Raw genomic sequence first — 51,703 nt, forward strand, 5'->3', positions numbered from 1 at the left:
GCAAACCTGCATTTTGCAATAACTGCAACGGCCGGCACTGTCTGCAACAAGACTGCAATTGGGACATACATATTTTTCAACCGTTGCCGCAGCTTTTTTGGTTTTAGCTTGCGCGTTTACATCGGTTGCAAAAGTTAATAAGAAACTTAATACTGCTATCGTAAAAATTCCGGTTAATTTCATTTCTGGTTTTTTTATTTTTTTGGCAAATGTATTTTTCTGTTGTTTATTGGAGCATGTAAATGAAATGAATATAATCTATGATTCCAAAAAGCCTATAATTTTGGCATAAGATTTCTTAGGAGTACGGATATGAGAAATAGCAAAGCAGATTTATTGTTAATAGTGGTTGTTTCCATTTTTGCATCATGCAAAAATGATGGAGATACAGCCTATATCATTACCGGAACGGTTTATCAAAATTCGATTGCTGCACCAATCCCTAATAAGAAGGTGGAGCTATACAAAGAAGCAACAACCAGCTTTCCTTATCAGCCGGGCAAAGTAATAGCATCAACATATACCAACAATCAAGGTGCTTTTAATATCGAGTCTAACGACCAGGGAATTTTTACTTTGCAATTTAGCCAAACCGAAAAGGTAATTTACAATTATAAAAGTGGTGACCCATTAGATGGAGTTTTGCTATTTACCAAACCTCTAACCAACCTAACTATTAATCTGAATGTTACAAATGCATATACTTCGGCTGATACGTTGTTTTTACTTACAACCGATGCCGCAGGCAATCAATATAAATTTGGCGGACCTTTTACTTCGGGTAAGCTGACCACCTTAAGCCATTATCAGTTCCAAACTAATGTTGCTCTTAATGCAGGAAAATACAACACACAAAACATTTTAGGTTATGCCATCAACAGGGTAAAGGTTATAGAATCAACGGTAGATTTTAATGGAACCCTAAACGCTCAGGTGACGCTAAAGATTGAGTAATTGTTTTTTGCGCATATTGCTTTTGCCACTAAATTGAATTAGCTTTTATATTCCTGAAAACTTCAACCGCTCGTCTGCATTTGCAATGCTGATGTGCCAAATTAAAAACCAGCCGTTGCATACAACAAGATAATAGCATACTACAACGATTTTTTAGCTGATGAAACTAAGCAAGACGAAAAAATAAAAAACAACGGAACCCAATTAAAAATAAAACAAACCAAATTGCATATAGCTCATTATTGATGCACAGACTGCAAGGTATATTGTTTTAATTTTATAACAGCAATCAGTTAAATTCAAAAGTTGGGATTGACAGATTGTTATAAGAAAAACGCATCACATTGCAAAACTTCTTACACCGAAAAATAAACCTGCGCCACTGTTTTTTTAGGTTCGGGAATATCGGCTTCGGTGAGGGTTTTTAATACTTCGGGCGATTGTTCAAGTATCGATACAATTCTGTTGGCGTGGTTTTGAACACATTTTTCAAACAGGTTACGCACTACGCGTGCATTACCAAATCCTTCATCGCGCTTTTCGTAAAGCAGTTTAAATGTATCGTGGAGTTTTTCGGAAGCATTATCATCAATTATAAAATCGGATTTGGTGCAAAATGTCTTAAAAATTTCGAGCAACTGTTCGGGAGTAAAATGGTCGAACTTAAAATACCGGTTGAAGCGCGAACGTAAACCAGGATTGCTTTCGATTAATTCTTTCATAGGTTCGGTATAGCCGGCCATAATTACTGCGAGATCCTTGCGGTTATCTTCCATACGTTTTACAAGTGCATCAATTGCTTCCTTGCCAAAATCGTTGCCCATCACATTTTGCGAAAGCGAATAAGCCTCATCAATAAACAAAACACCTTCTATACTTCGCTCCACAATTTCGTCAACTTTAATAGCTGTTTGTCCAACATAACCTGCCACCATTCCTTCGCGATCTGTTTCTACAAGATGGCCTTTATCAATCATTCCCAGGTGTTTGTATATGCGGCCAAGCAAACGTGCAACAGAAGTCTTGCCGGTGCCGGGAGGTCCTAAAAAAACAATATGTAAAGAAGTGTCAGGATTTTTTAAGCCTTGTTGCTCGCGTGTTTTTTGAACCTTTATAAGATTCACTAAATCGTTGATATCCTTTTTCACTTCTTCTAAACCAATCATGGCTTGCAATTCGGCCAACACTTTTTCAAGTGTGTCATCATCGGGTATACCATCCGTATTTTTACTTACATCGGGGTTTGCAATTTGGTTTAATATTTTTTGAATTTCGGGTTGTGTTTTATCTACCTGATGTTTTTCTAAAATCAAGGCAACAAAATTATTGTAAGCGGTTTTTATTTTTTCGAAGAGCGGATGATTATTTTTTTTCAATGCCGATGGCAAAAACATTTTTTATCGTCATTGGTATTTATCCTGATTTGATTTTTATCCAATATTCCCTGCAAATGTTTTTTGAATTCGGGCTGCGATAAAATTTCGTTCAGTGTATCGATGGCATTTTCGTTTGCAAAATGATTATTGAAAACAGCATCATAAAAATATGCAATGGTGAAGCCTGATTTTTCGGTGTGATATTTATTTAACTGACGATATAATGCAATACAATCGGAAATAAAAAATTGCCTGATGGTAAACTGTGTGGCAATATTATTGGCAGCTTTTATTTCAAGGTTTATCGATTCGCAAAGTTTGCGGTCGCGCTCAATTTCATCACAAAAAATAACAATCTCGTCACACTGCTTCTTCAACAAAGTCATATAAGTTTTATCGAAAAAATACTCCGTTTTGTTGGCTTGATTCAATACGGCCTTTGTAATTTCCGACAGATAATTTTCGAGAAACGAAAGTGTGTTACGAATGTTATTGTTTTTTTCCATTCGTTTATGAAAGCATCATTTGATGTACTATTTCGGCCATGAGTTTTTTTCGTTCTTCGGCATTTTCTTTCCAGGCAATGCCCATTTCGCGCAAATCATATTTGCCAATAATGGTTCCGTAATTTTGTTTTTCGCCTTTAATCGTAGGGTAGCCCACAACATAAATGCATTGTGCAAGTTCAATAGCAAGTTCAATATCGTGTGTCGAAAAAATGGCTGTGTGATATTCGCTTGATGCGTTGAGCAATTGGAAAGTTTTGCGTACTTCTTCTATGTTGCCAACATCTAATCCAGAAAAAGGTTCATCGAGAATGATAAAAAGTTCGGACGAAAAAACCTGTTCGATGATTGCTGTGCGTTGACGTTGCCCACCCGATAATTCGTTGGGATATTTATCGGTACATGATTCAAGTCCCCAATTTTCAATATAAGTTTTTATTTTTTTATCCTTCTCCGTTTCAGACAAGGATTTTTTGCGCAAAGCAAATTTTAAAGTTTGCATCACCGTTTTATGTCTGAACAAAGTATACTTCTGATCGACAAAACCTATATCGCCTTCCTTTATATTTTTTGCTGCATCTTCGGCTTTGCTGTTAAAATCTTTTATCAATATTTTACCGGTTGCAGGGGTAACAAGCCCTGTAAGCGCTTTGAAAAGTGTACTCTTTCCACGCCCCGAACGGCCCACAATTGCGATGGTTTGGCCGGTAGCATCTATCCCTTTGCGCGTAACATCCTTCTCAATAATATTGATGTCTTTTATAATGGTAACACCATCGTACGCTACACTTAAATTTTCGACAAACAATAAAGTTTGTCCTAATTGGTAATCCATTGAAATTATATTTTTGAAAACCGGAACAAAGCTTTACGTAAAAAATTAATGCCATAATCTAAACCAAGACCTATCAACAAAATAATAATTTGCAAAGCAATGATGCGGCCATGATTCATAAATTTATCGGAATTTTTTATCAGGAAACCTAACCCGCCCGAAGCAACAACTATAGATTCAACAGTAACAATAAGCATCCATGTGATGGCAAGATTTTGGCGTATCACATCAATAACATAATCGAGTCTGCCTAAAATTACTACTTGCACCAATGTTTCGAAACGGCTGCACTTCAATGTTTTTGCGTGGTCAAATTCTTCCTGAGGTATATCGCGAATAACCGCAATCAATGATGTGGTAAGAAACGTAGTAAGAAAAATTACAAGTATCCAAATCTGCATATCGCGTGCATCGCTTATAAGTAAAGTGATATAATAAGACAATCCGGTGAAAGGTAAAAACCTCAGCTTGGTAATAAATTCCGACACAGGTTTCATTACAGGTACAGGCCACAGGTATGCAAAAAATAATGAAACAATAATGGCAAGCGAAATAGAAATAAAACACAATTGCAGTGAATGAAAAATGTGCGTTACCAATCCTTCGTTATACAAATCGGAAAAGCCTTTTGCTACCTGAGCAGGGTTGGGAAACAAATGCTTCTCGCCTGCCGTGCCTGCAAACCATAAAACAATCAATAACACAATCCAAACCAGAATTAATAGCGTCCTGTTTTGTTTTGATATTTTTTCGAGCGGAATAAATATTTTTTTCATGCTATATTTTATTTCACCCCTTCAAGGGTTTGAAACCCTTGAAGGGATGAAACGAAATTTAAAATCAATTCAACAATGTAATTACTACGCGTCTGTTTTGTGCACGGCCAGCTTCGGTATCATTTGTCGCTACAGGATCTGTTTCACCTTTACCATCTACAATTTGAAAACGCGTTTGAGGTATGCCCCGTTGTTTCAAATAATTTACTACTGCCTGTGCTCTGCTTTTCGAAAGCATATTGTTAGTTGCATCATCGCCTTGATTATCGGTATGGCCCACAATATTCAATTTTGTGTTTTCAGCCTGTATCAATAAATTATAAATTTTTTCGAGCTCTGTTGTCGAACTTGATGATATATCTGCACTACCGGTTTTGAAATTTATTTTCCATTCGCCCGATGCCATTACCTCTTTCTTCTCTTCGGTGTAATCAACTTTTTCGGGGGCAGTCGATTCTATGTCGTTTATATTTTTTAAGAAAAATAAATTTACTGCATTGTCGTAAGGAACCACACCACCAACGTTTTCGTTAAACCCAAAAGGATTTAATTCTGTCAAATAATTTGATACCTGATTGTAAACAGATTTGTATCGATTTACTCCATCGGTGATTCCAAAATATTGCATAGCATCGGCATAGTTAAAAACCTTAGAACCACCCATGTTATAAGTTAAACCATTTTTTGTGCCTTGCTGACCCTGAAACATTTTATACCAATAATCGGCATTTTCAATTTTATATGTTGCCGTTACTGCTTCGGCTGCACGCATGCGCCAATCGTCATAATTTTTCATTTGGTTTGAAGCAGTAAGCGATGCTTTTAAAATATTGGAAACCATATCAGGATTTTTTGTGGCCCATTCTTTTACTCCTATTAATGCAACAGGCATTTGATTATTAAATTCTTTGGTAGAAACTATATCAACAAAGCCCGATAATTTGTCGAACACAACTTTATCGCCCGGAGTCCATGTAGCACAACCATCAATTTTGCGGCTCACTGTTTTACCGGTTAGCTTGCCTTCTTTCACACCTTTCAACGAAACAGTCCATCCAGTAGTTTGCGATTTTATAAGTTCTTCGGCAGCCTTCATATAATCATCGTTTTCCGATGGAAAAAAGTTTACTGCATCTTCGTCATACGTTGTGGGATCGGGATTTACTTTCAACCCATTTGCAAAACAATAATTTACAGTAGTAACCCAATCGCCATCGCCAAGTACAGTGGATATCAATGCGCCTTTCATGCTTTTTGGATTTGATTTCCATGCCGGTGGGCCTATTAATTTATCTTCACCATAACTCATTCCCAAAGCGCCCATCACTTGCAGATGATATTTATCCTTGCCATATTTTTCGTCTAACGACTTTTGTACCGAGCTAATATAAAACGGAGCACCATCGCCCATTATCATTACAGCAAAAACACTTTTATCCGATTGCGGAAACGCCTCACCCTGATCGTACTCTTCGATAAATTTCATTTGCATATTGCGTAATTCCGATAACCAATCCTGACGGATAATTTCAAGGTTCACATTATTTTTTTCCATCAACGATCCTTTTGTAGTAACCGGCCCTCCGTTGGCAACTATGATGCCCGATTGCGCATTCCAGGCATAACCGGCAATACGAATTTTTGGTTTGCTGCTTACTTCGCTCGATTCGTCTTTTGCAGGCAATGCAATTTTATCAGCATTCACTACATTATTTACATCGGCTTTGTTTACGTCAATGCCTTCGAGTTTTTTCGATATTGATGTTTTTATTCCGGGCGATATAAAATAAATAGCGCCAAGTATTCCGCCTATTACTACCAGCACAATCAGCAATTCGGATAAGGTAGTAAGTTTTTGAGTACGAAGAATTTTTCCCATTTTTTTATTTGATTTATAATTTCTGTTTTTGAATTTCTATAATATGTGTTTGAAATACTTTTTTAAAATGATACAATTTATAAGGTAAAATTTTTTGATGCCGGTAAATTTTTGCACCCCAAAAAAATTAATGATATGAATTAAAAAATATCGCCAAATCCACCACTGTTTTGTTTGTCGTCTTTGGTGAGTTTGTAATCGGGATTATTATATTTTGTCGAATCGGGCACTTTGCTATCACCTGTTTTTATTTCATCGGCAAGCTTATCAAGACGTGCATACAACTCATCGTTGTCGACAGAATATTGTGCTGTGAGATTATCAATGTCTATCAAATTTTCGGACGTGCGGGCAATGTCCTGAGCAATAGTTGATGTTACCACATCGAGTGCATACTCCAGTTCCCAGTCTTTAGTAAACAGCATGGCACTTTTTGCACTTTCGGTTGCAGCCTTGGCATTTTTAGCAAATTCAAATTCCTTGCGCAACATTACTATTGTAGTATCGAAGTCGGCAATTTTTATATCGATAGCAGTGCCGGCAAGTGTAAGTTTACGATCCATTTTGCCTAATATATTTGCACGCGAACCATACTTTTGAATAAAATTTTTACTCTGCTCGTACTGCTGTGAAATGCGTTGCGAGTTGCTGAGCTTTTTTGCTAAATCACTTTGCAACGTAACATATTCATCAGTATCTTTTGCAGCATTGCCAGCTGTTTTCACCATGTCTTCCATAGTGGTTTTAAGCTTTTCGGCTTGACGCTGTAAACTCAATAATTCTTCCTGAAAAGTTTTTGCTTCCTTTTCCGATTTCGATGCCTCAACCTCCATATTCGATTTCAACGCTTTCAATTTCGCTTTTGTATTTTTAAACACATCACGGTTTTTTATCATCTTCATTTTTTGCTCTTCGAGCTCAGCAAAAGGATTGCTTTCTATTAAAGATTTATGCAAACTCTTGGTGGCAAATCGCAACCCTTTCATAATAACAGGAAACATCATGGCTAAAAAAATGAGAAAAACTCCCGTTGCCGATAAGGCAATAGCCTGACCAAGCATGGTGAATAATGGAGGTAAAATATATGTCCATGTTAAATAACCGGCAGTTCCCAAAAGTCCTAAACTCAAAAGCCAAAATAGTGGCTTCTGATTTTTTTTCAAATCTTCGGTACGCAAAGCAATTTCGCCTTTGGCTTCGTCAAAGTGTTTTAATATTGGCAGTTCGAGAAGGTTAGCTTTTTCTTGTTCGTATTTGTTCATATATCTTTTATTATAAGTATTGATTTATTCCGTTGACAATATTTTGAATAGACTCAACCATTTTATTTTTAGCGTGATTGTTTGCTTGCAATTTATGGTCGGTTTCTAAAATGGGCGCCACATATTTTTGCTCCAGTTTTTGCAACTCGGATTTTTTTTCGTTCAATTCTTTTTGCAATTGCATAATGTTTTTTTCAATATCGTTAATGGCAATTGTGAGGTCCACATTTTCCTGCTTTTGGGCATTGGCAAGTTCGTTGCGTTTATTCAAACCTGTGCCGGCAAATTTGGTGTGCACCTTTTCTATTTCATTTATATAAAACTTCGATTTCTCTATCAACATGTCTTTAGATAAATCTGGTTTTATCGATTTTCCCATCGCAAACGCCATTTGAAAGCTTTGAGGATTATTTGCTCCAACTGTTACAACAGATTTATAAAATTCGAAAAAATCGTAATCAGGAAGGTTGAGCGAATCGAAACCTTTTTGATAAACATCAATCACTTCGTTTAAATAAGGATTATTCGGGTTTAATGATGTTACAACTGTAGAATGAGTAATTCCTGCCGTTTCTGGAAATTTAGTTTCTGCTTTATTGCCCGGCTTGCTGTTGTTGCCCGCTATCTCTTCTTTTGGTTTGCTGTCTTCGGTATCTGTTATAAACAGGGTTTTCCAGTTAAATGATTTCTCGCCCATAGAATAAATTTTAGGTTCAAAAGTAGTAATTATTACAATACGCCACCGTTATTTCATTTGTAAGAAAAGCGTTGTCCACCCGTTAAAAACATTTTCTTGATGGAGTATCCGTGGCTTCCTCACAAAAACATAATCTATGCATCTCAAAATTTATAACTATTTTTGAAGCAATGAAATTTAATAACGAAGATGCCAAGTTTGCCAGTTATTATAATGTACTTATCAATTTGATAAACAATAATAAGAGATGGGACCAAGTAACCACTTGGCAACGCAATACCATCACAACTGTTGCCAACTCTGCTACTAGTATAGCACCCGTTGCATTAGCATACATTGAGTTTTTAAACAAATCGTTCACGTTTCGCACCAATGCTAAAGAAGGGTTTGCAAAGCAACAGATTATAAAAACAGAGAATTTTGAACTGGCAACAATGTTGGCTTCGCCCAATCCCTTTGCGGATGTTACGTTTATACAAGTTTCAATACCGATAGGGCAAACCTGGAGTATGAGGATTGTTGATATTACAGGACGAGCAATATTGCAAACGCAATTGGTTGCAGGTAAATATGAATTACCAATCAATGCAAGTGAACTTAATGGTAATGGCGTTTATTTTTGCCAACTTATATGCGATGGCAAGCCAACAGAAACCATAAAAATAATTTGCTTAAAATAATGGCAAAACTAACGCCATACTTATTCCTGCCCTTTGTACTTTTTGTTTTTACGTGCAAAGGGCAGGTTTATTTTAATAATACGTATAGTAGCGGTTTGCCCGATTCGGCATTTCGTGGCGAAACTATTCGTTCAATTGTTGAATATGAAAACGATAGTACGTATGTAATAAACTTAGTTTCGCAAAATGTAACCAATGGTGAGCTTGTTACCATTTTTACAAAACTCAACAATCAAGGCGTACCAATTTTATCGAAGCAATATGGTTATCCAAATCATTATTTTTTAGGTTTTAAATTGATAAAATTAAAAGATGGCTACATGTTAAGTTGTGGACAAGACTATGATAATTCGCTTGCCTATAGTAAAGCTATTTTATTAAAATTGAATACGCAATTGGATACAATATGGAAAAGGGAATACCTTGGCAATGGCACGTTCAACTATGCAATTGTAGACGTTATAGAGTCCTATGACAAAGGTTATATTGGAATTGGATTCTCCTCAAACGCAATCGACACAATGGATATTTGGATACTCCGCACCGACTCAATGGGGAACCAACTATGGGACACAACGTTAACCCAACCATATTGGCAAAATGGATATGCCATAGCCGCAACAGATGATAGTTGTTATATACTGGGGTGTATGGCGCAAAACGCTCCTGGTGGACCGCCACCACTAATTTGGTTGGCTAAAATGGACGATAATAAGAAGATAGCATGGAGTAAATATGTTTACGGTATTGGCGCAACAGCTATCCAAAATTTGATGAAAACTAAAGATGGCAAATTTCTTTCTATTGGTGTTAATAATAAAAGCTGGGGGCAAGGCACCAATGAGAATTATGGGTTAATTGTAAAATTTGATTCGGCAGGTAATATTTTAAAATATAAAGTTCATGGCAGTCCACTTCAACGTTCAGAATATTGGAATGCGATTGAGGAAGCAGATGGTGGTTTTATAATTAGTGGAAATATTTTTGATACAGTTCCTGGCAACTATGAAGCAGATGGGTACATAGTAAAACTTGACAGTGCCTTAGATACCCTTTGGACCCAAACCATAAAGATAGATAGTTTGGGTTATATTGATTACTTTTTTAATATTGCCCGTACCCATGATGGTGGCTTTGCATGCACAGGTATGCGCATTGGTACTATACCTTACAATACTGATGGTTGGGTTATAAAATTTGATAGCCTCGGATGCCAAAGTGCCAATTGTTGGTTGGGCATAAATGAAACAACATTGCATAAAACAGATTTGCCTTTTGTATTTCCAAACCCAACAACCGATTTTTGTATTGTTCGCTTTACACATCAAGGCCCGGTGCAAGTAGAAGTGTTTGATGCTATTGGTCGACAAATAAAAAATGTACGTGCATTACCATTTGGAGATACAGATATACATATTGACCTGCGCCAAGCACCAAATGGTATACTTTTATTAAGATTAAAAAATGGTTCAAATATTCTATCAACAAAAATTATAAAAAAATAAAATCATGTTAACCAAAGTGCAATCCCGCAAGGAGGGAAAAAAACTATTGTTCTTCTTACTGTTAACTATGAGTATATACGTTGCTCAAAGTCAAACCAATGTGTATCATCCATTTCCAAACAATGGTGCAATGTGGAGTGTGAAATGGGATGGATCTTCTATTTGTCAAGATTTAGATTACTTTAGCTATGGTGATAGTGTAATTAACAACTTAATATATCACAAAGTATGGGTAACAGGCTTAGAAAGAGTGTGCTTTATCGGATACCCAAAAGATACTATCAGCAATTATGCGGGCGCCTATCGCAACGATTCAGCTGCAAAAAAAGTATATTGGCTTGAAGCCGATAGCAGTAATGACAAACTACTTTATACTTTTGATGTGCATGTAGGCGATACCTTACCGTTAGATATTTACAATATGTATGGTGGTACTCTACCAGTTAAAGTAAAAATGAAGGATTCTGTGTTGCTTAGTGATGGAACTTACCGCAAGGCATATTGGGTCGGTTATGCAGGGCAACCAGGTACTTTTCGTAGAATTGTAGAAGGAATTGGAAGTGAAGGCGGATTAATTGAAAGGTTATGGGATGGCATTTCTGATTTGTACATTTTAAAATGCTTTACTATGGATACGCTAAGTTTGTATCCAAATAATGGTAGCACTTGTTATCCGTATATTCCAAGCGGGTTTACACCTATTTTAAATAATATTGTATTTAGCATTTACCCCAATCCTAACAATGGCAAATTTTATTTGCCAAAAGATTTTCGTTTCGATGCAATAAAAATTTATAATTCATTCGGTCAGGAAATATCATTTACAATTTCAAATAAAAATGAGATTGACATAACCGAACAACCCGCTGGGCTGTATTTTGTAAAAATAAGTGCTGGTAAAAATGTGTATGTGGCCAAGGTGTTGAAGGAGGATTGAGGAAATTAAAAATTGAAGATTTAGATTTGTAAGATGATACAATTTTATAAAATATATTTTTCAAACTTTATCAGCTTGAAGTAAGCTTGAAGGGAAAGATAAAAATTTGACGACCATCAACTAAAATCAATCTCCGTACTATCACCAATATTTAAACTTTGGCTAAAGCCTTTAAGATATGCATCGCTGCCAATAACAGAATGATGCAAGGTGGCTGTTTCGAGTTGTGAGTATGAACCAATTATAGAATCGCTTATTATTGATGTGCTAATAATGGTGTGTTCGCCAATCGATACATTAGGGCCTATAATAGAATCGCTAATGCGGCAATTTTCGGCAATGCTCACAGGCTCAATAACTATCGTATTTGGAAAACGATATTTAATTTCCCCACCGCTCGTCCGCATTTGCAATGCGGATGTACCAAATTATTTTCCACCACTCATCCGAATTTACAATCCAGATTTACCATGTTCACCTTCTCGCACTCATTACAAATCCATGGCCTTCACCACCCAATTTAACACCATCGAAACGCTACCGTTCTTGTCAGAAATTTTCTGCTTTTTATTTTCGATAGTATAACATGGTTTTGAAAAAAGGGAATTAGAATTTTATAAATCAGAATTAGATTAATTACATGTTGAATCAGAAATGGCAAAAAAAAATTACAGCTTCTACTTATTCATCAAACCACGCCATTAAATCCTGTGGCTTGAGTATTCGTTTCTCATCAGTCATAAAGTCACGATTAATCATCCCATCTTTAAATTGTAAAAGCCTATTGCCATATTGAATAGCATCGCGCATCGAATGTGTAATATAAAGCACACAGAGTTTTTTTTCGGTTGCCAGTTGTTTTGAAAGATGCATCACCAATGTTGCCGATTTGGGATCGAGTGCCGCTGTAGGTTCATCAAGCATGAGTATGCTGCAATTGCTTTGTGCTGCCATCAGTAGCGATAATGCCTGCCGTTGTCCACCCGATAAGTTGCCAACCAACGAATCTAGTTTTGCTTCCAGCCCCATTTCAATTTTTGCAACCGATTCCTGAACCTGCTTGCGGAAATCTGAATTGATCCTGTTAAACAGCGTACGCGGATTATTTCGCAAATAAGCAATCCTAAAATTTTCTACAATTGACAGATCGGAAATAGTGCCCGTAGTTGGGTTTTGAAAAAGGCGCGCTATCAAGCGACTCCGCTCGTGTTCTGCTTGTCGATTAACATTTGTGTTTTCTATCAGTATGTTTCCCGAATCGGGCTGCAGGCTGCCAGCTATTACGTTTAAGAATGTGGATTTACCAGAACCATTATGCCCAATAATTGTTACAAATTCTCCAGCGTTTATAGTTACCGTTACATGCTGCATGGCCTTCACCTGGTCAGGCGTATTTTTATTGAAGGTGACACATATATTCTCTAGTGCGATCATGCAGTTTTTTTCTTGGCCGAATAGGTAAGTAATACAACCAGCAAAATAGTTAGTGCCTGCATAAGTCGCAGCAGGTCGGTATTCAATTCAAGCGTAAGAATAAAAGCAAACAGCAGTCGCAATAATAGCATGCCGGCTACAATGCACATCAGCCTGAAGAATAAATGCGGTTTAGGAAAAAACGAATGGGCGGCTTCGCCAATCATCACTGCTGCAAGCCCCATCACCACAATGCCTGTGCCCATATTAATATCAGCAAATTGTTGCAGCATACATACCATAGCGCCTGCACCGGCTGTAAACATGTTGGCAATGGCAAGGCCTTTAATTTTTAATAGAGGGGTATTCACAGCATTTGCTTTCAGCATGGCCTCATTACTTCCAATAGCACGAAGCAAAATTCCAAAATCGGAGGTAAGAACAAAGTAATGTTTCACAATAACCAATAGCACAAATGCTGTTAACCATAACCCTATATGTTGTGTGAATTCGAATGGCGAATTTGCCAAAGGCAAATTGCTGCGGCCCATTATAACCAGATTAACAGAGTACAAAGCAGTCATCACAATAATGCCGCTAAGCATAATGTGTACCTTAAGCTTTGTATGTATAAGTCCTGTTATGCCTCCGGCACATGCCCCTGCACACACGGCCAGTATCACTACCAAAATAGGATTGGCTTGTTGTGCAAGTCCTGTCGCTACAATCGCTCCGCCAAGTGTAAAAGTACCATCCGTAGTAAGGTCAGGCAATTGTAAAACGCGCATACCGGTATACAAGCCAAGTGCCAAGAGCGCATAGCATAAACCTAAATTTATTGCATTTAAATAAAGCTCCATGTATTAACTTTTCTTATTCAATTACCTCAAACCCCATGGGCAGTTCAATGCCAAATTTTGTTGCTTGCTTTTTATTAATTACAAAGTGGCGATTCGCCACTTCTTGCAAACTTAGTTGTTTGGTATTTTTTGTTTTAAGGTAAACGGCAGCCTGCACACCGGCCTGATAGCCCCATTGATAAAAGTTAGCGCCATACGAAGCAAGTGCACCGCGTGCTACAAGACCTGCCTCGCTGGTAAATATGGGGACACTTGCTTTTTCGCAGCTGCGGGAAATGGTTTCGAATGCCGAAAAAATTATATTGTCGGGGAGAGCAAAGAAGGCATCAATATTTTTCGCAAGCAATGCATCTGTAACTGCTTGTGCTTCTCCCGATGAACTTACACTCAACACCACCAATTCAATTCCTTGCCGCTTACATGCGTTAGTAATTACTTCAAGTGCATCGCGGGATTGCGATTCTGCCTGATTACACATTACCCCAACTTTTTTTATTTGTGGCATTAGCCGTTGCATCACTACTACCGAAGTATCCAGGTAATTTAAAACTTCATACACCCCAAACAAATTTTTAGGTTTTTCTCCATCTATCTGCAGGCCTGCAATATCAGGCCGTGGAGCTACCATCATTACAATAGGAATAGTTTTGGTTTGCTTAGCTGCCGCTATGGTTGCCTGCGTGCTGTTGGTAGCAATTAATATTTTATTTGCTGCAACCATACTTTGGCTTGCTTGCACCAAAGTTGCAAGATCGCCTTGTGCATTCAAAAATTTAATGCGAACAGTAGAATCATTCACATACCCTGCTTTGGCAAGGGCAGCAACAAAGCCATCGCGTGCCTGACTAATGGTGGCATCTTCAAAAGCATCCAAAAATCCTATTTCAGGCATGCGGCCATCACCTTTATTCGTACATGAAAATAAATGTACTGTTAGCAAAACACAAACTAACCAGCCGTAACTGCTTTTCTTAATTATCATGTTGGATTTATTTTTTTATTTTGCTGATGCCTTGTAGCATCGCGTGTAGTTTTCTTTTCCAGGTTTTGTTTCAATGCTTCTTCCAGATTTACACCGGTTTGATTTGCAAGGCAAATCAACACAAACAATACATCGGCCATTTCATCGCCAAGGTTATGTTCCTCTTCTTTGTTTTTAAACGATTGCTCACCATACTTACGTGCCACAATGCGCGCAAGCTCTCCCGTTTCTTCCATGAGTAAAGCCATGTTGGTGAGTTCGTTAAAATATCTGACTCCTACGGTTTTTATCCAACCATCAATTTCTTGTTGCGCCTCAATTATGGTCATACGTTTTTCAAATTGTCATTTTTTTTCATTACAAAAAATTCAAAATCGAATTCATTTTTTTCATTTTTAGCATAGTTCCTTTGTTCTGTTATTTCCCAATCATTCATGTTGATTTCAGGAAAATAAACATCGGCATCTTCAAAGGTAGCATCAACTATGGTCAGGTATAATTTATCAGCCAGTGGCAACCCTAGTTGGTATAATTGTGCACCACCTATGATGAAAACTTCTTCTTCGCCTTTGCATAATGCAAAGGCATCTGCAAGGCTACTCACAGTGGTAACTCCTTCTATTTTTAAGTTCTTGTTTTTCGAAACCACAATATTTTTCCTGTTGGGTAATGGCCGCATAATGCTTTCATAAGTTTTGCGACCCATAATGATGGTATGTCCTGTAGTTAGTTGTTTAAATAATTTTAAGTCATCCGAAAGCTTCCACAGCAACTGATTGTTTTTTCCTATGGCATTGTTTTTTCCTATGGCTACAATGATGCTAATACCTGGAGTACTCATACGTGCTAAATTTTTACTGCAAAGGTTTAGAATTGGCAGCTTCTTTTAAATATAATTCAGTGTGAATGTAAGTATAAAATATTCGAATTATTTGCATTCATAACTATAACAAATAGGAAGAAGCAAAGGTTTAATTGAGGCAGCTTTTCTAACTATAACTATACTGCCACTTGTCCTTTTATGGCCGGGTGGCATTGATAGTTTTCAATTACGATATCCTCAAATTTAAAGGCAAACACATCTCGTACATTCGGATTTAATTTTAGTGTTGGCAAGGGAAGTGGTGTGCGCGTAAGCTGCAGATTCACCTGCTCCATATGATTGTTATAAATGTGAGCATCGCCAAAGGTGTGAATAAACTCGCCTGCAAGGAGGCCGCAGCAATGTGCCACCATTTCGGTAAGCAACGCATACGAGGCTATGTTGAATGGCACCCCCAGAAAAATATCAGCACTACGCTGATACAACTGACAACTTAATTTTCCATCAATTACATAAAACTGAAACAAGCTATGACAAGGAGGTAAAGCCATCGAATCTACATCTGCAACATTCCATGCACTAACCAGTAACCTGCGCGAGTCTGGATTTTTTTTAATCATCGCTATCACTTGTGCCAGTTGATCTATTACACGGCCATCAGCGGTTTCCCATTTGCGCCACTGCTTTCCATATACAGGGCCAAGGTCGCCATGCTCATCAGCCCATTCATCCCAAATGCTTACACCATTGTTTTTCAAATAGGCTATATTTGTATCTCCCGAAATAAACCACAACAACTCATGAATAATACTGCGCAGATGCAGCTTTTTGGTTGTTACCATCGGGAATCCATCAGCCAGATTAAAGCGCATTTGATAACCAAATATACTCTTGGTTCCGGTGCCTGTGCGGTCATGTTTTTGCACCCCGTGTTGCATCACATGTTTTAGTAAGTCAAGATATTGCTGCATCTTAATAATTTGAATGAGGTTGCAAAGGTAGGCAATGTTCATTTGCAAAATTTTGCTCACATACTTAAAATACCAACAAAGCATTTATAACATGCACATCTAAGTTTATAAAAAACCATTTGTGTTTATATACAAATCTTGTAGGTTTGCAGCCCTTCAAAGTTGACAAGGCAGGATTAATAAAACTTGACCTTTATCACTTAACAAAGCAAGACATTCAAAAAATATATTTTTTAAACAGAAATACACGATAAAAAAAATTTAAAATATGGCATATTTATTCACCTCAGAATCCGTATCCGAAGGACATCCGGACAAAGTAGCCGATCAGATAAGCGATGCATTAATTGATCATTTTCTTGCCTATGACCCAAGCAGCAAAGTTGCTTGCGAAACGCTCGTAACTACCGGGCAGGTAGTACTTGCGGGTGAAGTAAAATCATCGGCATACCTTGATGTGCAAGAAATTGCGCGCGAAGTTATTGGCAAAATAGGCTACACCAAAAGCGAATATATGTTTGAGGCACACTCATGCGGAGTGCTAAGTGCAATACACGAGCAGTCGGCCGATATTAATCGCGGTGTTGAGCGCAAAAATCCAATGGATCAGGGAGCAGGCGATCAGGGAATGATGTTTGGTTATGCCTGTCGCGAAACAGATAATTACATGCCACTGCCTTTAGAACTTGCCCATTTATTGTTGCGCGAGTTAGCCGACATTCGCAAAGAACAAAAAACGATGAAATACCTGCGCCCCGATGCTAAAAGCCAGGTTACAATTGAGTATGATGATAACAACAAACCGGTACGTATAGATGCAATAGTAATTAGCACGCAGCACGATGACTTTGATAAAGATGCCGTAATGCTTAAGAAGATAAAGGATGACGTAATCAACATACTGGTGCCACGTGTAATGAAAAAATTGCCTAAGCGTGTGCAGGCATTATTCAATAATAAAATTGTGTACCATGTAAATCCAACCGGTAAGTTTGTAATTGGTGGACCACATGGAGATACCGGCCTTACAGGGCGTAAGATTATTGTTGATACCTATGGTGGCAAAGGTGCACATGGTGGTGGAGCATTCTCTGGCAAAGATCCAAGTAAGGTGGACCGTAGCGCAGCATATGCTACCCGACACATTGCAAAGAACATGGTAGCAGCAGGCCTGTGCGATGAAGTATTGGTACAAGTAGCATACGCCATAGGCGTTGCCAAGCCAGTTGGACTTTATATCAATACTTACGGTAGTTCAAAAGTACAAATGACCGATGGTGCCATTGCCAAAAAAATAGAAACCATATTTGACATGCGACCCTATGCCATTGAACAACGTTTCAATTTGCGCACACCTATCTACTCCGAAACCGCATCATACGGCCACATGGGACGCAATACCAAAGAAGTAACCAAAATATTCAACAAAGGAAAAGTCAACGAGAAAAAAATCAAAGTCAAACTATTTCCATGGGAAGAATTGAATTACGTGCAAGCCATTAAAAAAGCATTCGCACTATAAGCAATTGCAAATCCACGTAATAAACGAACCGCAGCCACACCGTTGCGGTTTTTTTATGATTAAGAAACAGCGGACATCTCCTTGCAAATTACAATGAGTTCCCGCTTTACACTCCAATCTTTTTTTTGGTGCGATCGAAAAATAAAAAAAAGGATTTCCGCTACAATCGGGGTTAGTGATAAATAATTATTCCTTCGGTTTTTTAGTTTATCCATTGCCTATGCTTGGAGTTTTCTTTTGCCACAAAGGCACGAAGAAATACAATGCAATAAAACTTTGCGTCTTAGTGCCTTTGTGGCTATTAATTTTTATCATTTCAAAACAATTTAGCCACCAAGACGCAAAGGCAATAAGAAATACAATCCATTAAAACTTTGTGCCTTAGTGCCTTAGAGTGTATTATTATTTTTGCCTTGGGTAGAAGTTTCCTCCAACCATATTTTCTATTCGGTATATATACGCCCGTGCTTTTTTGCCAGCAAACTAATTTTGTCCCTTAACTTGTCTTTCAAATATTTTTGGCTGCCCCATTTTATAACTGGAAAGTCGGCTACATCAAAAGGTAATTCGGTGTCCTCCCATGCAGTTATAATAACATCTTTTTGTAAGCCTTGTGCATATCCCAATTCGTAAAAACATTTGGTTTTGGTTCACTTATATCTGCAATTACAAATGCCGAGCGACTCATTTGTTTGAAAATTTCGGGCACTATACGTTCGGTTTGGTTGCCTTCGTTCACACGTAGGCATGTATATTTATTCTCGGTGCAAATTGTTTGAATGGAATCGTAAGCATCTTCGAGTTTTGCATCGCCCGAATACGACATGATCACCAACACCTGATTCGAAAAAATAATTCGCGCTGCTAGTGCTAGCGCATCCTGTGCAATACGTGCAGAGTCTGTAGTAATTTGGTTCAACATTTCAAAATCCGACTTATCTATGCGCATGCCATATTTCTTATCGAAATCATTAAGTTCAAGTGCGAAAATTTCGGCAGCAGCACCATCAAAATTACTTATAGGAAGAAGCGGCTTATTGCAAATTCCCGCCCAGTTAGCAGCACATTTTGTTCCGTCATTTCCTCCTACTACAAAAACCACATCAGCATTTTGTACTGTTTCAGGTTTTGGAAGACCAAGAGAAGCTAAACTTCCCCAGCTTGTGCAACGCGATTTTAAAATAGTACCAAAATCGTGAACAGGCGTGTGACCCGGCTCTACATAACTGGTAATATACTCATGTGGATTGAGTCCTTTTTCGATTAGCAATTTATTCATATTCTCCGTTAATACCTTATCCATTTCGTTGCGGCAGCCATTCAAAAGTTTATGTCCGTTTTCAACTAATTCTGCGGCAAAAGATTGTAAAAATTCGGTACATTTTGCATTGGTAGTGTCGAGTGAACCCATCACAAGAATATTCATAAATTTATTTTTTAAAGGTTAAATGATTATTAAGGGAACTGCAATATAGGAAGTATATCTGATTGAATGTAGTGTTCAATAAAGACAATAAAATTTTGCTTTGAAAAACTTTGGTTTTTGCCAATAGTTGAAGTTTTCTCCAATCGCAATCAATACAAATTAAAAATGCAACAAGCACCTAGTAGTTCAAAACTAGTGACTACTAGTAGCCAATAAGTTTCGGGTATCCAAATTTAGGTCAACCATATGGACAATAAATTGATTTTATAATCTAGACGTTAGCTTCTCTTTCAAATATTTTCCGGTATAACTTTTCTTCTCCTTTACCAGGTCTTCGGGAGTTCCGGCAAAAACAAGTTGCCCGCCTTCTTCACCACCTTCGGGGCCGAGGTCAATAATCCAGTCGGCACATTTAATTACTTCAGTGTTGTGTTCAATTATAAGGAGCGAGTTGCCTTGTCGTATCAGTGCATTAAAAGCCTCGAGTAATTTACGTATATCATGAAAGTGTAATCCTGTAGTAGGTTCATCAAAAATAAAAAGCGTATCGGTGGCACCGGTACCTTTCACCAGAAAGCTGGCAAGCTTTATACGTTGTGCTTCGCCACCACTCAATGAACTTGATGCCTGTCCTAATTTAATATAACCCAATCCAACATCCTTAAGCGGCTGAATTTTTTGCGCAATCTTTTTTTCGTAACCATTAAATTTGTCTAGCGTTTGGGTATAGGTAAAAAAATCAAGCGCTTCGTTTACCGTCATTTCAAGTATTTCATCTATACTGCGCTCACGGTACTTTACAGCCAGTACTTCATCCTTAAATCTTTTGCCATGACAAGCTTCGCACTTCAAGTGAATGTCTGCCATAAATTGCATCTCTATGGTTACCATGCCTTCGCCTTCGCAGGTTTCGCAACGACCGCCTTCTACATTAAAAGAAAAATGTGATGGCTTTAATTTTCGCATTTGCGACATAGGCAGGTCTGCATACAAAGCACGTATTTCATCATACGCTTTCATATAAGTAACGGGGTTGCTGCGCGATGATTTTCCTATCGGATTCTGATCAATCATTTCCACCCCTTTAATTTGCTGATAGGCACCATCCAGTTTATCAAAATTGCCTGTAGCTTCACTATATCCACCATGCATTTTCATAAGTGCCGGCACCACAATTTTTTTGATGAGGGTAGTTTTACCCGAACCCGAAACTCCAGTAATTACCGTCATAACATTTAGAGGAAATTTGACACGCAAATTTTTCAGGTTGTTTTCTCGCGCGCCAATTATTTCAAATGACATATTCCATTTTCTTCTTTTTTCTGGTAACGGAATCTCGAGCCGGTTAGTAAGATATTGTGCTGTGAGGCTCTCTCGCTCATCTACCAGCTCATCAAAAGTACCTTGAAAAACAAGGTGCCCTCCATCGGTGCCTGCATACGGACCTATATCTATCAACTGATCGGAATTGCGCATAATTGCTTCATCGTGTTCTACAACTATAAGTGTATTGCCAAGTTTTTTTAACGATTGCAATACGCCTATCAATCGCTCGGTATCACGTGGATGTAATCCAATGCTTGGCTCATCCAAAATATACATACTTCCAACAAGGCTGCTGCCTAAAGAGGTTGCCAAATTTATTCGTTGCGACTCGCCACCGCTTAAGGTATTGCTCAATCGGTTAAGTGTAAGGTAGCCCAATCCAACATCACTAAGGTATTGTAATCGGTTGGTAATTTCTACTAGAATTCGTTTTCCAACTTCAGCATCGTGTTTACTGAGTTTTAAAGATTTAAAAAAAACGAGACTTTTATCTACAGGCATCAATACAAGTTCGCTTATACTCGTGTCTTTTATTTTTACATAGTTGGCATCGGCACGCAAACGTGTGCCTTCACACTCGGGACAAAGCGTTTTGCCTCGATATCGTGCCAGCATTACACGGTATTGAATTTTATAAATTTGTTTTTCGAGTTCGGCAAAAAAAGTATCTAACCCATGAAAGTACTTATTACCTTTCCACAACACCTGGTATTGAGCTTTGGTAAGATCATAAATAGGTTTATGTATAGGGAAATCAAATTTGTAAGAGCTCTTTATGAGAAGATCTTTCCATGCAGACATTTTTTCTCCATTCCAGCAAACTATGCCTCCTTCATACACCGAAAGCGATTTATCAGGTATTACCAAATCGGGGTCGATGCCAATGATGTTTCCAAATCCTTCGCACCGCTTGCAGGCACCATATGGATTGTTGAATGCAAATAAATTGGTATTAGGAATTTCGAACGTCATTCCATCACGTTCAAACCGATTATTAAATTCTTTGAAGTCTTGGAGCAACCCATCCTGCAAGTTAGCAACTATGCAGCTTCCATGACCTTCGTAAAAAGTAGTGTTGGCTGAGTCACTTATACGTGCTGCCATTTCTTCACTTTCTTTATCTACTACAATACGGTCGGCAAGGATATAAAAATCTGGTCCGGTTTTTTTCTTTGGAGTGCGCGCTTTGGATGGTGCACGTGTTGCCACGTCTTCTATTTTAGCAATTTCTCCTTCCAGTACAATTCGTGTAAACCCCTTTTGCAGCAATAGTCTGAGCATGGTGGGTAATTCTTGCTTGGCACTTAGTGTAATGGGTGCAAGCAATAATACAACCGTTTCATTTTTGAGGGTGGCTATGTAATTAATTACATCTTCCAAATCATCTTTTTTTACCAATTCATTACTTATAGGCGAATATGTTTTTCCGATACGCGCATACAATAATTTGAGATAGTCATAAATTTCGGTACTGGTGCCTACGGTACTTCGGGGGTTGCGCGTGTTTACTTTTTGCTCTATGGCAATGGCAGGGGCAATGCCCTTAATGTACTCTACTTCGGGTTTATCCATCTTGCCCATAAATTGCCTTGCATACGATGATAAACTCTCAACATACCTGCGTTGCCCTTCGGCATATAGCGTATCAAATGCCAGCGAACTCTTGCCACTCCCCGATACTCCTGTTATTACCACCAACTTGTTACGAGGTATAGCCACATCTATATGCTTCAGGTTGTTTACAGCTGCACCCTTTATGATTATAAAGTGTTTAGGGTCGAGATCTTCTACTTTTTGCTTAAGCACGGTGGATTTTTTTTTTGCGGATGCAAATGTACATTTAGTTCGCACCCTGTGGTAGTTATGAAAATACAAACTGTATTTTTTATTGAAAAAAATGCACAATCAAGGATCAATGTGTTAAATCATCATTAAGATGAATCAATATAAATCACCGCCTATATCAAAACTTTAGTACTTTCGCATTTCGTTATATTTTTTTAAAAAAACATAGTTCAACATGTGCGGAATAGTAGCATACATAGGAGATAAACAGGCTTATCCCATCGTAATAAAAGGTTTGCAAAGACTTGAATACCGAGGTTATGACAGTGCAGGTGTAGCCTTGCTAAATGGCAAGCTCACTGTTTACAAAAAAGCAGGCAAAGTAAGTGACCTTGTAAAATATCTGGAAGGTAAAGATGTGCAAGGCACAGTTGGTATGGGCCATACACGTTGGGCTACCCACGGAGAGCCTAACGACCGCAACGCTCATCCTCATTTTTCCGAATCTGAAAACTTTGCAATTATTCACAACGGGATTATCGAAAACTATGAGACCATCAAAAAAGCATTGATATCAAAAGGGCACACCTTTAAGAGTGATACCGATACCGAAGTGCTTATACATCTTATTGAAGAAATATACCTGAACGAAAAAGTAACCCTTGAGCATGCAGTAAGGTCAGCCCTTACCGAAGTGGTAGGAGCGTATGCTATTGTAATTATATCGAAGCAACACACAGATTTGCTTATTGCCGCGCGCAGAGGCAGCCCTATTGTAATTGGTATTGGCGATAACGAGTTTTATGTAGCCTCAGATGCTACGCCCATTGTAGAGTATACAAAGAATGTAGTATATCTTGATGACAACGAGGTAGCCATTGTAGAAAACAGAAAACTAACTGTAAAGACCATACAAAACCAAACCAAAACTCCTTTTATACAAGAGCTCGAATTAAAATTGGAGGCAATAGAAAAAGGTGGGTACGACCATTTCATGTTGAAAGAAATTTTTGAGCAACCCAATTCAATATGGGATAGTATGCGTGGTCGCTTTGATGCCAAAACGGGTCGCTTACGATTGGGAGGTGTGTCGCAATTCGAAACAAAGTTTTTAAACGCCAAGCGAATCATCTTTGCCGCCTGCGGAACTTCATGGCATGCAGCATTGGTTGCCGAATATTTAATTGAAGACCTCGCACGCATTCCGGTCGAAGTAGAATATGCTTCGGAGTTCCGTTATCGTAATCCAATTATTTCGGAAGAAGATGTGGTGATTGCCATTTCGCAATCGGGCGAAACGGCTGATACCCTTGCTGCCATAGAACTTGCCAAGCAAAAAGGCGCAACCATATTTGGTGTTTGCAATGTGGTGGGTGCTTCTATACCTCGTGCTACACATGCCGGTGCATATACCCATGCAGGCCCCGAAATTGGTGTTGCCAGCACCAAGGCTTTCACTGCACAGGTAACAGTGCTAACGCTAATTGCTTTGCAATTAGCTACAAAAAAAGGTACGATAAGCGAATCTAAACTACGCGAATATTTATATGAGCTGGAAAGTATTCTAAAAAAATAGAAAAAGTGTTGGCGCAAAACGATGTTATCAAAGAGTTAGCGGTTAAGTTTAAGGATGCACGTAATTTTCTATACCTCGGCCGTGGTTATGGTTTCCCGGTTGCATTAGAAGGCGCATTAAAACTAAAAGAAATATCTTACATACATGCCGAAGGCTATCCGGCAGCCGAAATGAAACATGGCCCCATTGCCTTAATTGACGAGGAAATGCCGGTGGTAGTTATTGCAACAAAAAATGCCTCTTACGAGAAAGTAGTGAGCAACATACAAGAAGTAAAGGCACGCAAGGGAACTATCATTGCCATCGTTACCGAAGGTGACGATGTTGTTCGCAGGATGAGCGATTATATAATTGAAATTCCCGAAACAGATGATATACTGGTACCGTTAGTTGCCGTTGTGCCTTTGCAACTTTTAAGTTATCATATTGCTGTATTGCGAGGTTGCAATGTCGATCAGCCACGCAATTTGGCAAAGAGTGTGACAGTGGAGTAAGCATAGGTTATTCTGCCTTTCCTGCGCGCTACATGTAGCTGATTAAGTTATACACCACGATTAAAATTTGGTGGAGAACAGTTGGAAGATTTCAAGAAGAAGCATTCCCGAGTTTTGTAACCAAGATGATGTAAGTAGCTATTAACGATTTAAATTACAAAATCTGTTTTTTTCAATCAATCGTATTTTTACTCAAATCTATTTTTTCATCGCCTTTTTGATAAGGCAGGTAGGTAATTATTAATTGAAACATTTCGTCCGTTGTGCGCATGTTACCACCTACAGGTTCGCGTATTATTATGGGCGGGTTATTGGGATTATTTGGGTTTTTGTCTGTATTATCAAAACTGCCTTCTACATAAATGGTGCTACCTGCCGGAATTATTATTGGTTTTGGATATGTATAAAAATATTGCCAACGGAAATCCCATTTATTTATTCGCACAATTCGAATGGTGTCTTGTTGCGGTGTTAATGCATAAGCCCAAAAGCTTTTTCCAATAAGATGCATGTGAGGGTTAATAGTCAGGATAGAAATAGCAACCGGTACGGTTGCCTGAGTGCGGTAAGTAGTAATCTTATCTGGAGGAATAATTAAAGGAGGTTCAATTTTCGAAATGCCTAAGGTGCCCAATTGAATTTCGAGTGTGGGCCGCACCGGTTTTTCTTTTGCAAAAAACAGGTTGAAGTAAGAGCTGTCCCATTGATCGATGGTAGTAGCACCATAGTGAATGTCTCTTAATAATAGCGCTGAGTTTTTGTGTATACGCCAACCCCCAATACCATTGGGATATATCATAGTGCCCGTGCCGGGCAGGTAGTTACTTACACTTCCATACATGGTAGGGTAACTGCCATCATCAGCTAGCAAATGAAGGTTGTGTGCCGACTCCGAAATTTCGTAAGCCGTATCGCGGTCAACTATAAAGGGTGGAGCATAAAGTAAAGCAGGCTCCCTTTTATCAAAGGTAATCATATGCCCGTTCATATGATGTATAAGTTTTTTATTGCCGGCTACAAATTCTATGCAACGTATATTGGTATCGTTTTCAAGCGTAAACGGAACTTTCATCATGATAAACTTTTCGCGCTTATCTCCCTTGATCAGGAAGGGCTCGCATGGAATGCGCAAATCGGGAATGCCAATTTCGCTACTATCCGGAAACGAAGGTGCTTTTGGTGTTTTTTCTTTGTCGCCTTCGAGGGCACCATTCTCTGCCCAATCGCTTATTAGTTTTATTTCTGCATCGGTAAGGAATTTTTCATCCAAAAATTGAACATAGTTTACATCGGCAGGCCATGGCGGCATCTGTCGCGATTCCGTAGTATACTTTATCGTATGTGCTACTTTCTTGCAATCGGTATAGGACAGTAAACTCATGGGTCCTGATTGTCCCGGTCGATGGCAGCCACTACAATTTTTATAAATGATAGGAGCTATATCAACAAAGGTGGGCTTGGGCTTACAACTTTGAAGCAGTATAATAGAAATAGAAAATATCAGAAGCAGACGCATGCTGCAAAAATGCAAAGATTATTCAAATTCGATATAACATCCTTGAGGTGTTGTTTGTGAAATCGCAGGTGCTTGCCCAGCAAGCAACTGACTTAACACATTGGTTAGGTAATGTTTAGTTACTTGTTGCCGTGTTACTCCGGGCGCTAGGGCATAGTCATCTATTAATCCGGTATACAAAATTTCTCCTCGGTCAGAAGCTACCATTACCTGCGGGGTAACCCGGGCATCCATCTTTTTTATAAATGCATGAGCTTGATCTGCATAAACCTTGCAGGGTATATGGTAATCGTAAACAAACTTTTTTATAATAGCTAAGTTAACATGCGCTGCAGGTATAATCATGTTGAAATTAATTTCCTTGTTTTTAAACGTGCTATCAATAGTTTGTAAGGTAAGTGTGTAGCCAAGACAAATAGGACACTCGGGCGAAAAAAAATAAAACACATTAACCGACTTTGAAAAAAGTAGTTTTGAATTTACCTCTGTGCTGTCAAGGTCATAAAGTAGTGTCTCTGGCAGCGATGCGTTGGTACATCTCAAGTTAACGGTGCATATTATTAAAAGTAAAATAACCACCGTAAATCCTGTAATGTTTAATTTAGTTCTGTTTTTCAAGTTAATTTTATAACAGACTTATTTGCAAATAGTCTTCTGTTTTTGGCGAAGGTATAGGTCTTTTTTGTATTAACTGTGTTCAGGATGTATTTTCGCAAGCAAATATTGTCCACTTTGTGTCGGACATTTTTTTTCAGCTATTGACACTTTTTTTAACAGATCAATTTTTTCTAATGATACGTTTTTTTTCAATTCTCATTTTTAGTATTTCGATTTGTACAAGCGGTATGTTGTACAGTCAGGTTAACACTTATCCAGCAACCTTGGGCACAACCTCAACTATGCCAGCAAATTATTTTGGGTATAACGGTGCAAATTTTGTGAGGCCTACCAGTCCCTTTTACAATGATATAGCAATTATTGATAGCGCCTCGCAATTGGGAACTTCCAATTTGCGTTATCCTGCAGGGGTACCGGGCAACTTTTGGGACTGGCAAGCAGGCAGCCTTGTGCGCGAAAGCGCAGTTGGATTGCAATTGCCACCCGATTTTGACAATGCAAAGTACCGTGATAACCGATTAGAAAAATTAAAAAAATTTGTTGATAGGGGAGATGTGGTTCCTTCACAAAATCTGAATGTGCTGTGTAGCGATCCGCTAAACGAAACAGCACGTTTGTGGTGGACTCGCGGGTTAAATATCCCCGCTATTTATTTCGAGTTTGGCTCCGAATTGTATGACGACAACTATCCACAGTATACCTCCAAATGGCCTGAGGCAGAAGACTATATCAACGATATGAATCAGTGGGCCATGACCATGAAGTCGATGGCTGGAGGCAACACCATTAAGATTGCCGTGGTTGGTGCTACCAACCGCAGGGGTTTGGAGCCTTTGCTGAGCAGACGTAACCGTTGGTCGTCAGTCATGCTCAACCAAATGAATTCAAGTATTGATGCCATCACCTATCATCATTATATTGCTTCGGGTGTTGGCGAAGGCACACCTGTTACCCTCACTAATCTGAAACGAACATTGTCATCTGCCTATTCCAGCATGGAAAATTTTAAATCGATAGAACTTGATATAACGCGCGTTGCAAATAAAGAAGCATGGGTTACCGAGTACAACTTGTTCGATCGTTCGCATTGCATACAAAGCACATGGGCACAAGGGTTAATGCTTGCCATGCAAACATTGCTTTATAACGAAGACAGTATTATTAAGTTTATTAATTGTCATTCTTTAATAGCTGATGGAACCTGGGGTTCCATTTTTTCCGATACCATTGGCCTCGATTTGGGAATTTTTTATAATGATCAGGCATGCAACTCGCAAATCAAAACCTCACAATATGAACGAACTGCCGGAGGCAATGCGATGGCGCTTGTTGGTAAAGCAATGTTTAATGCTACTTCGCGAACACCAATAAATTTTGCTACAAGTCCTTCGTTATATTTAAACTACAAATCGCTTTATGGCTGGCGTTTCGAAAGCCCAACAACATCGCAGGCCATATTAGTCAACATGGATAGTGTAGATGTAAATGTAGTTTTCAGCATGGGTGTGTGGTCGCTTAACGGATATAAGTTTGAGCAAGTGACCCACGGACCCGGAGGTCCTTTGGAATACATTAAAGGAAATGCGGTGACAAACCCCGGGCCAAATCAATTGAGATATTTTCCGTTAGCTAACGTAGCTAATAATACTATTACATTAAAGGCATACAGCATTACCCGATTGGTAACGACAAAAAATGCACTACAGATAAAAGTGATGGATAATGAAATATGCAGTGGCAGTAGCACAGGCATTTCTGTTTATGGGCAAGGGAATTTTTCGTGGACACCTACCGCCAACATCACTTTCGAAAAGGCAGATAAGTCGGTAGTTAATTTTACAGCAAATGTTGCAAATACTACAACCTATACGGTAACCGTTACTAATGGAGCGGGGTTATCGGCAACTGCAACCATACGGGTGTATCCAAAGCCGAAGATTAATGCAACAGCCACCCTATACAATACGTGTAAGAATATGCCCATTAAACTTGGGGTAACTTTTACAGGTGGTAATACCAATGCGTTCAAGTCGCTTATATGGCTGCCGAGCAAGCTGGTAGATAATCCAACAAGCGAAATTGTAAATGTAAACCCCACCACCACTACAACGTATACGGTGGTAGGTACAGATGGCCGCTGTTGGGGCAACATGGATTCAGTAACCGTTCGTGTTAATAATACTGCCGATATAGTTGACAGCCGTGTGGTATGTCGCGACAGTATGCCCTTCCGCTTGTTTACAAAGCAGTTTCGAGCCAAGTATACTTACAATTGGTACCTGGGCAGCCAACTGATTGGCACCGGAAAAAATGTTTTTGTAAGTCCTGATACAGCTACAACGTATATGATGGTGATGTACAATAATTTTGATCCTTCGTGCCGCGATACGGATTTTGTAACCATTACCCCCATTACCTGCTGCGGTAGTAAAGACTCGGTGTTACTCACCATGGGGCCTTTTATAAAAATGAGTGATGTTGCCAATCGCATCAAGAAATATGCACAGGCTTCGGGCAATGGAATATGCACAAATAATTCTTTGACTAACTTTTTTAAAGAGATTGTTATTAATGGCGAACTTTCGGTTGATTCAAGTTACACATTTACAAATTGTACAAAAATTAAGTTTGGCGAAAATGCTAGAGTTATTTTTAACGGTGAAGATGCAGTGCTTACTTTTAACAATTGTAAATTGAGTGGTGCCGATTGCGATGCCAACATGTGGCAGGGTTTCGAATTTACTGACTGGTACGAAGCTCTTATAATCAGTAATTGTGAGATTAGCGATGCAAAAACTGCTGTTCAGGTATCGCACAATCCCAGCATCACCATTAACAATTGTGTATTTAGAAACAACTACATATCGCTTGAGTTTATTGACCTTCCTGAGTCATTCTGGGGAAATTTTTATGCCGACAGTTTTGCCTTTACTGCGCTCAAGAAACCTTACGTGGGGCAAAAACCTTTTGCAGGTATAAAAATTAAAAATGTGCTCAGTGTTAAATTAGGAAAAATGTCAAGTAGCCCCAATGTGTTCTATAATTTACCTTACGGTATTTATACTGAGAATTCAAACATCCATTTGGAGAATAACGACTTTGTAAATATATTGAGTTCAGGAGGCAGCGATGTCAACGAAGGTTCGGCAGTGTTTATGAATAACCCCAATGGTTATGGCAATCCGCTTGACCATCGTCAAATATGGCCATTCAACAACATCTTTGCAGGCCACACCAACAATGCTACCGGAGGCAATACGTTTGCCAATTGTACCTATGGTATCAATGCCATCAACAGTCAGTTTGAATTATACCGCAATGAATTTATCAATACCGAACACGCCATCTGTTGCATTGGTTGTGTCGGAAAAGAGCATGTAATTAATATTAATAACATCGATAGTTGCGCCACCGGAATCACACTCACCGAACCTAAACTGAGCAACATCACCATCACCAATAATAGTATTGATAATTCGTTTGATGTTTCTAACTACAACAACATATATGGTGTTAGTATAACAGATGATGTGCTGTTACCATCTACCATCACTTTTGACGATAATGTAATTTACAATTACGGAAAGTATGGCTTATACCTGGCAAACGCTAACCGACCCTTTGTACGCGAAAATAAATTTTACATGCAGATGGGCTTAACCGGTGGTGTAGACATGTACGGGATACGAATGGAAAATTGCGACTCAGCTAATGTGCGTTGCAATTTAGCTAAGGGGCTAAATGTAAATCTGTCAACCCGCACCGGCATGTCATTTGCAAATTGCAATGCTGTTGATTTCAGATGTAATGTGGCCGACTTTCTAAACGATGGATTCGAGTTTTTTGGAAATTGCAACAACTCCATTTCAAAAAACAATGAAATGAAATACCTTAACATCGGTTTACTGGTTGGCAAGGAAAGTCAAGTAGGCGGAGTAATAGGTCCGCAGCCCAAGTTTGGCGGTACTCCCGGATATCGTAATTATTTCAAAGGCCGCTTTATTAATAATAGCGGTGCCGGACAGGGCAAGGGAAATTTTGGCATTGCAGCAACAAGATCTATCAATAGTTTCTGTGCTGGAGGCAAAAATGATCTTACCAGATTTTACGTTCTCAATGGCCTTGATGCTATTACTAATGACTCTTCACAGATTCCTTTTATCAATGATTTATTAGGAACTGGCACTGCATTTACTCCACATTATTATTCTTCATCGGTTGCAACATGCGATGGAGGATGTACCATGATGTTTTCTAAAGTTGCACTTTCGGATGAGGAGCATGCAGATGAAATGCCCTTAGCACCCTATATAGTTGCTAGTCAGGCCAAGCAAGTTCTTGAAAATGTAAACGATGATTTTCTTGCCTATAGCCTCCGGTGCGAAGTTGCTGAGTATAGCAATGAACGTGTTACCAATAACGATTGGTTTTCTTTAATTCGGAAAATTATGCATGAGCATAATACAGGGAGTGATGTGTTGGCAAAGGCCATCGCAATTAACGAGCAACTTTTGCCAACTAATTTGTATGAGCTGAATGAGAAAATGGTTAATGCCTTTCAGCTAAACCAATTGCAAACAAAAGGGAGAGGATTTACATCGATAGAGATACAAGCGCTAGAAGACATTGCATTGCAATGTCCATTCGATGGTGGTATGGCAGTAATTAGAGCGCAGGCTATGCTAAGCAATTTGCAGCCTTATCGGGTTTTTGATAACGATAAATTATGTGCGCAGCGAATAAGAAATTCTACAGTATCAAACATGCAGATGCAAGAAGTGATGTTATTTCCAAATCCGGCCTCAGGCGAATTGAATATTTCGGCTATGAGCGGCAACCACATCAACAGAATTGAAATATTTACTCCTGCTATGCAGCGCATAAAATTAATTGAGGACGTAAATGCACAAACTTTCAAATTGCAAACATCAGAAATGCCTAATGGAATTTATTTTGTTGAGGTAACCTGTGGCAGTAGTTCTGTTACCCGCAAGTTTGTTATTAGCCATTAACAAAAAATAATTTTTGTTAATGGTAAGCTGATTCAGTTATTTATTCTTGTAACCTGAGGTGTATACTTTCTGTCAATAGCTGCCCGCAACATGCGTAAGCTTATCCGAACACAAAAAATGTGTTTTGGTTACTCGGGAAGTTCAGCCCCACCACCTTCAAGATATTTAATATCAGGTATAGAGGATCCTGCAATACCTTTTAACGAACCATAAAAACCTACGGCATTCGTCAGGATTCTTTCTAATTGCTTTTCGCGCTCTTTCCATATTTTTTGCATACGCAGGCGCTCATCCTGATAGCCTTTTTGCAAATCGCTAAAGCCTTCAATCAATGCCTCAAACTGTCCTTTAAATTCATTGCCGGTAAAATAGTTATAGAGCATTTCCATTTTTGTTTCGCGATTTAGCGAAACTGTTTTGCTGTTTTTTAATTCATAAAGCATATGGCGCAATACCATGCTTAAACCTTTTACTTCAAAAAATGAACATATCCACACCCCTTCGCGATAGAACAATTTTTTTTTGTCTTCCGGCATCGCCTCGGTAACAAGTACCAGCACATCAGCTTTTACAACAAGATTATCTTCTTTCAATTTGGTAATCCATTTTGATTCAAAATGCTTGGTGCGTTTGCTTTCATAATAGATTAAGCCACAACGTTCTCCTTGTCGGGTGTTTACTGTCTGCAACACATCAGCTCCGCGCACACCTTTGCTTATTTCCGAAATTTCATCGTAAGGGTAATCAGTGCGTAGCAATTCCTCCAGAACAAGTTCCTGCACCTCCCCTTGTAGTTGCATGCTACCTTGTTCAGCCTTCCGCTTCATTACTTCCATTTGCGTTTTCAAATCTTCAATTATTTTTTCACGCTCCTTTAGTTTTAGCATTTGCTCTTCTTCTGCCTGTTGCTTCATTTTGGTTTTTTCCTCACGCAGCTTTTCCGATAGTTCTTTTTCCTTTTGCAAGGTGATAGTCTCCGATAGCGTCTCTTTTTCGCGCACCACACGCTCCATCTCTGCCTTAAGTTTGTTCATCTCTCTGAGTGATTCTTGCTGATCCTGCAATTCGCGTTGCATCAGTTTTATCTGATCTTCCTTTTCTTCGTTTAGTTTCTTCCGCAGTTCCTGTGTGATTATTTCCCGTTCCGCTTTTAATTGTGCTGCAAGTTGCTGCGCAATCGATTCATGCATTTTCTTTTTCTCGTCCAAAAGCAGTTTCTGCTGAATGGTCATTTCATCCTGCTGCTTTTGAATATGAAACAACATGGACTCTTCTTTCTTTTGCCATTCATCATTCATGCGCTCTTGCATTTGGCGATAGAGCACTTCGTTTACATCTATGGCTTTATGGCAATTGGGACAAGTAATGGCCTGTTTATTCGTGTTCATATGATAGTATATAATTGGTTGGCTAAGTTAAATGAATTTGAGTGTTATAAAAAACCTTAACGCTGAATGACAATTTTTGCACGGTAATTTTTTCTGAGATTAGAAGTTTCAAGCTATAAATGCCGCACGCAAGTTCCGATCAATTGCTTTGTCTAGGATTTGTTTAAAAGCGTAGTTTGTTTTCCCCCGCTGATTGCCTAGGTTAGTATGGTGCGTTTGAAAGAATGTTCAGTTTGTTATTTAATTTAAGGGCATGATACTCGTAGGTTTTTTTGCAATCAGCTCAGAATTGAAAAGAACTTTATATTTACAGGCAAATCTTTAATGCTTAATCATATGAAATCACATCACACATCACAATTTAGCAAGTAGCAATTGATGGAAAGGAATAACCTGTCTATTTTTGCTCACAGTGTTTATTTCTTTTTTCAACAATCAAATTTCTTATGGCCAATGCACACCTGCTACCAATTCTTATGCTAGCCAAACTATAAGCAGCAACCAAGTTATTAATACCAATATGCATTTAGCTGGGAGACTATTAATTGGCTTAGAAGGAAATAGGATAAATGAATTGAATAATTATTTGCTACAAAATATGATTTATGTAATTAAAAAAGTAGATTTTCAGAATAATATAACTTATTCTAAAGTAGTTAAAAAATAACTAAGTGAAAACGTTTATTACTGCATTTCTGTGTATATTTTTTATATACACAAATGCCCAAATGAATTCCTATTTTATGTATGGGTTTGATAAAATCCCGCCCTGGGGCAGAGGTGTTGTTGATTTTTTGCAATGGCATTCCGGTTAATAATATAACGAATAACCGAAACCTTAATTTTTTACAAACCAATAGTGTGATGGCCGATTCTTCAGGCAACATACTATTTGCATCGAATGGTTTGTTTATTAAAGATAAAAATGACAGTACCATGCTAGGAGGTGATAGTATTAATCTTTCAAGCATCGCATACACTTCTAGTTATATTAGTACGGGATGGAGCGGCACGCAATTTTTGGTTACGATTCCATATCCTGGTAAGGCACATGATTACCTCATGTTTAATACTCACATTAAAGACGATCCGGGAGTTTATTTTGTTAATGTAGTAGATTACCATCATATATCCATGGATAGTGCTGGAGGGCTTGGTGAAGTAGTATCACACAACAACTTGGTGTTAGCGGATACTTTAACAGAGGCTTTTTTTTCGGCAGTTAAACATGGCAACGGACGTGACTGGTGGATAGTAAAACCACAATTATATACTAATAAGTATTTCAAATTTTTGGTTACACCGACAGGCATTAGCACAGGAATGCAAAACATTGGCGCTCCCACTGAATCGCCCACCTACGAAGGGCAATCGTCCTTTAGTCAAGATGGGCATTATTATGCACGTATAGATTGGATAACCGATCCATGGACTTTTGACGGGCAACTTGTTGTTATGGAACTTGACATATGCACCGGTGATTTTAGTAATGTAATAGTTGATACACTTGACAGTGCTGCTGCGTGTGGCGTAGCTTTTTCACCCAATGGTAAGTATATGTATGTTTCGACTTACTTACATATTTATCAATATACTTTGCAAGTTGGCCCAAATATGATTAACACGAAAAAAATTATTGCTACATATGACGGCTATGTATCCCCTCAACCATATGGTTTTGCATCTTTTTGGCAAATGTTCATGGGGCCTGATAAAAAGATATATTGCATAACCCAATCACCAAGTGATAACATGACCGTAATCAACCAACCCGATATGTTCGATACTCTTTGTGATGTGCAGCCTCATAGCTTTCATTTTGGTATTCGAAATAATCGCACATGTCCTAACTGGCCAAACTACGAACTTGGCCCTGAGCCCGGCAGCCCTTGCGATACACTTGGGTTGGTACAAGCTGAGTTAATTTCTAATGTGGGGTTGCAGGTGTTTCCCAATCCTGCCAGTGGTTTTTACAATATACGCACAACATACCGGGCAACAGCAATGCCATTGCCACCATTTATGATGTAACAGGGCGCAAAGTAGAGCAGCACAATTTATACGGGCATTATACCAACCTGCGTGTGTCCACCACATCGTACAAACCTGGATTGTATATAGTAACCGTTACATGTAAAAATGCAAGCGAGAGTAAACGGGTAATGATTGAGTGAAGGAAAGAGTTTTTAGCAGGTACAAAAATGCAAGTGAAATTTATTTCATTTCCTTCTGAATTATTATTTTACTGCGGTAAATCTTCGTTCGATTAGTTAGTTTTAAAAAGTAAATCCCGTTTTCTAAGTCAGGTTGACTAATTTGAATTACGTTTCCATGTATGTAGACCATTGGTTGCAAAATTTGTCCAAGGCTGTTTGTTAACGTACACTGTATTGGTTCTGATGAATTGAATGGATTGAGGATATTAAAATATCCCGTTGATGGATTTGGAAATACATTTACCAGCTGATTTTCCTTGTCTTCGACAATTGCAGTTGCGCAGTTTCCAATATGTTGCAATACAATAGGCGATAAGAAGTTGGCAACACTATCATATACTTGCATGGGATTACGTGTGTAATGAAAGCTTCCATATTGCGAAACATTCAGGCAATTAAATGCCCAGGGAAATTGCGATAGCACATAATTGCACAAAGCATCATCTCCAAAATAGTGATAGGTAACCGTGCCTTGCGGGAGCGTAGAAAAATAATCAGCGATTGATTTGCTTCCTGCAACGTATGGGCAATTGGCACTCCACCAGGAATTCGTTGCACAATGAAATGAAATGTCGCTAAGTAGCACCCGTGTTTCATTTGGTGCAATCATATCACAGGTTTGATGATATAAATAGTAAGCCGGAGTGTCAGGGCCGGTCATCCAATTGCCGGTTAAGGTTTGTGGAAGCACACCGCCAAAAAAATTGACAACACCATTTACGTTGTCATCATATCCGTTCAAATTTATTTTGCCTTCTACATTTCCTAAATCAGGCCTAAGCAGTTGCACGTTTGTGAGTGGCAAAGTAGTGGTATAGCATGGAGCAAAAACATTTGGTTCTGGTTGTGTTGCATCAGGCAATGCATAACAGTCAGCAGGTTTTTCGTTCGGTAAATCAAGAAACGAAGTTAAGAGTGCTGTAAATCCTCCTGCGCTTTCGCCTGCTAAATAGTAATTGCATACATCCGCACTATCTAGGGCATGCCGTGCTTTCATAAATCGTATGGCTGCTTTGGCATCCTGCACTGCACGATACATGGCACGTATAATCTCGCTACTATCAGGAGTGTAAACACACACGGGGATAACAAGCGAAGGGCTTATCCATGACGGATGATGATGGCCTAGTCTGTAGTTAATGCTTGCACACACATAGCCGCGTTGCGCCATGTTGTGGCAGTATTGCCATAACTCTGATTTGTCGCCTGCTACCCATGCACCTCCATGTATTGCAATCATTACAGGTCGCAGCAAATTATTATCTCCAACCGGTTTAAATAGGTCGAGTTTCAACGTATCAATATTTCCAAAAAAATTACTATCCGTGCCAAATACCAAATTTTTTACGGTGTCTACCTGATACTGTGGCAGCACATACGCCTGACCACTTGCAACAGCTATGGTTGCAGATAGCAAAATTGCCAGTAGGTTTTTGTTGTTAAATTTCATGTAATCCATAATTAAGATGCAACAAAGTTAAATTATTTTCGACTCGTAGTTGCTTTGGCAACAACATCTAACAGAATGTTTTTTTCATTTTGCCAACTGAAATGTGTGGCTGTGCGTAAAGCATTTTCTCGCTTTATATTCAAATCCTCAGGATTTGAAAAAATGTTAGAAAGGCTATCAGCAATAGATTTAACCGAAAATTCGTGAAGCACATAACCGCACTCATGTTGCTTTACGATAGCTGCAGGTTCGGGCAAGTTAGTTATGAGTACCGGTACGCCACAATACATGTAATCGAATAGCTTGTTGGGCAAACTTAATTTGTAATTGATGTTGGTGGGTTTGTCAAATGAAATGCCTAGGTGAGCGCAGCAGGTGTATTGCAATAGCTGTTTGTATGGCATGCGTGGTTTAAAAAACACTTTGTTTTCAAGATGTAGCTCGCGAACTTTCGATTTTAAAATTTCTATTACATCGCCATTACCGGCAATGAGCAGGTAGGCATTGCTAACGTGCTGCATGGCTTCAACAAGTTCTTCACTGCCACGATGTATATTAATACCATTGCCTTGTAAAATAATCATCGGCTTATCGGCCGGCAAGTTGTTTTCGGTTTTGAATTTAATCTTATCCACTACAGGAAGCTCAAAATCGATGGAAGGTACATTACGCACCACTGCAAAGCTGCTGTCATATTCCTTTTTATAAAGGGAAGCTATGCTGTTGTTAACGGTTATCATATACGTTAGTTGGGGAATAATCCATCGTTCTATACTTTTCCAGATAAATTTTACAACCCTCCTGCCTTCCAGTTCGGGCACCCCGGTAAAGTACTCGTGGCTATCGTAGATGAGCGGAATGCGCTTCATTCGCGAACATAGGTAATTAGGCATAAGGGTGTCCAGATCATTTGCAAACAAAATATCTGCTTTTGTAAAAAGCAGAAAGAGAAACAAGCGAAGGTTGTACGAAAAATAGAACATGGGCCCTTTGGTAAACCATAGTTTGAATCTGCGGGTTAAGTAAGGTCTATTATCAAGCGCTGTGTTTGAGAGTTGTCTGCCTATTACCAAGACTGCGTATCCGGCTTGGTGCAAGGCACCTGCTGTGCGATGTACGCGTTGGTCGGTGATTAAATCACTTGTTACCGATATCAGGATGCGTGGCATTAGAACGTATAGGGTGTTGGTTAATTAAAATTATCTTCGTTGTTTAATATGCTGAGGTAATTATAGTAGCGCATGGGATGTATGGTGCCCACTTCTACCGCTTGTTTTACAGCACACTGTGCTTCATTGAGGTGCAGGCAATTATGAAATTTGCATTGATGCATCATAGCCTGCATTTCAACAAAGTAATGCGATATTTCTGCTTTCTCAAAATCTACGGTTCCCAGTTCGCGAATTCCGGGTGTATCAATTATATATCCTCCAAATGGCAAGTGCAACATCTCGGCAAAGGTGGTTGTGTGCATGCCCTTGCCATGTTGTTTCGAAATTTTGCCGGTACGGAGATTAACTCCGGGTGCAAGTAAATTGATGAGTGAGGTTTTGCCAACTCCGCTGTGCCCTGCAACCAGGCTGGTTTTGTCTTTTAGCAGCAGTTTTAATTCTTCAATACCCGTAATATTTTTTGCTGATGTACGCAGGCATGTATATCCAAGAGGTTCGTATATAGCAACATAGTCATCAATTAAGGCTGCCGATTCTCCATCAAAAACATCTGATTTATTAAAAACCAAAATGGTTTTTATATGATATGCTTCGGCAGTGGCTATATAGCGGTCTACAAAACCGGTCGATGTTTTTGGAAATAGTGGGGTAACAATCAATACGGCATTGTCTATGTTGCTTGCAAGTATCTGGGTTTGCTTACTCAGTTTATTTGACTTACGAATAATGTAATTGTGCCGAGGTAGCACCTCGGTAATCAAGGCAACTTGGGCGGTGGCATCCCATTCAATATGCACATAATCACCTACTGCTATTGGATTGGTGCTTTCACTTTCTTTCAATCGTAACTTGCCTTTCAATATGCCGGGCAATATTCTTCCTTCGCTTGTTTCGAGCGTGCATTGATTGCCTATTGATTTTATGACCCGTGCAGGTTTCAAGTACTTCTTGTTTTTTTAGCGTTGCAAATTTCTTATTTACTAATTAATAAAATAGCTTTGATGCCAATATTTTCAATTTGTTCTGAATGGATGTAATAAAAAGACGTATTGCCATATTTGCTTCTGGTAGCGGAAGTAATGCCGAAAATATAATCAACTATGCAAACGTACATCAGTGGCCTGTTACTTTTTTTATTTATACCGAAAATAAAAATGCCGGAGTGATAGAACGTGCATTGCGCCTCAATGTTGTTTGCAAATTGTTTTCAATGGATGATTTTAAAAGGGATGCATTGCTTAGTGAATTGCGCGAGTTAAAAATTGATCTGATTGTGTTGGCAGGTTTTTTAAAATTAATGCCCGATCATTTTATAACTACTTTTAAGCAAAGGATAGTGAATATACACCCGGCATTGTTGCCTAAGTATGGTGGTAAGGGAATGTATGGCATGCATGTGCATAAAGCGGTAAAGGCCCATAATGAAACCGAAACCGGTATTACCATTCATTTTGTAAATGCTCAGTATGATGAGGGTGAAATTATTATGCAAGAAAAAATCGGAATTGACGCTGACGATAGCCCGGAGCAAATTGCAGCCAAGGTTCATCAATTGGAGTATAAATATTATCCCAAGGCAATTTCAAAAATTTTAAAATTCGATTAAGCACCAAAGCAATGCCACAAGGTGAACTCATATATTTAGACAACAATGCCACTACACGAGTTGATGAAGAAGTACTCAATGCCATGCTTCCATTCTTTACCGAACATTATGGTAATGCATCGAGTGCCTTACATCAATATGGTTGGCGTGCAGCCGAAGCAGTAAAGATTGCGCGCGAACAAACAGCTTCGATACTTAGTGTAACGCCCGAAGAAATTTATTTTACAGCCTCGGCAACAGAAGCCATTAATATGGCTTTGGTTGGGTTACATGCACAATACAGCGCTAAGCGAAACAAAATTGTAACCGTGAAAACTGAGCACAAGGCAGTTTTAGAGACCTGCATTTTTCTGCAACAGATGGGTGCCGAAATAATTTTTTTGGATGTGAACCGCCAAGGATTGATTGATATAAAGGAACTGGAAAAAACAGTTGATGATAAAACAAGTGCTGTTTGCATCATGTGGGCAAATAATGAAACCGGTGTGTTGCAACCATTGGCAGCATTTGCCGATATAGCACACAGGCATGGCGCCATATTTATGAGTGATACCACACAAGCAATAGGCAAAGTAAGAGTTGATTTAAATGAAATGGGAGTTGATATTGCCTGCGTATCGGCACATAAATTTTATGGCCCCAAAGGAGTTGGAGCCATTTACCTGAGACGAAAAAATCCAAGAGTGATATTGCCCACCTTTATATATGGCGGTGGTCAGGAAAGCAAATTACGCGCGGGCACATTAAATGTGCCCGGAATTGTTGGTTTAGGAAAAGCCTGCGAAGTAGCGATGGGTCATCTTTGGAATTATGGAGCTGATATGTCGCGGCTACGAATAGCATTAGAGCAACAATTATGTGCCAATCATCACGCTTTTGTAAATGGTACCATGCGAGACCGGCTGCCCAATACATCAAACATTTGCCTTCAATCGTTGGCTATTCGAAATAAAATTTCGGCAATGTCGCATCTGGCAATAAGCACAGGGTCAGCTTGTGCTTCGGCTTTAGCAGAGCCCTCCCATGTGCTGCTGGCAATGGGGCTGAGTAATGACGAAGCATTTAATTCGATACGATTTAGCTTTGGCAGATATAATACAATGGAGGAAGTACGGATTGTAACCGATTTTTTTAATAATCTTGTTCCATCTGCATGATAATTGGAGCATATAAAAATATGCTCACGGCAAATAATTAAGCTATGAAGAAAATTTTCCTTTTTACGTTGTTAACAGTTGCTGTATACCAAGTGGTGGCTCAGGACCATTACATTCCATTGGCAAGTATGATACATCAGCGTTTTGAAGCTCCCGCCAATCGGGTTGGAAGTACCGTACATACGGCCATCAAGCCCTGGCGCAGTGGCGAGCTAAAAGCCATGTGCAATACCGACTCCATATTATTTCAAGAGGTTACTCTGCGGGGAATAACCAACACCAAAGTGGGCAACCGCATTTTTAACCAACCTTTGTTTAGTGTACAGGGAGAAGATTATGTGTTGAGGCTAAATCCTGTTGTAGATTTTTCTTTTACCCGCGAGCAGGAGTTTAATCGGAATTTGTTGATTTTTTCGCGTGGCCTGCAAGTGCAGGGCACGATAGGCAAGGGCTTTTCGTTCTATTCGCAGTTTAACGAGAATCAAAATGAATACCCTGCGTATATTGACGACTTTATTCGTTTACGAAGAGTTGTGCCGGGCTTAACACGCGCTAAAGATGGCGATGGAAAAAAAGATTTTGCCTGGTCAAGTGGCACCATTTCTTATTCACTCAAAAAGTATTTCAACTTTCAATTCGGCCACGATAAAAATTTTATTGGTGATGGATACCGGAGTATGTTGCTTAGCGACTATGCCCCTAATTATCCGTTCCTGAAAATCAATACCACTATATGGAAAATTAAGTACATGAATCTATATAGTGTTATGCAGGATATTAATATTAAACCTCCGGCCAACTACAACGAAGAGGATTTTAGTTTCCGAAAAAAAGTACTCCTCAACCCATTATTTAAGCATTCAAATTGGGAAACATGTAACCTTCGGAATTTTAGAAGGTGTGGTTTGGCAACACGATTCTATTCGTGCTAAAGGATTTGATATTAATTATATCAATCCGTTTATTTTCTTCCGACCTGTAGAGTTTTCAATGGGTTCGGCCGACAATGCCTTTATGGGATTTAATATTAGTGCAAAAATTAATAGCCATCATAGTATATATGCACAGTTACTTATTGATGATTTAAATGTAAAACTGTTAAAGTCTAAGCCGGGTTATTACGGAAATAAATTTGCTGGGCAATTTGGATACAAAGCCACAGAACCTTTTAAAGTTAAAAATTTATTTTTCCTCACAGAAATAAATGCGGCCACTCCTTATACCTATCAACACCGTTCGCGAATAACCAACTATGCACATTATAATATGGAATTGGCTCACCCCTTGGGAGCCAACTTTTTGGAGCACGTGGTTATTTTGCAATATCAATACAAACGTTTCCATGTGATGGGTAAGAACACGTATGCTGAAACCGGCCGCGACACAGGCAATGTAAATTTTGGAAGCGATGTATTTAAAAGCTACTATTCCCCTTATCTGCTTACCGGCAACAAGTTTTTGCAAGGCAATCGTACACGCATAATTCAGCCGCAATTGATACTGTCTTATATCGTAAATCCGTCCTATAGCCTGCGTGCATTTTTTTCTGTAGCAGCAAGAATGTATTCAGATATCAACCAAAGCAACCGAAGCATGTTTATATCTTTTGGCATAAAAACTGATATAGGTAATTTCTATTCCGATTTTTAGTACTTTTGAAATCGGATATGCCTGCTTGACTCAATTTAGGTTTTTCGCCCAAATGTGTAGCAAATTTTAAGCGATAAAATTCGCCACTAAATTTTTAACAATACATTTGCCGCAATTCACCTATAGAATCTTAACGGTTGCAGTACCGAGATTACAGGTGTGATAATCTAAAAACTGCACAACTGCCACTTATGATAAATATTGTTTTTGCTTCGATTACTGCTTTTATCATCACCTTTTTGGCGATACCTGCTGTAATTAAAATAGCTGACATAAAAGGATTGTATGATGTTCCCGGTGGGCGTAAGAAGCACAAAGCTTCTATACCGCGCCTTGGAGGCATTGCCATCTTTGCGGGAGCTGTTTTCTCATTTTCTTTTTGGTCAGCCTTGTTGAGTTACGAACCCATTCAATACCTTATTTCGGCATTAATAGTTATGTTTTTTATTGGCATTAAGGATGACATAATTGAAATGCCGGCAAGTAAAAAATTTATTGGGCAATCAATTGCAGCGCTTATCGTGGTTCTGTTTGCCGATGTGCGCATTACAAGCCTTTGCGGGGTATTTGGTATTTATGATATACCATATTATATAAGTGCACCTTTTAGTTTTTTTGTAATAATTTTGATAGTAAACTCATTTAACCTGGTAGATGGGGTTGATGGGTTGGCAGGAGGCTTAGGGGCGATTGCCTCTTTTACTTTTGGGCTTTGGTTTTTTAACTACGATCAAATTCCGCTAAGCATTTTGGCTTTCTCTGTTTTTTCTGCTTTGTTGGCATTTTTGTCTTATAATTTTGCCCCTGCAAAAATTTTTATGGGCGATACAGGCTCGCTTGTGGTTGGGCTTATACTGTCAGTACTGGCAATTAACTTTGTCGAATTAAGTTTCAATGCCTTGCCATATTCATTTCCTTTCCGTTCAAGTCCTGCTATGGCTATTGCAATTTTGATGATTCCGCTGTTTGACACGGTTCGTATTTTTATTGTTCGCTTATTTCATAAGCGTTCACCATTTGGTGCCGACCGCAATCATATGCATCACATCTTATCCGATATGGGCTGCTCGCATCGCGACATTTCAATAATCTTATATTCGGTAAACATTGGTTTTATTATTCTTGCCCTGGGGCTCCGTAATATCAGTAGTTTAATGCTTTTAATTATACTTATGGGTACAGCTATTTTCTTAAGCTTTATGCCTTTTATTATTAAGTATTTTCACAAGTCGGGTAATTACAACATCAAGGTATTTAAGCATTAATTTCTTTTTCTACCTCCCACCTTCTTCTTAGCATAAATATTTCATTTAGAAACACGTCCAATTAATTTCTACTTTTACGCCATTCCACTATGGCTAAAGCAAAATATTATTTTAATCCGAATACACTAAAGTACGAGAAGGTAATTATCGGTTTGCGAAAAAAAATGTTTCGCGTTATCGGTTTTATTGCTTCGGCTATGGTGTTTGCTACCTTTATCGTTTATCTTGCTTACAATTTTTTTGACTCTCCCAAGGAGAAACAACTGAAGCGCGAAATAGAAAAACTTACCGATCAGTATGATCAATTAAGCAACCGCATTAAAATTTCGGAACGGGTGTTGCTAGACCTTGAATCGCGTGACGATAATATTTACCGTGTAATTTTTGAATCGGAGCCTGTGCCCAGAAGTATGCGCATGGCGGGTTTTGGTGGAGTAAATCGCTATAAGGAGTTGCAAGGTTTTGATAATGCCGACCTCATGAGCAACGTTAGTAAGCAAATGGATATACTCGAGAAGAAAATTTACGTTCAGTCAAAATCATTTGACGAAGTTTTTGAACGTGCAAAAAATAAAACAAGCATGCTGGCGCATATTCCCGGTATACAACCTGTAAAAAATGATGGACGTAGTTTGCTTGTCAGTGGATTCGGGTACCGAATACACCCCATTTATAAAACATCGATGATGCACACGGGCATCGACTTTTCTGCGCCCATGGGTACAGCTATCTATGCAACGGGCGATGGTGTGGTTGAGCAAGTTTTGTTTGATGGCCGGGGTTATGGCAATCATGTTATAATCAATCATGGTTTTGGCTACACCACGTTGTATGGACATATGAGTAAAATATTGGTACGCAGAGGTCAGAAAATAAAGCGTGGCGATAAAATAGGATTAGTAGGCAGTACAGGCGCTTCTACAGCTCCCCATTGTCATTACGAAGTTATTAAAGATGGCAAAAAAATTGATCCGGTTAATTTCTTTTACAACGACCTTACCCCCGAGCAGTATCAACTTGTTATAGAACTGGCAAGGCTCGAAAATCAATCGTTTGATTAATCAACTATGCTATGCCTTTAAAAGATAAGGAAATAGAGAAAATGTTCTATTCAATTGGTGAAGTTGCCGAGATGTTTCAGGTGAATACATCGCTTATACGTTATTACGAAAATGAATTTGAACAATTGCATCCTGCTAAATCAACCAAAGGCAACCGACAGTTTACAAAGAATGATATCGAAACATTGAAACTGATTTTTCAATTGATAAATGAAAATGGCTATACCATACCAGGTGCACGCAATTACCTTAAAGCCAATTATCAAACTGCACGTGCCAAGCAACAACAGCTAAATATATTGACCGAACTCAAACAGTTTTTGATTGATTTAAAAGGGCAGTTGTGATTGGCTTTATTCCAATATCAGCTGTTCTTTAAACTTTTAGTGGGACTGTCATAAAATAAAAAAAGTAGTAATATCATTTTTAGATAATTCTCTTAAACCAATGTGTTGTTCCCACTTAAGATTATTGTGCCAATCTTGTAAAGTTAAAAGCAATACAATTGAATAACTATCGCAAATGAAAAATTAATTTTATGCTCTGATACTACCCTTTTTTCTTATTATTGCATTCAAGACCACTTAAAGACCGCAACAATGACAACAATACAACAAATTTTTAAAAAAAGTTTGGTCTGTTTCTTTGCGTTTATTCTATTCAGCAATTTGCAAGCACAAATAAATTGTACGGTTACGGTGCTTGATACTACTCTTGCTGCATGCAATTCAACAAAGCTACGCTTTCAATTTTATAGTACATCACCTGATACCATAACCTTTAATGCATCACTTGAAAATGATTCTATTAGTTGTGCGGGTGCAGGTATTGCGCCTTTGTATTATAACCACGTTATTGATAGCAATGCTGCCTTTGTTGATACTGATACAGCGCAACAGAGCATTGTTTTTTTTATTGATAGTGGCATTAGCTGGATTGAACTGGACCTATACATTGATTGTAGTTTGTTTAGTATCTCGTCTGAAATAAATGTATTTCAAACATTATTTGCTGCTAATGATTCCATTACAGTTACTAATGGCGATAGCAATACATTCCTAATGCAAGGGGTTGATTTAATTTCGCTGCAACTGGATGGAAACAATACAGAGTTTTGTACCGCATATAGAGAACCGGCTATCTTAACGCATACTTATATTAATTTTGGAAAAGCGCAAGCTAACATAGCATTTAATGCTTTTGTTACTGACACCACTTACTGCAATACAGCCAGCCTGATTGCTATGGACTATAGCGTTGGAAGTGGAACATTTACAAGCTAAACTATGGGGTCAAGTGCAAGTATTACTATAGGGCAGAATGACACGCTAATCATACGCGAACATATTTTGAGAGACACGTGTTTAAATAGTCCTTGCGATAACAATTTTATTTTCAGTTATCATTGCAATAATTGGTTGGTTGATAGCAGCATCTTTTGTAGCAATTGTATCAAGGTTGATACTTCTCAGTATCGAATTACATCTTGCGATGTACCAAAGTTGAATTTAGTTAACCTGCATAACTCTAATTTATATAATCAAGAATTTAGTTGCTTCAACCGGAACAAAGTACAATGGCAATACAGGCTTACACATGACAGCACAAGTGTTGGAAGTATTGCGAAGCTATTAATTAATTTACATAATGGATTTCAAGATATAACCGGACCACTTTTACCTACAAGACTTTCGCTCATGCCGCTAAGTGATATAGCGTTGGATTGTAGGGGCTGTACTATTGACTCCGTAAGAACGCGAATAAATACGAACTCATTTTGCCAGGATAGCGTAAATGACAATGCAGAATTTTACTATGCTTACCTATATGACTTTGATAAATTGGATACCGTATTTATAAATTTTACAACCTATCGCTGTGCTGCCGAAGTTGATACGGCACTAATAAATAGCGATAAGATATTGAATGACCGATTGCTTGGGTATGAAATATACAGCCCTTGCGACTTTGTAACAAGGCCACCGCTACTTGGACTTGATGTAAATGTTGAGGGGGTAGTACAATTTAGAGACCTTAGCTACCGATATAACTTTATTCCATTGATTAATAATTTGCAAGTTGATACCAATGGAGTTGGAGATAGTACTGCGATGGAGATGCTCATGTTTAAGAGCCCATATAATAATGGCGTATATCAGTATTTAGGAGTAGATGGCACTATCACTAACATAGATAGTATGAACCCACAAGGTTGGTTGCGCATGCAACTAAATTGTGTGCAAGGCATAAAGCCTGCCCATGATTCAACGTATATAGTAAGGGTTATATCAGACACCAGCAGTATGGTTATTTATCCAAGCTTTTATTACAGCAATGCCTACGACAGTTGTGCCAACAACCAGAGTAATTATTATTTTGCATTAACCCCCAACATCTTACATGCGCTTATAGATGGAAAAATAAAAACAATATTATATGCGTGTTGCGATATTAAACCAGGCTCGCAAAAAGCGAGCATGAGCTTACACATACTGCCTAATCCCGATAGTTGCTTTACCTTGTTGCCAACCGATACCATAACACCGCCTATATTAAGCGATACGCTGCAAGCCTATATCCCTTTGGTAGGTGTAGAACAAGCATACCATGTACACTGTCCGGGTTGCAAGGCACCGGGCATTATTGTTGACGACTACAAATTAAGGCGCACTAACCTTGGCTTACGAGATAGCGATAATAATGGTGTGGCAGATAGTGGAGCTTTTTCAATAACTAAAGGCGATAGCTATTATAATGCAAATAAGAACTTGTTGCAATTGCACAACAGTGCCTTTGGCGATAAACTTGTAGAAACACAAATTGCACGCTTTAATGATGGCGTACCAAGCAAAGGCGGATATAGCTATCAACAGATGTTGGATTTAAATGCACCGCTCGATTATCTAAATTTTGCAACCTCAATTCCTGAAGCACTTGAAACAATGATATTAAAGGTAGAGGGATTTGATTTTTATATTGATAGTATAGACACAACCGCAATTGGTGCTTGCACCGATTGTGGATTAATGGAAGCTGATTCAGTTTATTTTCGTACTATATTAAAACTAAGTGCTGATACCAATATACTACACAGCTTTTTGCAAACCGATACCACGCAAAATTTATTCTTTTATACATTTAGTACTGATGCTAATAAAGATAGTAATTTATTATCAGGCCACAATTACATTACAACAAATAATTTTGATGGATTTTATCCTAACCAACGCTACCGCTTGCACGTGCGTTACGAAGTTTGCGGCACATTTGCAGCACCTGACAATCCGGGTAGCTTGGAGGATGTTTCGATAAAAGCAGATATAACCGCAGGCAGTTGGCTTACCGGAACGCAAATGACAATGAATGCACCATCTATTCATGGGCAAATGCCTAATGACACCATTGAGTTGCACGATACCTTATTTACTATATTGTATGCCGATACTCCGGCATATACTATCATAGATACAAATTTCACAAATCAATTTTTATTTTATTGTGAATGGAATGGCAGCTTGCATTACTTTTTTGCACAGCAAAATTATTTTGACAGGATTCCTACTCAGAGCCAAACAAGTTGTGGCTATAACTTAAAAATAATTGACAACCCTACCTTAGCAGGAAATTATTTAGATCCATATCCATATGAGTTTCATCCACCAGCATTCCGGTTACGTGATATCAAATTTTTGAATTTCCCCGGATATGTACCCGATAGTGTAGCGGCTGTGCGTGAATTAATTGTTGGTAATAGCACACATACAACTGATACACTTATGCTTGGTGTAACGCCTGTTGGCAATATGTGGTTAATTGACAACAATGTACCAACCAATCATTGCCTTACCGAAGATTCCATACCTTATACCGATAGTACCATTTGGTTTGTAAATGAATTGAGCTACAGAACGTATTACTACATACATTATCAACCAGACTCTTGCCAGAGGTGGCTTAACATAGACGATGGCTTACTATGCCAGGCCCAAGCGTTGGTTGACAGCCTGCCTTGCATGGCATTAGCCAATTGCGAAAATACTTTTGCCTTAACCCGGACACACAATTTTAATGACAGTACACAATCAAATTTATCGTGTGCAATTGATAACGCTGCAAATGATGTAGTAACAGGCACCAAATGTTGGCCTATCACATTTAATAACCAATACAAAATAGATATCCTCTATAGTGATACAACAGGTAATCAACAAATCTCAAGCGGAGCAGCCCCTTTTGTATATCTATACCCGATGGATACTACACACTTTACCGGGTTTTATTGGGTAAGTGGTACCGATACTGTATGGCCTGTACAAGGGGTATTGCAGATTAACCGGGCTTTAGGATTTGCAATTAATACTACAGCAAGCGGCACACTTTGTGCCAATTATACTACCTGCTATGATACAGCGGGATTGCACAGCACTCCCATTGCCTGGGGTTATGACTGCTATGGATGGCCTACCGCTAACACGGTAGCAACTAGTTGCGGCTACCATATTGATACGCTCTTCAGTTATGTGTATGATGGTGACTTGAATGCTGAATATACTGATTCCTTGTACTATGGCAAGTGTACTCCATTTACGCAATCAGTAGCTTTTAGCACTGCCTCCAATGCCTGCCTGCATGTGGATAGCGTAACACTAAATAACATACCACAAGGCTTTAACATAACCAATGTGGTAGCATATACAGCAACCGATACAGTTCTACTACAAGGCAATGCAACATCATTTATGATAGGCGATTCCATTATGCACTTACTTGGTTACGCAGATAGTTTGCTATGCGATACCACATTAAACATATCACTAACGTACGAACTTGCTTGTGCCCCCGCACCCACCAACAACCGCATACGCGTTACCTTACATACACATACGCCCTGTGGCGACTATGTTTTTGAAGAAAGCGGAGGTGGCTATTTTTTTTATAACGGTACTAATAATTGCACCGATTGCTTTACTATTACTAAAATGGCAAGCACCGCAAATATTAATGCGTATGATACTATAACATATACCATTACTGTTACATCCAATAATGGTAGTACGCAGTTGGTGGTTGTTAGCGACTCCTTACCGCCCAACTTTACCGTCTTGCTTCCAAACCACTTGCCTGATACCTTGATTATGGCAGCACAGGATAGTGTAACATACACTGTGCAAGGATATTTTACACAAACAGGTAATTGCCCCTATACATATAATTTTGCAAGTATTACCAATGGTAATGTAATCCTAAATGATAGTGTATGTGTTGAAGTTAATCCCATGTATATGACTGACACCACATTTACTATCGAAAATCAAAGCGTTAGCAGCAGCCTCCCGTCAAATTACTTTATTAATTCATCTCTTTATATTAATGGTACTTTAATAATAGACAACAGCGCTACCTTTGATAACTGCAACATTTATGTGAGTGCCGGTGGGCAAATAATAATTGATGTGGGCAATAGCTTGAATATATCCAACACTACTATACAAGCTTGCGACAGTATGTAGTCTAGGATTTTACTTATTAGACAATACCAGCATAACTACAGAAAACGGCACTGTGATGCGCGATGCTAATGGTGCCATCGTTATATCTGAATTTTGCATGGTGCAATGTGAGAATACTTTCTTTTATGATAATGTGAGAAGCATATATGTACCTGCTTCTTTTGACAGTATTGCCAAACATAATAATTACCTACGTGTGATAGGTTGTAAGTTTGGGATGGTTAGCCCTTCATTTAAACCGGACTACATAGGCCAACCATTACATGGTGCTGTACCGCTTGCTGGCATAGATATACAAGACATGGTAAGCACTATAGGCGACAATAACTATGCACACAATAGTTTTTTAATATGAACATAGGTATTGCAGCTTACAGAAGTGACCTTGTATGCAAGAATAGTACTTTTACTAAAAATTAAACCAGATGCATTTTTATGCTAACAATTACGATGGTAAAGTGCCATGGTAGTATTGGGCAATTACAAAGTAACTGCCAGCCTCAATACCCAACCAATAAACAATGGAGGCTTTACCATTACTAATTACAAACGAGGTATTTATACCCGCTTGGCTAATAGCACAATTACCAGCTTGCGAATAGATAGTGTAATCACCGGGGCATATATATTGCAATGCGACAAACTAAAGCATTGCCACATTACAGATTGTGAAATTAATGCTACATACCGAGCCTTTAATTTTGTTGCTAACAACAGTGCCTCATTAGTAAAAGCAAACAATAACCGTATAACCATTAACGCCAATGCCGCTAATAGTGCCGGTATTGCGTTAGAAATTTTATACAAGTAACAAGCAATCACCAAATTATAGAAAATACTATTACCATAACTAATGGGCTGTACGGCATATATTGCAACTACACACAAGCAGCCAACATAACAGGCAATACCGTTAGGTTGAAAAAAACGCAAAGCAACGCAACCATGTATGGCATAATGAATACCGCCAGCCGCAGTGCCAATGTTAGCTGCAACAATGTTAGCAGCCATACCGTAACCGATACATTAATTACCGGCATATGCACAAGCATTAGCTACAATACAAATGTGTATTGCAACAATGTGGATAGTACGGGCTTTGGTTTTTTCTTTGGTGGCATTTGTCTGGGTACCAAATTTAAAGGCAATGCAATGTGGCATCACTTTAATGCACTGCGATTAAATAGTGTAGCCGTAATAGATACACAAGCACATGCAGGTAATACTTGGAATGAAAAAAATATAGTAATGAATGGTAATTGGGATGCGGTGAATTTTAATGCGACAATTCATTATCGATTTGCAGAAATCACTGTTTTCAGTAAATCAAAATTCGCCCGGAATATATTTACCGCAAACTCCTATTGTGAATCCAAATAATGTGGGTTGGTTTGATATTACTCCGACAGGGACAGAATTTACTTGTGCGCAAACATCCGTATGCCAAATATTGGATGAAGATATTCCTACTTCAGATGAATTGCGTTTAGCAATTAT

43 protein-coding genes and 1 pseudogene (1 of these 44 running past the window's edge) are annotated in these 51,703 nt (G+C 38.7%); 21 read left to right on the forward strand and 23 right to left on the reverse strand.

The window, feature by feature from the left end:
- Positions 1-183, reverse strand: partial view of a hypothetical protein gene (locus IPO27_05480; GenBank protein MBK8846043.1) — the 5' portion only. Its footprint begins 168 nt before the window's first position; only the first 183 of its 351 coding nucleotides appear in the window; it begins with the start codon at positions 181-183; its stop codon lies off the left edge, out of view.
- A 129-nt stretch (positions 184-312) separates the two neighbouring features.
- On the opposite strand from IPO27_05480, the gene IPO27_05485 reads away from it, so the two are divergent.
- Positions 313-954: a hypothetical protein gene (locus IPO27_05485; protein ID MBK8846044.1), complete on the forward strand. Its 642-nt coding sequence runs from the start codon at positions 313-315 to the stop codon at positions 952-954.
- Between the two features lie 356 nt (positions 955-1,310).
- Here the strand turns inward: IPO27_05485 and IPO27_05490 are convergent, their stop codons facing one another.
- From IPO27_05490 to IPO27_05520, 7 genes are all read right to left on the reverse strand, one after another.
- A complete protein-coding gene (locus IPO27_05490; GenBank protein ID MBK8846045.1) occupies positions 1,311-2,348 on the reverse strand; it encodes an AAA family ATPase in 1,038 nt (345 codons plus the stop codon).
- Positions 2,327-2,836 (reverse strand): hypothetical protein, encoded by a 510-nt coding sequence (locus tag IPO27_05495; GenBank protein ID MBK8846046.1) that lies wholly within the window; start codon positions 2,834-2,836, stop codon positions 2,327-2,329. Before IPO27_05495 ends, IPO27_05490 begins: the two co-directional genes overlap by 22 nt.
- 4 nt (positions 2,837-2,840) lie before the next feature.
- Positions 2,841-3,671, reverse strand: a complete 831-nt coding sequence (locus IPO27_05500; protein MBK8846047.1) for an ABC transporter ATP-binding protein — start codon at positions 3,669-3,671, stop codon at positions 2,841-2,843.
- A 5-nt stretch (positions 3,672-3,676) separates the two neighbouring features.
- Complete coding sequence (locus IPO27_05505; GenBank protein MBK8846048.1) at positions 3,677-4,447, reverse strand: hypothetical protein; 771 nt, start codon at positions 4,445-4,447, stop codon at positions 3,677-3,679.
- Positions 4,448-4,511: 64 nt separating this feature from the next.
- Positions 4,512-6,326 (reverse strand): OmpA family protein, encoded by a 1,815-nt coding sequence (locus IPO27_05510; GenBank protein ID MBK8846049.1) that lies wholly within the window; start codon positions 6,324-6,326, stop codon positions 4,512-4,514.
- A 140-nt stretch (positions 6,327-6,466) separates the two neighbouring features.
- Positions 6,467-7,588 (reverse strand): hypothetical protein, encoded by a 1,122-nt coding sequence (locus IPO27_05515; GenBank protein ID MBK8846050.1) that lies wholly within the window; start codon positions 7,586-7,588, stop codon positions 6,467-6,469.
- A 10-nt stretch (positions 7,589-7,598) separates the two neighbouring features.
- Positions 7,599-8,285, reverse strand: a complete 687-nt coding sequence (locus IPO27_05520) for a hypothetical protein (GenBank protein MBK8846051.1) — start codon at positions 8,283-8,285, stop codon at positions 7,599-7,601.
- 170 nt (positions 8,286-8,455) lie between these two features.
- Between IPO27_05520 and IPO27_05525 the strand changes: the two genes are divergently transcribed.
- Genes IPO27_05525 through IPO27_05535 form a run of 3 tightly spaced genes read left to right on the forward strand, consistent with a single transcriptional unit; the run spans position 8,456 to position 11,407 of the window.
- Positions 8,456-8,965, forward strand: a complete 510-nt coding sequence (locus tag IPO27_05525) for a T9SS type A sorting domain-containing protein (GenBank protein MBK8846052.1) — start codon at positions 8,456-8,458, stop codon at positions 8,963-8,965.
- Positions 8,965-10,470: a T9SS type A sorting domain-containing protein gene (locus IPO27_05530; GenBank protein ID MBK8846053.1), complete on the forward strand. Its 1,506-nt coding sequence runs from the start codon at positions 8,965-8,967 to the stop codon at positions 10,468-10,470. Before IPO27_05525 ends, IPO27_05530 begins: the two co-directional genes overlap by 1 nt.
- Positions 10,471-10,474: 4 nt before the next feature.
- Positions 10,475-11,407, forward strand: coding sequence for a T9SS type A sorting domain-containing protein (locus tag IPO27_05535; GenBank protein MBK8846054.1), 933 nt, complete (start codon positions 10,475-10,477; stop codon positions 11,405-11,407).
- A 116-nt stretch (positions 11,408-11,523) separates the two neighbouring features.
- On the opposite strand, the gene IPO27_05540 is transcribed toward IPO27_05535, so the two are convergent.
- The 7 genes from IPO27_05540 to IPO27_05570 all read right to left on the reverse strand — a co-directional run bounded on the left by IPO27_05540 (position 11,524) and on the right by IPO27_05570 (position 16,456).
- A complete protein-coding gene (locus IPO27_05540) occupies positions 11,524-11,814 on the reverse strand; it encodes a hypothetical protein (GenBank protein MBK8846055.1) in 291 nt (96 codons plus the stop codon).
- Positions 11,815-12,088: 274 nt separating this feature from the next.
- On the reverse strand, positions 12,089-12,841 hold the full coding sequence (locus IPO27_05545; protein MBK8846056.1) for an ATP-binding cassette domain-containing protein: 753 nt from the start codon (positions 12,839-12,841) through the stop codon (positions 12,089-12,091).
- On the reverse strand, positions 12,838-13,680 hold the full coding sequence (locus tag IPO27_05550; GenBank protein ID MBK8846057.1) for an ABC transporter permease: 843 nt from the start codon (positions 13,678-13,680) through the stop codon (positions 12,838-12,840). The genes IPO27_05545 and IPO27_05550 overlap by 4 nt, the downstream gene beginning before the upstream one ends.
- Before the next feature lie 13 nt (positions 13,681-13,693).
- Positions 13,694-14,662 (reverse strand): ABC transporter substrate-binding protein, encoded by a 969-nt coding sequence (locus IPO27_05555; protein MBK8846058.1) that lies wholly within the window; start codon positions 14,660-14,662, stop codon positions 13,694-13,696.
- Positions 14,659-14,991 (reverse strand): nucleotide pyrophosphohydrolase, encoded by a 333-nt coding sequence (locus tag IPO27_05560; GenBank protein MBK8846059.1) that lies wholly within the window; start codon positions 14,989-14,991, stop codon positions 14,659-14,661. The genes IPO27_05555 and IPO27_05560 overlap by 4 nt, the downstream gene beginning before the upstream one ends.
- A complete protein-coding gene (locus IPO27_05565) occupies positions 14,988-15,503 on the reverse strand; it encodes a dihydrofolate reductase (protein MBK8846060.1) in 516 nt (171 codons plus the stop codon). The genes IPO27_05560 and IPO27_05565 overlap by 4 nt, the downstream gene beginning before the upstream one ends.
- A gap of 158 nt (positions 15,504-15,661) precedes the next feature.
- Positions 15,662-16,456, reverse strand: coding sequence for a thymidylate synthase (locus tag IPO27_05570; protein MBK8846061.1), 795 nt, complete (start codon positions 16,454-16,456; stop codon positions 15,662-15,664).
- A gap of 268 nt (positions 16,457-16,724) precedes the next feature.
- Here IPO27_05570 and IPO27_05575 point away from each other — a divergent pair, with 268 nt between their 5' ends.
- On the forward strand, positions 16,725-17,978 hold the full coding sequence (locus IPO27_05575; protein MBK8846062.1) for a methionine adenosyltransferase: 1,254 nt from the start codon (positions 16,725-16,727) through the stop codon (positions 17,976-17,978).
- A gap of 586 nt (positions 17,979-18,564) precedes the next feature.
- Here IPO27_05575 and IPO27_05580 read toward each other — a convergent pair.
- Positions 18,565-19,404, reverse strand: coding sequence for a hypothetical protein (locus IPO27_05580; GenBank protein ID MBK8846063.1), 840 nt, complete (start codon positions 19,402-19,404; stop codon positions 18,565-18,567).
- 264 nt (positions 19,405-19,668) lie between these two features.
- Positions 19,669-22,536: an excinuclease ABC subunit UvrA gene (gene uvrA / locus IPO27_05585; GenBank protein MBK8846064.1), complete on the reverse strand. Its 2,868-nt coding sequence runs from the start codon at positions 22,534-22,536 to the stop codon at positions 19,669-19,671.
- A 214-nt stretch (positions 22,537-22,750) separates the two neighbouring features.
- On the opposite strand from uvrA, the pseudogene glmS reads away from it, so the two are divergent.
- A pseudogene (glmS, locus tag IPO27_05590) lies at positions 22,751-24,585 on the forward strand (glutamine--fructose-6-phosphate transaminase (isomerizing)).
- Positions 24,586-24,757: 172 nt separating this feature from the next.
- Here the strand turns inward: glmS and IPO27_05595 are convergent.
- Together IPO27_05595 and IPO27_05600 are read right to left on the reverse strand one after the other, a co-directional pair.
- The gene (locus IPO27_05595) at positions 24,758-26,101 is read right to left on the reverse strand and encodes a hypothetical protein (protein MBK8846065.1); all 1,344 of its coding nucleotides are present in this window, start codon (positions 26,099-26,101) and stop codon (positions 24,758-24,760) included.
- A gap of 18 nt (positions 26,102-26,119) precedes the next feature.
- Positions 26,120-26,719: a redoxin family protein gene (locus IPO27_05600; protein MBK8846066.1), complete on the reverse strand. Its 600-nt coding sequence runs from the start codon at positions 26,717-26,719 to the stop codon at positions 26,120-26,122.
- A gap of 173 nt (positions 26,720-26,892) precedes the next feature.
- On the opposite strand from IPO27_05600, the gene IPO27_05605 reads away from it, so the two are divergent.
- Positions 26,893-31,731: a T9SS type A sorting domain-containing protein gene (locus IPO27_05605; protein MBK8846067.1), complete on the forward strand. Its 4,839-nt coding sequence runs from the start codon at positions 26,893-26,895 to the stop codon at positions 31,729-31,731.
- A gap of 128 nt (positions 31,732-31,859) precedes the next feature.
- On the opposite strand, the gene IPO27_05610 is transcribed toward IPO27_05605, so the two are convergent.
- Entirely contained in the window at positions 31,860-33,119 is a 1,260-nt protein-coding gene (locus IPO27_05610) for a DUF2130 domain-containing protein (protein MBK8846068.1), read from the reverse strand.
- Between the two features lie 780 nt (positions 33,120-33,899).
- On the opposite strand from IPO27_05610, the gene IPO27_05615 reads away from it, so the two are divergent.
- Both IPO27_05615 and IPO27_05620 read left to right on the forward strand, forming a co-directional pair.
- The gene (locus IPO27_05615; GenBank protein MBK8846069.1) at positions 33,900-35,150 is read left to right on the forward strand and encodes a hypothetical protein; all 1,251 of its coding nucleotides are present in this window, start codon (positions 33,900-33,902) and stop codon (positions 35,148-35,150) included.
- Positions 35,108-35,293 carry a T9SS type A sorting domain-containing protein gene (locus IPO27_05620; protein ID MBK8846070.1) on the forward strand — a complete coding sequence of 62 codons (186 nt, stop codon included), beginning with the start codon at positions 35,108-35,110 and terminating at the stop codon, positions 35,291-35,293. The genes IPO27_05615 and IPO27_05620 overlap by 43 nt, the downstream gene beginning before the upstream one ends.
- A 40-nt stretch (positions 35,294-35,333) precedes the next feature.
- Here the strand turns inward: IPO27_05620 and IPO27_05625 are convergent, their stop codons facing one another.
- The 3 genes from IPO27_05625 to rsgA are packed head-to-tail and all read right to left on the reverse strand — an operon-like array spanning position 35,334 to position 38,898.
- Positions 35,334-36,785 (reverse strand): T9SS type A sorting domain-containing protein, encoded by a 1,452-nt coding sequence (locus IPO27_05625; protein MBK8846071.1) that lies wholly within the window; start codon positions 36,783-36,785, stop codon positions 35,334-35,336.
- 32 nt (positions 36,786-36,817) lie between these two features.
- Complete coding sequence (locus IPO27_05630; protein ID MBK8846072.1) at positions 36,818-37,954, reverse strand: glycosyltransferase; 1,137 nt, start codon at positions 37,952-37,954, stop codon at positions 36,818-36,820.
- Between the two features lie 20 nt (positions 37,955-37,974).
- Positions 37,975-38,898 (reverse strand): ribosome small subunit-dependent GTPase A, encoded by a 924-nt coding sequence (gene rsgA / locus IPO27_05635; protein MBK8846073.1) that lies wholly within the window; start codon positions 38,896-38,898, stop codon positions 37,975-37,977.
- Positions 38,899-38,984: 86 nt separating this feature from the next.
- On the opposite strand from rsgA, the gene purN reads away from it, so the two are divergent.
- The 12 genes from purN (at position 38,985) to IPO27_05695 (ending at position 51,586) form a co-directional block, all read left to right on the forward strand.
- On the forward strand, positions 38,985-39,563 hold the full coding sequence (gene purN / locus IPO27_05640) for a phosphoribosylglycinamide formyltransferase (protein MBK8846074.1): 579 nt from the start codon (positions 38,985-38,987) through the stop codon (positions 39,561-39,563).
- An 11-nt stretch (positions 39,564-39,574) separates the two neighbouring features.
- Positions 39,575-40,720 carry a cysteine desulfurase gene (locus tag IPO27_05645; GenBank protein ID MBK8846075.1) on the forward strand — a complete coding sequence of 382 codons (1,146 nt, stop codon included), beginning with the start codon at positions 39,575-39,577 and terminating at the stop codon, positions 40,718-40,720.
- Positions 40,721-40,764: 44 nt separating this feature from the next.
- Positions 40,765-41,652 carry a hypothetical protein gene (locus IPO27_05650; protein ID MBK8846076.1) on the forward strand — a complete coding sequence of 296 codons (888 nt, stop codon included), beginning with the start codon at positions 40,765-40,767 and terminating at the stop codon, positions 41,650-41,652.
- Positions 41,621-42,370, forward strand: a complete 750-nt coding sequence (locus tag IPO27_05655) for a hypothetical protein (GenBank protein ID MBK8846077.1) — start codon at positions 41,621-41,623, stop codon at positions 42,368-42,370. Before IPO27_05650 ends, IPO27_05655 begins: the two co-directional genes overlap by 32 nt.
- A gap of 191 nt (positions 42,371-42,561) precedes the next feature.
- A complete protein-coding gene (locus IPO27_05660) occupies positions 42,562-43,635 on the forward strand; it encodes an undecaprenyl/decaprenyl-phosphate alpha-N-acetylglucosaminyl 1-phosphate transferase (protein MBK8846078.1) in 1,074 nt (357 codons plus the stop codon).
- Positions 43,636-43,724: 89 nt separating this feature from the next.
- Positions 43,725-44,696, forward strand: coding sequence for a M23 family metallopeptidase (locus tag IPO27_05665; GenBank protein ID MBK8846079.1), 972 nt, complete (start codon positions 43,725-43,727; stop codon positions 44,694-44,696).
- Between the two features lie 11 nt (positions 44,697-44,707).
- A complete protein-coding gene (locus tag IPO27_05670; GenBank protein ID MBK8846080.1) occupies positions 44,708-45,043 on the forward strand; it encodes a MerR family transcriptional regulator in 336 nt (111 codons plus the stop codon).
- A gap of 321 nt (positions 45,044-45,364) precedes the next feature.
- Positions 45,365-45,979, forward strand: coding sequence for a hypothetical protein (locus IPO27_05675; protein MBK8846081.1), 615 nt, complete (start codon positions 45,365-45,367; stop codon positions 45,977-45,979).
- A gap of 3 nt (positions 45,980-45,982) precedes the next feature.
- Entirely contained in the window at positions 45,983-50,206 is a 4,224-nt protein-coding gene (locus IPO27_05680; protein MBK8846082.1) for a DUF11 domain-containing protein, read from the forward strand.
- A gap of 55 nt (positions 50,207-50,261) precedes the next feature.
- Entirely contained in the window at positions 50,262-50,561 is a 300-nt protein-coding gene (locus IPO27_05685; protein MBK8846083.1) for a hypothetical protein, read from the forward strand.
- Positions 50,562-50,669: 108 nt separating this feature from the next.
- A complete protein-coding gene (locus IPO27_05690) occupies positions 50,670-51,017 on the forward strand; it encodes a hypothetical protein (GenBank protein ID MBK8846084.1) in 348 nt (115 codons plus the stop codon).
- A 107-nt stretch (positions 51,018-51,124) separates the two neighbouring features.
- A complete protein-coding gene (locus IPO27_05695; GenBank protein MBK8846085.1) occupies positions 51,125-51,586 on the forward strand; it encodes a hypothetical protein in 462 nt (153 codons plus the stop codon).
- The last annotated feature ends 117 nt before the right edge of the window (positions 51,587-51,703 follow it).

The organism is Bacteroidota bacterium, assembly GCA_016714535.1.
Classification (GTDB): Bacteria; Bacteroidota; Bacteroidia; order AKYH767-A; family OLB10; genus JADKFV01.

Coding starts and splice junctions, on each gene's coding strand:
- IPO27_05485 (MBK8846044.1), top strand. CDS start 313: ATGAGAAATAGCAAAGCAGATTTATTGTTAATAGTGGTTGTTTCCATT.
- IPO27_05490 (MBK8846045.1), bottom strand. CDS start 2,348: ATGTTTTTGCCATCGGCATTGAAAAAAAATAATCATCCGCTCTTCGAA.
- IPO27_05495 (MBK8846046.1), bottom strand. CDS start 2,836: ATGGAAAAAAACAATAACATTCGTAACACACTTTCGTTTCTCGAAAAT.
- IPO27_05500 (MBK8846047.1), bottom strand. CDS start 3,671: ATGGATTACCAATTAGGACAAACTTTATTGTTTGTCGAAAATTTAAGT.
- IPO27_05505 (MBK8846048.1), bottom strand. CDS start 4,447: ATGAAAAAAATATTTATTCCGCTCGAAAAAATATCAAAACAAAACAGG.
- IPO27_05510 (MBK8846049.1), bottom strand. CDS start 6,326: ATGGGAAAAATTCTTCGTACTCAAAAACTTACTACCTTATCCGAATTG.
- IPO27_05515 (MBK8846050.1), bottom strand. CDS start 7,588: ATGAACAAATACGAACAAGAAAAAGCTAACCTTCTCGAACTGCCAATA.
- IPO27_05520 (MBK8846051.1), bottom strand. CDS start 8,285: ATGGGCGAGAAATCATTTAACTGGAAAACCCTGTTTATAACAGATACC.
- IPO27_05525 (MBK8846052.1), top strand. CDS start 8,456: ATGAAATTTAATAACGAAGATGCCAAGTTTGCCAGTTATTATAATGTA.
- IPO27_05530 (MBK8846053.1), top strand. CDS start 8,965: ATGGCAAAACTAACGCCATACTTATTCCTGCCCTTTGTACTTTTTGTT.
- IPO27_05535 (MBK8846054.1), top strand. CDS start 10,475: ATGTTAACCAAAGTGCAATCCCGCAAGGAGGGAAAAAAACTATTGTTC.
- IPO27_05540 (MBK8846055.1), bottom strand. CDS start 11,814: ATGCGGACGAGCGGTGGGGAAATTAAATATCGTTTTCCAAATACGATA.
- IPO27_05545 (MBK8846056.1), bottom strand. CDS start 12,841: ATGATCGCACTAGAGAATATATGTGTCACCTTCAATAAAAATACGCCT.
- IPO27_05550 (MBK8846057.1), bottom strand. CDS start 13,680: ATGGAGCTTTATTTAAATGCAATAAATTTAGGTTTATGCTATGCGCTC.
- IPO27_05555 (MBK8846058.1), bottom strand. CDS start 14,662: ATGATAATTAAGAAAAGCAGTTACGGCTGGTTAGTTTGTGTTTTGCTA.
- IPO27_05560 (MBK8846059.1), bottom strand. CDS start 14,991: ATGACCATAATTGAGGCGCAACAAGAAATTGATGGTTGGATAAAAACC.
- IPO27_05565 (MBK8846060.1), bottom strand. CDS start 15,503: ATGAGTACTCCAGGTATTAGCATCATTGTAGCCATAGGAAAAAACAAT.
- IPO27_05570 (MBK8846061.1), bottom strand. CDS start 16,456: ATGCAGCAATATCTTGACTTACTAAAACATGTGATGCAACACGGGGTG.
- IPO27_05575 (MBK8846062.1), top strand. CDS start 16,725: ATGGCATATTTATTCACCTCAGAATCCGTATCCGAAGGACATCCGGAC.
- IPO27_05580 (MBK8846063.1), bottom strand. CDS start 19,404: ATGAATATTCTTGTGATGGGTTCACTCGACACTACCAATGCAAAATGT.
- IPO27_05595 (MBK8846065.1), bottom strand. CDS start 26,101: ATGCGTCTGCTTCTGATATTTTCTATTTCTATTATACTGCTTCAAAGT.
- IPO27_05605 (MBK8846067.1), top strand. CDS start 26,893: ATGATACGTTTTTTTTCAATTCTCATTTTTAGTATTTCGATTTGTACA.
- IPO27_05610 (MBK8846068.1), bottom strand. CDS start 33,119: ATGAACACGAATAAACAGGCCATTACTTGTCCCAATTGCCATAAAGCC.
- IPO27_05625 (MBK8846071.1), bottom strand. CDS start 36,785: ATGAAATTTAACAACAAAAACCTACTGGCAATTTTGCTATCTGCAACC.
- IPO27_05630 (MBK8846072.1), bottom strand. CDS start 37,954: ATGCCACGCATCCTGATATCGGTAACAAGTGATTTAATCACCGACCAA.
- purN (MBK8846074.1), top strand. CDS start 38,985: ATGGATGTAATAAAAAGACGTATTGCCATATTTGCTTCTGGTAGCGGA.
- IPO27_05645 (MBK8846075.1), top strand. CDS start 39,575: ATGCCACAAGGTGAACTCATATATTTAGACAACAATGCCACTACACGA.
- IPO27_05650 (MBK8846076.1), top strand. CDS start 40,765: ATGAAGAAAATTTTCCTTTTTACGTTGTTAACAGTTGCTGTATACCAA.
- IPO27_05660 (MBK8846078.1), top strand. CDS start 42,562: ATGATAAATATTGTTTTTGCTTCGATTACTGCTTTTATCATCACCTTT.
- IPO27_05665 (MBK8846079.1), top strand. CDS start 43,725: ATGGCTAAAGCAAAATATTATTTTAATCCGAATACACTAAAGTACGAG.
- IPO27_05670 (MBK8846080.1), top strand. CDS start 44,708: ATGCCTTTAAAAGATAAGGAAATAGAGAAAATGTTCTATTCAATTGGT.
- IPO27_05680 (MBK8846082.1), top strand. CDS start 45,983: ATGGGGTCAAGTGCAAGTATTACTATAGGGCAGAATGACACGCTAATC.
- IPO27_05685 (MBK8846083.1), top strand. CDS start 50,262: ATGCGCGATGCTAATGGTGCCATCGTTATATCTGAATTTTGCATGGTG.
- IPO27_05690 (MBK8846084.1), top strand. CDS start 50,670: ATGGTAGTATTGGGCAATTACAAAGTAACTGCCAGCCTCAATACCCAA.